50 protein-coding genes, 2 tRNA genes and 1 pseudogene are annotated in these 57,063 nt (G+C 70.0%); 30 read left to right on the top strand and 23 right to left on the bottom strand.

Annotation, left to right across the window (positions count from 1 at the left end; all coding sequences use genetic code 11):
* Nucleotides 1–297: pseudogene (locus FV229_RS00580) on the top strand (threonine-phosphate decarboxylase); the annotation flags it as partial.
* A gap of 10 nt (nt 298–307) precedes the next feature.
* On the opposite strand, the gene FV229_RS00585 reads toward FV229_RS00580, so the two are convergent.
* Nucleotides 308–1,495: an MFS transporter gene (locus tag FV229_RS00585; RefSeq protein WP_147750073.1), complete on the bottom strand. Its 1,188-nt coding sequence runs from the start codon at nt 1,493–1,495 to the stop codon at nt 308–310.
* A 331-nt stretch (nt 1,496–1,826) separates the two neighbouring features.
* Here FV229_RS00585 and FV229_RS00590 point away from each other — a divergent pair, with 331 nt between their 5' ends.
* The 3 genes from FV229_RS00590 (at nt 1,827) to FV229_RS00600 (ending at nt 5,151) form a co-directional block, all read left to right on the top strand.
* Nucleotides 1,827–2,030, top strand: a complete 204-nt coding sequence (locus FV229_RS00590; RefSeq protein ID WP_147750156.1) for a hypothetical protein — start codon at nt 1,827–1,829, stop codon at nt 2,028–2,030.
* Nucleotides 2,031–2,165: 135 nt separating this feature from the next.
* Complete coding sequence (locus tag FV229_RS00595; protein WP_147750074.1) at nt 2,166–3,569, top strand: malonyl-CoA decarboxylase; 1,404 nt, start codon at nt 2,166–2,168, stop codon at nt 3,567–3,569.
* A gap of 46 nt (nt 3,570–3,615) precedes the next feature.
* A complete protein-coding gene (locus tag FV229_RS00600) occupies nt 3,616–5,151 on the top strand; it encodes a malonyl-CoA synthase (RefSeq protein ID WP_147750075.1) in 1,536 nt (511 codons plus the stop codon).
* Between the two features lie 93 nt (nt 5,152–5,244).
* Here the strand turns inward: FV229_RS00600 and FV229_RS00605 are convergent, their stop codons facing one another.
* The gene (locus FV229_RS00605) at nt 5,245–5,652 is read right to left on the bottom strand and encodes a MucR family transcriptional regulator (RefSeq protein WP_147750076.1); all 408 of its coding nucleotides are present in this window, start codon (nt 5,650–5,652) and stop codon (nt 5,245–5,247) included.
* 424 nt (nt 5,653–6,076) lie between these two features.
* Here FV229_RS00605 and FV229_RS00610 point away from each other — a divergent pair, with 424 nt between their 5' ends.
* Entirely contained in the window at nt 6,077–7,171 is a 1,095-nt protein-coding gene (locus tag FV229_RS00610) for an NAD(P)/FAD-dependent oxidoreductase (protein ID WP_147750077.1), read from the top strand.
* Nucleotides 7,172–7,201: 30 nt separating this feature from the next.
* Here FV229_RS00610 and FV229_RS00615 read toward each other — a convergent pair whose 3' ends face one another.
* From FV229_RS00615 to FV229_RS00625, 3 genes are read right to left on the bottom strand one after another with little or no spacing between them, the layout of a single operon-like run.
* On the bottom strand, nt 7,202–7,918 hold the full coding sequence (locus FV229_RS00615; protein ID WP_147750078.1) for an LrgB family protein: 717 nt from the start codon (nt 7,916–7,918) through the stop codon (nt 7,202–7,204).
* Entirely contained in the window at nt 7,915–8,313 is a 399-nt protein-coding gene (locus FV229_RS00620) for a CidA/LrgA family protein (protein WP_147750079.1), read from the bottom strand. Before FV229_RS00620 ends, FV229_RS00615 begins: the two co-directional genes overlap by 4 nt.
* 13 nt (nt 8,314–8,326) lie before the next feature.
* On the bottom strand, nt 8,327–8,797 hold the full coding sequence (locus FV229_RS00625) for a TerB family tellurite resistance protein (RefSeq protein WP_147750080.1): 471 nt from the start codon (nt 8,795–8,797) through the stop codon (nt 8,327–8,329).
* A 219-nt stretch (nt 8,798–9,016) separates the two neighbouring features.
* Here FV229_RS00625 and FV229_RS00630 point away from each other — a divergent pair.
* The 7 genes from FV229_RS00630 (at nt 9,017) to FV229_RS00660 (ending at nt 13,984) form a co-directional block, all read left to right on the top strand.
* Nucleotides 9,017–9,092, top strand: a tRNA-Thr gene (locus FV229_RS00630).
* Between the two features lie 160 nt (nt 9,093–9,252).
* On the top strand, nt 9,253–9,549 hold the full coding sequence (locus tag FV229_RS00635; protein ID WP_147750081.1) for a hypothetical protein: 297 nt from the start codon (nt 9,253–9,255) through the stop codon (nt 9,547–9,549).
* Nucleotides 9,550–9,796: 247 nt separating this feature from the next.
* Nucleotides 9,797–9,997 carry a hypothetical protein gene (locus FV229_RS00640; protein WP_147750082.1) on the top strand — a complete coding sequence of 67 codons (201 nt, stop codon included), beginning with the start codon at nt 9,797–9,799 and terminating at the stop codon, nt 9,995–9,997.
* Between the two features lie 265 nt (nt 9,998–10,262).
* Nucleotides 10,263–10,529 carry a hypothetical protein gene (locus tag FV229_RS00645; RefSeq protein WP_147750083.1) on the top strand — a complete coding sequence of 89 codons (267 nt, stop codon included), beginning with the start codon at nt 10,263–10,265 and terminating at the stop codon, nt 10,527–10,529.
* Between the two features lie 136 nt (nt 10,530–10,665).
* On the top strand, nt 10,666–12,084 hold the full coding sequence (locus FV229_RS00650; protein ID WP_187275011.1) for an FAD-binding oxidoreductase: 1,419 nt from the start codon (nt 10,666–10,668) through the stop codon (nt 12,082–12,084).
* 117 nt (nt 12,085–12,201) lie between these two features.
* The gene (locus tag FV229_RS00655) at nt 12,202–13,515 is read left to right on the top strand and encodes an MFS transporter (protein ID WP_147750084.1); all 1,314 of its coding nucleotides are present in this window, start codon (nt 12,202–12,204) and stop codon (nt 13,513–13,515) included.
* 85 nt (nt 13,516–13,600) lie between these two features.
* Nucleotides 13,601–13,984, top strand: coding sequence for a VOC family protein (locus FV229_RS00660; RefSeq protein WP_147750085.1), 384 nt, complete (start codon nt 13,601–13,603; stop codon nt 13,982–13,984).
* Between the two features lie 12 nt (nt 13,985–13,996).
* On the opposite strand, the gene FV229_RS00665 is transcribed toward FV229_RS00660, so the two are convergent.
* The 3 genes from FV229_RS00665 to FV229_RS00675 all read right to left on the bottom strand — a co-directional run bounded on the left by FV229_RS00665 (nt 13,997) and on the right by FV229_RS00675 (nt 15,421).
* Nucleotides 13,997–14,185, bottom strand: a complete 189-nt coding sequence (locus FV229_RS00665) for a putative motility protein (RefSeq protein WP_147750086.1) — start codon at nt 14,183–14,185, stop codon at nt 13,997–13,999.
* Between the two features lie 123 nt (nt 14,186–14,308).
* A complete protein-coding gene (locus FV229_RS00670) occupies nt 14,309–14,707 on the bottom strand; it encodes a nuclear transport factor 2 family protein (RefSeq protein ID WP_246687993.1) in 399 nt (132 codons plus the stop codon).
* 138 nt (nt 14,708–14,845) lie between these two features.
* Nucleotides 14,846–15,421 carry a L,D-transpeptidase family protein gene (locus tag FV229_RS00675; RefSeq protein ID WP_147750088.1) on the bottom strand — a complete coding sequence of 192 codons (576 nt, stop codon included), beginning with the start codon at nt 15,419–15,421 and terminating at the stop codon, nt 14,846–14,848.
* Nucleotides 15,422–15,689: 268 nt separating this feature from the next.
* Here FV229_RS00675 and FV229_RS00680 point away from each other — a divergent pair, with 268 nt between their 5' ends.
* The 3 genes from FV229_RS00680 to FV229_RS00690 all read left to right on the top strand — a co-directional run bounded on the left by FV229_RS00680 (nt 15,690) and on the right by FV229_RS00690 (nt 17,568).
* Nucleotides 15,690–16,376 (top strand): response regulator transcription factor, encoded by a 687-nt coding sequence (locus FV229_RS00680; protein ID WP_147750089.1) that lies wholly within the window; start codon nt 15,690–15,692, stop codon nt 16,374–16,376.
* A 7-nt stretch (nt 16,377–16,383) separates the two neighbouring features.
* Nucleotides 16,384–16,962 (top strand): methylated-DNA--[protein]-cysteine S-methyltransferase, encoded by a 579-nt coding sequence (locus FV229_RS00685; protein WP_147750090.1) that lies wholly within the window; start codon nt 16,384–16,386, stop codon nt 16,960–16,962.
* A gap of 153 nt (nt 16,963–17,115) precedes the next feature.
* Entirely contained in the window at nt 17,116–17,568 is a 453-nt protein-coding gene (locus FV229_RS00690; RefSeq protein ID WP_147750091.1) for a Crp/Fnr family transcriptional regulator, read from the top strand.
* Nucleotides 17,569–17,585: 17 nt separating this feature from the next.
* Here the strand turns inward: FV229_RS00690 and FV229_RS00695 are convergent, their stop codons facing one another.
* Nucleotides 17,586–18,488, bottom strand: coding sequence for an alpha/beta hydrolase (locus tag FV229_RS00695; protein ID WP_147750092.1), 903 nt, complete (start codon nt 18,486–18,488; stop codon nt 17,586–17,588).
* Nucleotide 18,489: 1 nt separating this feature from the next.
* Nucleotides 18,490–19,521 carry an SDR family oxidoreductase gene (locus tag FV229_RS00700; RefSeq protein ID WP_147750093.1) on the bottom strand — a complete coding sequence of 344 codons (1,032 nt, stop codon included), beginning with the start codon at nt 19,519–19,521 and terminating at the stop codon, nt 18,490–18,492.
* A gap of 217 nt (nt 19,522–19,738) precedes the next feature.
* On the opposite strand from FV229_RS00700, the gene dapD reads away from it, so the two are divergent.
* The gene (gene dapD / locus FV229_RS00705) at nt 19,739–20,584 is read left to right on the top strand and encodes a 2,3,4,5-tetrahydropyridine-2,6-dicarboxylate N-succinyltransferase (RefSeq protein ID WP_147750094.1); all 846 of its coding nucleotides are present in this window, start codon (nt 19,739–19,741) and stop codon (nt 20,582–20,584) included.
* A gap of 20 nt (nt 20,585–20,604) precedes the next feature.
* On the top strand, nt 20,605–21,465 hold the full coding sequence (locus FV229_RS00710) for an alpha/beta fold hydrolase (protein WP_147750095.1): 861 nt from the start codon (nt 20,605–20,607) through the stop codon (nt 21,463–21,465).
* Nucleotides 21,466–21,568: 103 nt separating this feature from the next.
* On the opposite strand, the gene FV229_RS00715 is transcribed toward FV229_RS00710, so the two are convergent.
* Together FV229_RS00715 and sfnG are read right to left on the bottom strand one after the other, a co-directional pair.
* A complete protein-coding gene (locus FV229_RS00715; RefSeq protein WP_147750096.1) occupies nt 21,569–22,831 on the bottom strand; it encodes an SfnB family sulfur acquisition oxidoreductase in 1,263 nt (420 codons plus the stop codon).
* 81 nt (nt 22,832–22,912) lie between these two features.
* Nucleotides 22,913–24,016: a dimethylsulfone monooxygenase SfnG gene (gene sfnG, locus FV229_RS00720; protein WP_147750097.1), complete on the bottom strand. Its 1,104-nt coding sequence runs from the start codon at nt 24,014–24,016 to the stop codon at nt 22,913–22,915.
* 563 nt (nt 24,017–24,579) lie between these two features.
* On the opposite strand from sfnG, the gene FV229_RS00725 reads away from it, so the two are divergent.
* The 7 genes from FV229_RS00725 to FV229_RS00755 all read left to right on the top strand — a co-directional run bounded on the left by FV229_RS00725 (nt 24,580) and on the right by FV229_RS00755 (nt 30,197).
* Nucleotides 24,580–25,161: an NAD(P)H-dependent oxidoreductase gene (locus FV229_RS00725; protein WP_147750098.1), complete on the top strand. Its 582-nt coding sequence runs from the start codon at nt 24,580–24,582 to the stop codon at nt 25,159–25,161.
* Nucleotides 25,162–25,169: 8 nt separating this feature from the next.
* Nucleotides 25,170–26,123, top strand: a complete 954-nt coding sequence (locus tag FV229_RS00730) for an aliphatic sulfonate ABC transporter substrate-binding protein (protein ID WP_147750099.1) — start codon at nt 25,170–25,172, stop codon at nt 26,121–26,123.
* 6 nt (nt 26,124–26,129) lie between these two features.
* The gene (locus tag FV229_RS00735; RefSeq protein WP_147750100.1) at nt 26,130–27,155 is read left to right on the top strand and encodes a sulfonate ABC transporter substrate-binding protein; all 1,026 of its coding nucleotides are present in this window, start codon (nt 26,130–26,132) and stop codon (nt 27,153–27,155) included.
* Nucleotides 27,152–27,931: an aliphatic sulfonate ABC transporter permease SsuC gene (ssuC, locus tag FV229_RS00740; protein WP_147750101.1), complete on the top strand. Its 780-nt coding sequence runs from the start codon at nt 27,152–27,154 to the stop codon at nt 27,929–27,931. The genes FV229_RS00735 and ssuC overlap by 4 nt, the downstream gene beginning before the upstream one ends.
* Nucleotides 27,931–28,833: an ATP-binding cassette domain-containing protein gene (locus FV229_RS00745; RefSeq protein ID WP_147750102.1), complete on the top strand. Its 903-nt coding sequence runs from the start codon at nt 27,931–27,933 to the stop codon at nt 28,831–28,833. Before ssuC ends, FV229_RS00745 begins: the two co-directional genes overlap by 1 nt.
* Before the next feature lie 20 nt (nt 28,834–28,853).
* Nucleotides 28,854–30,044, top strand: coding sequence for an FMNH2-dependent alkanesulfonate monooxygenase (gene ssuD, locus FV229_RS00750; protein ID WP_147750103.1), 1,191 nt, complete (start codon nt 28,854–28,856; stop codon nt 30,042–30,044).
* A 79-nt stretch (nt 30,045–30,123) separates the two neighbouring features.
* A tRNA-Gly gene (locus tag FV229_RS00755) sits at nt 30,124–30,197 on the top strand.
* A gap of 44 nt (nt 30,198–30,241) precedes the next feature.
* Here FV229_RS00755 and FV229_RS00760 read toward each other — a convergent pair.
* The 7 genes from FV229_RS00760 to gyrA all read right to left on the bottom strand — a co-directional run bounded on the left by FV229_RS00760 (nt 30,242) and on the right by gyrA (nt 36,989).
* Complete coding sequence (locus tag FV229_RS00760; RefSeq protein ID WP_147750104.1) at nt 30,242–30,523, bottom strand: hypothetical protein; 282 nt, start codon at nt 30,521–30,523, stop codon at nt 30,242–30,244.
* 378 nt (nt 30,524–30,901) lie between these two features.
* Entirely contained in the window at nt 30,902–31,360 is a 459-nt protein-coding gene (locus FV229_RS00765; protein ID WP_147750105.1) for a peptidylprolyl isomerase, read from the bottom strand.
* Between the two features lie 70 nt (nt 31,361–31,430).
* Entirely contained in the window at nt 31,431–31,934 is a 504-nt protein-coding gene (locus tag FV229_RS00770) for a hypothetical protein (RefSeq protein ID WP_147750106.1), read from the bottom strand.
* Between the two features lie 6 nt (nt 31,935–31,940).
* Complete coding sequence (locus FV229_RS00775; protein WP_147750107.1) at nt 31,941–32,489, bottom strand: peptidylprolyl isomerase; 549 nt, start codon at nt 32,487–32,489, stop codon at nt 31,941–31,943.
* A gap of 31 nt (nt 32,490–32,520) precedes the next feature.
* Entirely contained in the window at nt 32,521–33,024 is a 504-nt protein-coding gene (coaD, locus tag FV229_RS00780) for a pantetheine-phosphate adenylyltransferase (RefSeq protein WP_147750108.1), read from the bottom strand.
* 155 nt (nt 33,025–33,179) lie between these two features.
* The gene (locus tag FV229_RS00785; RefSeq protein ID WP_147750109.1) at nt 33,180–34,013 is read right to left on the bottom strand and encodes a porin family protein; all 834 of its coding nucleotides are present in this window, start codon (nt 34,011–34,013) and stop codon (nt 33,180–33,182) included.
* 240 nt (nt 34,014–34,253) lie between these two features.
* The gene (gene gyrA / locus FV229_RS00790) at nt 34,254–36,989 is read right to left on the bottom strand and encodes a DNA gyrase subunit A (protein WP_147750110.1); all 2,736 of its coding nucleotides are present in this window, start codon (nt 36,987–36,989) and stop codon (nt 34,254–34,256) included.
* Nucleotides 36,990–37,408: 419 nt separating this feature from the next.
* On the opposite strand from gyrA, the gene treZ reads away from it, so the two are divergent.
* The 6 genes from treZ (at nt 37,409) to FV229_RS00820 (ending at nt 54,341) form a co-directional block, all read left to right on the top strand.
* Nucleotides 37,409–39,214, top strand: coding sequence for a malto-oligosyltrehalose trehalohydrolase (treZ, locus tag FV229_RS00795; protein ID WP_147750111.1), 1,806 nt, complete (start codon nt 37,409–37,411; stop codon nt 39,212–39,214).
* Nucleotides 39,211–44,097: a malto-oligosyltrehalose synthase gene (locus FV229_RS00800; protein WP_147750112.1), complete on the top strand. Its 4,887-nt coding sequence runs from the start codon at nt 39,211–39,213 to the stop codon at nt 44,095–44,097. The genes treZ and FV229_RS00800 overlap by 4 nt, the downstream gene beginning before the upstream one ends.
* Nucleotides 44,098–44,189: 92 nt before the next feature.
* Nucleotides 44,190–47,588 (top strand): maltotransferase domain-containing protein, encoded by a 3,399-nt coding sequence (locus tag FV229_RS00805; protein ID WP_147750113.1) that lies wholly within the window; start codon nt 44,190–44,192, stop codon nt 47,586–47,588.
* Between the two features lie 159 nt (nt 47,589–47,747).
* On the top strand, nt 47,748–51,011 hold the full coding sequence (gene treS, locus FV229_RS00810; RefSeq protein ID WP_147750114.1) for a maltose alpha-D-glucosyltransferase: 3,264 nt from the start codon (nt 47,748–47,750) through the stop codon (nt 51,009–51,011).
* A gap of 120 nt (nt 51,012–51,131) precedes the next feature.
* A complete protein-coding gene (glgB, locus tag FV229_RS00815; RefSeq protein ID WP_147750115.1) occupies nt 51,132–53,420 on the top strand; it encodes a 1,4-alpha-glucan branching protein GlgB in 2,289 nt (762 codons plus the stop codon).
* Between the two features lie 117 nt (nt 53,421–53,537).
* Nucleotides 53,538–54,341: an alpha/beta hydrolase gene (locus FV229_RS00820; protein ID WP_246687997.1), complete on the top strand. Its 804-nt coding sequence runs from the start codon at nt 53,538–53,540 to the stop codon at nt 54,339–54,341.
* 93 nt (nt 54,342–54,434) lie between these two features.
* Here FV229_RS00820 and FV229_RS00825 read toward each other — a convergent pair whose 3' ends face one another.
* The 4 genes from FV229_RS00825 to minC form a co-directional block, all read right to left on the bottom strand.
* The gene (locus tag FV229_RS00825; RefSeq protein WP_147750117.1) at nt 54,435–54,833 is read right to left on the bottom strand and encodes a PRC-barrel domain-containing protein; all 399 of its coding nucleotides are present in this window, start codon (nt 54,831–54,833) and stop codon (nt 54,435–54,437) included.
* Nucleotides 54,834–54,992: 159 nt separating this feature from the next.
* The gene (gene minE, locus FV229_RS00830; protein ID WP_147750118.1) at nt 54,993–55,328 is read right to left on the bottom strand and encodes a cell division topological specificity factor MinE; all 336 of its coding nucleotides are present in this window, start codon (nt 55,326–55,328) and stop codon (nt 54,993–54,995) included.
* Nucleotides 55,325–56,140: a septum site-determining protein MinD gene (minD, locus tag FV229_RS00835; protein WP_147750119.1), complete on the bottom strand. Its 816-nt coding sequence runs from the start codon at nt 56,138–56,140 to the stop codon at nt 55,325–55,327. Before minD ends, minE begins: the two co-directional genes overlap by 4 nt.
* Nucleotides 56,141–56,193: 53 nt before the next feature.
* Nucleotides 56,194–56,826 (bottom strand): septum site-determining protein MinC, encoded by a 633-nt coding sequence (minC, locus tag FV229_RS00840; RefSeq protein WP_147750158.1) that lies wholly within the window; start codon nt 56,824–56,826, stop codon nt 56,194–56,196.
* Between the last annotated feature and the right edge of the window lie 237 nt (nt 56,827–57,063).

A 57,063-nucleotide genomic window follows, 5' to 3' on the forward strand; every position in this document is an offset into this window, starting at 1 on the left:
GCGCTGGCGATCGGCCGAGCCGCCCTCGGCGACGCGACGTGGCGCAGCGAGGCCGCAGCCGCGCGCGCCGCCGACGCGGGACGGCTCGACCGCATGATCGCGCGGGCAGGCGGTACGTCGGTCGGCGGGACCGTCCTGTTCCGCACCGCCGACTTCCCCGATGCGCTGGGCCTGTTCCGACGGCTCGGCGAGGCCGGCATCCATGTCCGGCGGTTCGCCGAGGCGCCGGCGCGCCTGCGCTTCGGGCTTCCCGCGGACAAGGACGCCTGGTGCCGCCTGTGGTGGATCCTCCGGTGAGGGCGGATCCTCAGGTCAGGGTCGGGCGCCGATCGAACACGGCGACGAGGAGGGCGGCGACGGCGAAGGCGATGCCTACCCCGCAGACCCCGGCCCAGCCGGCGAGCAGGAAGGCCTGTGATCCAGCGTAGGCGCCGATCGCCCCGAACACGAACATCGCCGTGAACAGCACTGTGTTGATCCGCCCGCGGGCGCCGGGGACGAGGGCGTAGGCGCGGGTCTGGTTGGCGATCAGTGCCCCGTTCATGCCGATGTCGATCAGCAGCACGCCGACGGCCACGGCGCCGAGCGACCACGTGCCGCCGGCCCAGAGCACCGCGAAGGCCGCGACGACGAGGAGGCTGCCGCCGACCACCACGGGCCGCGCCCCGCGCAGGTCGGTGAACCGGCCCGAAACCGGTGCCACCAGCGCGCCGCAGACGCCGATCACCCCGAACAGCCCGGCGCCGGCCGCGGTCAGGTTGAACGGCTCGGCCTCCACGAGGAGCGCGAGCGTCACCCAGAACGCGTTGAAGGCGGCAAACAACAGCGCCTGCGACAGGCTGGCGTTGCGCAGCACGGGCTGCGTCTTCGCCAGGTGCAGGATCGACAGCATCAACGCGCGGTAGCGCAGACGCTTGGCCTCCGTGCGCGGCAGGGTCGCCGCCGCGATCGCCGCCATCCCGAGCGAGACCGCGGCGGCCGCGAAGAACACCGCCCGCCAGCCGAGATGCGCGCCGACGAAGCCGCTGACCGTCCGGGCGAGCAGGATGCCCGAGAGCAGCCCGGTCATCACCTGCCCGACGACGCGCCCGCGGCTGGCATCCGGCGCGAGCTCGGCCGCGAAGGGCACCGCCTGCTGCGCCGCCGACGAGAGGAAGCCGATCAGCAGGCTCGCGAGCGCCAGGACGGGTAGATTCGGGCTGAGTGCCGCGACCACCAACACCACGCTCAGCGCGAGCAACTGCGCGATGATCAGCTGGCGCCGGGGCCAGGCGTCACCGAGCGGCACGAGGCCGACGATGCCGAGCCCGTAGCCGACGAGGCACGCGGTCGGCACCCACAGGGCGGCGCGCGGCCCGAAATCGGCCACGAGCAGCCCGAGCAACGGCTGGTTGTAATAGATGTTGGCGACCGCACCGCCGGCGATCAGCGTCAGCCCGATCCGCGCGGTCGTGCTCAGCGCCGGATGCGGCGAAACCGTCGAGACGTCGCTCACGAGCGGGCTTTCGGATCGCGCGAGCGGTTCGGCGCTGTGAGCATGTCGGTCGGCTCTCGCATGGTGGGTATGGCATGTCGCCTAGGCGGGGTCCGATGCCATGGCAACGGCGGGTGGCGCAGGGCACGGCCGCGTAGGAGTGGCGCACCCGGTGTCGATTCCGGACCTGCCTCCCTATGTCCCTCTGCGGAACGTTGTTCCGCGCACGGCCCGATCGCTCGCAATCGATTTGTCGATCGAGGCATTCCGGGTTCTGATGCCGTTCATGGGACGGATGACACCGATTCGTGCCGCGGAGCGCATCCGACGCTTCGAACAGGAGAGGATTTTCATGCCGAACTACCGGGTGGATTTCGAGAAGCAGATCTTCGGGCTTCCCTTCACCATCGGATCGGTGGAGATCCATCGCGCGCGCGACCCCGACCGCGCCCGGCGGGCCGCCGAGCTGAAGTTCGCCCGCCAGTACGGCCTGGGCGACTGGCGCGAGCGCGCCGACAGCGCCGTGGTGGCGCAGGCCGGCGACGAGCGCCGATAGGGCGTCGTACCTCGCCCGGAGGGTCTGGTCCCGCGCGCCGTCACGCCGTAAACGGTGTGGCCGACGGCATCGCCGTCCGGGACGACCGGGGCCTCCGCGGCGGCCGGTTTCGAGGCGAGACGCGGAAGGCGATCCATGGCGGCGATCTCTTTCTTCGGCGACCTCCTCCAGACCATCAGCGATCGCGGTCGCGACCTCATCGGCATCGGCCGCGGCGACCTCGCCGCCCGGGCCAACGCCGCCGAACTGGTCAAACTCTGCGACGACCTGATCTCGCGGCGCGGCGAAGCCTCCGGCGTCGCCCTGGCGCGGCTGATCCTCGACCGTTACGCGACGCTGGGCACCGACGAGCGCCACGCCTTCCTGCGGCTCGTCGCCATCGAATTCGACGCGGATCACGACGCGGTGGACGCCGCGATCGAGGCCTACCGCGCCGACCCGACGCGAGCGCGCCTCGGAAGCCTGCACGAATCGGCCGAGCCGCGCTCGCAGGAGCTGATCCGCCGCCTCAATCTCGCCCGCGACGGGACGCTCAGCCTCGTGCGCATGCGCGAGGACCTGTTCGACCTGCGCCGAATCCTGCGCGACGAAGGCGAGCCGAACCTGATCGACGCCGCCGACAGCCTCGATTCGGATTTCGAGCACCTGTTTGCCTCGTGGTTCAATCGCGGCTTCCTGGTGCTGCGCCACATCGACTGGACGACGCCGGCCCACATCCTCGAAAAGATCATCCGCTACGAGGCGGTCCACGAGATCGCCGGATGGGACGACCTGCGCCGCCGCATCCAGCCGGTGGACCGGCGCTGCTTCGCCTTCTTCCACCCGGCGCTGGTCGACGAACCGCTGATCTTCGTCGAGGTCGCCCTGACGAGCGCGATCGCGCCGGCGATCGCGCCGATCCTGTCGCAGGCGCGCGACCCGCTGCCGCTGAAGTCGGCGACCACGGCGATCTTCTACTCGATCTCGAACTGCCAGAAGGGCTTGGCCGGCGTCACCTTCGGCAACTTCCTGATCAAGCAGGTGGTGGAGGACCTCGCCCGCGAGATCCCGACCCTGAAGACCTTCGTCACGCTCTCACCGGTCCCGGGCTTCGCGCGCTGGCTCGACCGCGAGCGGCGCGCGGACGCCCCGCAGGGCCTGACCCGCGACGACATCGAGGCGTTGCGCCAACTCGACGAACCGGATTGGGCGACCGATAAGGCGAAGTCCGACGCCGTGCGCAAGGCGCTGCTGCCGGCCGCCGCCGCCTACTTTCTGCGCGCCAAGAACGAACGGGGCCGACCGCTCGATCCGGTGGCCCGCTTCCACCTCGGCAACGGTGCCCGGCTCGAGCGGATCAACTTCCTCGGCGACGTCTCGGGGAAGGGGCTGAAGCAGTCCTACGGGCTGATGGTCAACTACCTCTACGACCTGTCGGCGATCGAGAAGAACCACGAGACCTATGCCAACCTCGGCACGGTGTCGGCCTCCGGCGCCGTTTCGCGCGAGTTGCGCGCCAACCTGCCGCCGCCGCGCTCCGTCGCCCTCGCCGAGGCGTGAGGCCGGTGGGCCGAAGTCGATCATCCGTTCCGCTGGGCGTTGTGTCATGACGAATCATCTCTTCGCGCTGATCTGCGAGGCCTTGCCGGCGGAGGCCGCGGCCAAGACCTTCATCGAGACTCCGGACGGGCGCCGCCACAGCTACGCCGACATGCTCGCGCGCAGCGGCGCCTACGCGAACGCCCTCGTTGCCGCCGGCGTCCGCCCTGGCGACCGGGTCGCGGTGCAGGTCGAGAAGAGCGCCGAGGTGGTGTTCCTCTATCTCGGCGCGGTCCGGGCCGGCGCAGTGTTCCTGCCGCTGAACACCGCCTACACGGCGGCCGAGGTCGCCTACTTCCTCGGCGACGCCGAGCCCGCCCTGTTCGTCTGCGACCCGGCCAAGCGCGCGGCTTTGGCGCCGGTCGCAGAGAATGCGGGCACCACCCGCGTGCTCACGCTCGACGCCTCCGGCCGAGGCACCATCGCCGAGGCGGCTGACGCGCAAGGGGCGGACTTCGCCGACGTGGCGCGGGGGCCGGAGGATTTGGCCGCGATCCTCTACACTTCCGGCACCACGGGGCGCTCGAAGGGCGCCATGCTCAGCCACGATAACCTCGCTTCGAACGCGCGCACGCTGGTCGAGGCCTGGCGCTTCACCGCCGACGACATGCTGATCCACGCGCTTCCAGTGTTCCACACCCACGGGCTGTTCGTGGCGATCAACACCGTGCTGGCCTCGGGCGGCAGCATGCTGTTCCTGCCGCGGCTCGACGCCGGCCTGATCCTCAAGCTGATGCCGCGGGCGACCAGCATGATGGGCGTGCCGACCTTCTACACCCGCCTGCTCAAGGATCCCGGCCTGACCCAGGCGGCGACCGCGCATATGCGGCTCTTCACCTCCGGCTCGGCGCCGCTGCTCGCCGAGACCCACGCCGAATGGCAGGCCCGCACCGGCCACGCCATCCTCGAGCGCTACGGCATGACCGAGACCAACATGAGCACCTCGAACCCCTATGGCGGCGAGCGCATCGCCGGCACGGTCGGGTTCCCGTTGCCGGGCGTCGAGCTACGCGTCGTGGATCCCGACACGGGGTCCGCGCTCGGTCCCGAACAGGTCGGGATGATCGAGGTGAAGGGCCCGAACGTGTTCAAGGGCTACTGGCGCATGCCCGAGAAGACCGCGGCCGAGTTCAAGTTGGACGGCTACTTCGTCACCGGCGACCTCGGCAAGGTCGACGGGCGTGGGTACGTCCACATCGTCGGCCGCGGCAAGGACCTCATCATCACCGGCGGCTTCAACGTCTACCCGAAGGAGGTCGAGACCGAGATCGACGCGATGCCGGGCGTCGTCGAATCGGCGGTGATCGGCCTGCCGCACGCCGACTTCGGCGAAGGCGTCACCGCAATCGTGGTCGGCGCCGAGGACGCCCCCGACGAGAAGGCGGTGCTTGCCCACCTCGAAGGGCGCCTCGCCCGCTTCAAGTGTCCGAAGCGGGTGCTGTTCGCCGACGACCTGCCGCGCAACGCCATGGGCAAGGTCCAGAAGAACATCCTGCGCGACCAGCACGCCGGCCTGTATCGCGACGGTGCCGGCGCAGCCTAACCGGTCAAGGATTGAGCGTTCGCCGCGTTCGCTTACCGAGGCGGGGTGCCGCCCGCGCCTCCGGCAGGCGCGTCCGAGCGAGAGCCCGCTGGATCACTCCGCCGCCTGCTGCATCCGCAGGCGCTGGTTCTGTCCGATGGTGCGGGAGATCAGCGAGCGGCGCGCGCTGTAGCTGGCCGAGACCAGGGGATAGTCCACCGGCAGGCCCCACTTGGTGCGGTAGGCCTCGGGCGACAGGCCGCGCAGCGTGAGGTGCCGGCGCAGCGCCTTGTAGGGCTTGCCGTCCTCGAAGCTGACGATCGTGTCCTGGCGGATCGAGGCGCGGATCTGCGCATCGGTCGGCTTGGCCAGCACCGGCTTCGGCGGGGTCGCCAGGCCCGTGAGCGAGCCGTGGACCGTGCGGATCAGGTCCGGCAGGCCTGTCACCGGTACGGAGTTGCGCGCGACGTAGGCGGTGAGGATCTTCGCGGCGAGGGCGATGGGGTCCGTCGTGGTCTGCACGGTTCGTCTCCTTCCGAAGGCTGTCGGGTCGGTGCGTGTCCAAACGTGCTGTCGCCGGGAACTCGATGTCGGCGTCGTCGATCACCCGGAACGGTCGCGGCAGGTCGGCCTGCCGCGGCACGATTATGCGCGCGGAAGGCCGAAACACAACTTCTGCGCGACTCAATCAGTGATTTAAATCTACTTAGAATTGATTAACAGGCTCAAGTCGGTTGTAATAAGACGCCTCTGAGGTCGTCGCCCTGCGGTTTCGCGTTTGGGAGCATGAGGTTGGCCACCACCGACGCGTCGACGCCTCGACAGTCCAAGCTATACAATTCCCGGTTGCATTTGCGGTCATCGGCCGAGTGCGGCGGTTTGGGCGCGGCTCAGGTCTTTACCGCTGGGCGATCGTCGCCGAGAACCGGATGCGGAGGAGCGCATCATGGAAGTCCTGGTCGTCGGTGCGGGCGTCGTCGGTCTCGCGGTGGCGCGTGCCCTTGCACTGCGGGGACACGAGGTGGTCGTGGCGGAAGCGGCCGAGGCGATCGGCACCGGCGTGTCCGCGCGCAACTCGGAGGTGATCCACGGCGGGATGTACTACCCGGCGGGCTCGCTCCGGGCGAAGCACTGCGTCGCCGGCGCGCGGATGCTCTACCGTCTTTGCGCGAGCCACGGCATCGGCCACCGCGCCTGCGGCAAGCTGATCGTCGCCACGACGGACGCCGATGCCGGGACGATCGCCGCGATTCGCGATCGTGGCGTCGAGAACGGCGTCGAAGGCCTGGAGCTGCTGGACGCCGCCCAGGCCCGGCGCCTCGAACCCAACATCTCCTGCACCGCTGCGCTGCTGTCGCCGCAGACCGGCATCGTCGACAGCCACGGCCTGATGCTCGCCCTGCAGGGCGAGCTCGAGGATCGCGGTGGGGCGATCGCGCTCCATACTCCCGTCACGGGTTTGGCGCGCAAGGATGGCCGCTGGGTCGCGACCTTCGGTGGCGCGACGCCGGGCGAGTACCCGTGCGATGCCGTCGTCAACGCCGCCAGCCTCGACGCGCAGATGCTCGCCGCCCACACGGACGGGTACCCGGCCGAGCGGGTGCCGCGTCGCGTCCTGGCCCGGGGCAACTATTTCGGCTTCACCGGCAAGGCGGCCTTCGGACGCCTGATCTACCCCGCGCCGGTCGAGGGCGGGCTCGGCACCCATCTCACCCTGGATCTCGCCGGCCGCATGCGCTTCGGGCCCGACGTCGAGTGGATCGATGCGATCGACTACCGGGTCGACCCGGCCCGCGGCGACGCCTTCTACGCCGCGATCCGGCGCTACTGGCCGGGCCTGCCCGACGGATCGCTGGTCGCAGATTATGCCGGCATCCGTCCGAAGCTCACCGGCCCCGGCGAGCCGGCCGCCGACTTCCGCGTGGACGGGCCGGCGGAGCACGGCCTGCCCGGCCTCGTCCACCTGTTCGGGATCGAGAGCCCAGGCCTGACCGCGAGCCTGTCGCTCGCCGAGGACGTGGCCGACCGGCTGGCGGCGTGACGCGCACAGGCTCGGAAGGCCCGCGAACCGTCAGGACAGGATGCGCAGGGCCAGCGGCACGAAGATCGCGGTGAGGAAGGCGTTCAGACCCATCGCGATGCCGGCGAAGGTGCCGGCGACCTCGCTGACCTGGAACGCCCGCGCGGTGCCGACCCCGTGGGCCGCGAGCCCCACCGCGAAGCCGCGCGCCCGCATGTCCCGGATGCCGAGGGCCTGCATCAGCGGCGTCACCAGGATCGCGCCGGTGATGCCCGTCAGCATCACCAGCACCGCGGTGAGCGTCGGGTCTCCGCCGAGCGCCTCCGAGATGCCCATGGCGACGCCGGAGGTGACGGATTTCGGGCTGAGCGAGACGATCACCGATTCCGGGATGCCGAGGGCGCGCCCGAGCAGGATCGCGCTTCCCAGGGCGACCGTGCAACCGGAGACCAGCGCCGCCAGCATCGGCAGGAGCGCGCGCATCACCGTGGCGCGGTGCTCGTAGAGCGGCATCGCCAGCACCACCGTCGCCGGCCCGAGCAGGAAGTGGACGAATTGCGCGCCGGCGAAATAGGTGGCCCAGGGGGTGCCTGTGAGCGTCAGCACCGTGCCGGTGATCGCGATGGCGATGAGCACCGGGTTTACCACCGGGTGCCGCCCGCTCGCCGCCGAGATCCGGTCGGCCACGAGGTAGGCGACGAGCGTCACCGTCAGCCAAAGCAGCGGCGTGCGCGCGAGGTAGACCCAGACCGCGAACTCGCCGCTCACCGCTCGCTCCCCGTCCGCGCCGTCAACCGCGCGACCCAGAGGAAGACCAGGACGGTGGCGACCAACGCCGCGGCGGTGGAGACTACCACCACGACGGCAAGGCGCAGGCCCTGCGCCTGGACCACGTCGAGGCGCCCGACGATCCCGGCGCCGGCCGGCACGAACATCAGCGACAGGTTGGAAAGCAGCCCGCGCGCCGTCGTCTCCAGCGTTCCGTCGGTGAGCGGCTTCGGCAGGATTCGCGCGAGGCGCAGCGAGCGCCGGTCGCGCAGCACGAGGAAGCCCAGCATCAGCGCCATGCCGAGGACCGGGCCGGGGACGGGCAGGCCGGCGCTGCGAGCGAGGCCTTCGCCCAGCAGCTGCGCCAGCAGGATCAGGGTGAGGCTCGCGATCATCGATCGCCGCCGCTCAGGCCGGATCGAGGGCGATGCCGGGAACACCCTCGCCGCGGGCCCGCGCGATCCCGGCCTCGTCGAAGCCCAGGAGCTTGCCGAGGCGCCAGACCAAGGCCTCCTCGAACTCGTCGATGTTGCCGTCGGCGGCGGCCACCGACCACGCCATCGCCAGGATGCGCCCGCGCTCGCCGGCATCGGCCTCGTGCGGCAGCATCTCGACGAGGCTCGCCACGTCGCGGGTCTCCGAATCGAAGGCGGCGGCCCGGGCGATCAGGGCGTCGGCGGCCTCGGCGCTCACGGCGTAGCGCCCGCGCACCAGCCGCGCGAGGCGCTCCGATTCCGCCGGCGCCAGGATGCCGTCGGCCCGCGCCACGTGGACGAGGAGCGCGGTGGCGGCCAGATGGGTGTCGTCGCCCGGCGCCTCGTGCGCGGCGACGCCGAGGGCCTCGGCGGCATAGGCCCGCAGGCGTGCGATCAACGACATGGCGATGTTCCGGCAACCGGCGCGCCCGGTACGACCGGACCCTTCCCGCCGCACCCGCCCCCGTCAAGGACGTGCGAGACCACGCATACGCTTCCCCGCGCCGGCGTGTCCCGCCTGCATCGCCGAGCGCGCGACGCGCGGTCTCGCCTTGCCAAGCGGGGACCGGACGGCTATGCACCGTGGCCTCGGCATCCGTCTTCGACGCGGCCGCCGACGGATGCCGCTTTAGCTCAGCTGGTAGAGCACCTCATTCGTAATGAGGGGGTCGGGGGTTCGAATCCCTCAAGCGGCACCACTACTTAGTGCTTTCCTCGTTTTCCGAAGACGATCGCCGGTCGGCGTAGGCTGAGCTGGCTCGACGGAACCGTACGTCGGATTTCGCTGGAATATTCGAGTCGATGGCGCGACGCACAAGGCGGCGCTAAGGTGCCTGCGCGGCGTACAGGACCCTCGATATGCGAAGCTTCATCCTCGCTCTGGCGATCGCGAGCGCGCCATTCCCCGCGTTCGCGATCTGCAACTGCGCGTGCGTGAATGGCAACGCCGTCGCGCGATGCTCCTCTACGGCGGACAACATCCCGATCTGCCAGGTGCTGTGCCCGCCATCCGTCGCCACGCAGTCGATCTCCGGGCCTTCGGTCGCGCCCCCCGGTGCACCGCAGCGTCGGCCCGACCCCGTGATCATCAACCAGCAGAACGACGAGCTGAGATCCCAAGGCATCACGCCAAGAGATGGGCAGCCGCTCCGCTGACCGGCGGACAGTCGGCTGAGGCCGAGCACGCGTTTCGGCGTGACGGAGCGGATGCTGGAGCGCGCGGCGACTGGTTGTTCTCAGGTCTGATCTCGAGTTTCAGAAGGCGCGGCTCCCTTCGGAAACGCACGCGGCGCGGCCGAGGGTCGCTGCGCCGACGATGTCCGGAACGGCGCCCCTGAACGCCGGGTTTGCCACCGACCGAGCGCGGCACGCAGGACGCGCCGCCCGATCGATGGGAGACACGATGTCCAACAAGCATCTCAAGACCGACGTGCCGACCGATGCCGACCTGAAGGGGAACCCGGGGATCGGGCAGTCGAAGGGCCTGACCGGCCACGACATCGCGGACATCGAGGCGGACTCGACCGTCGAGGGCGACACCGCCAACGAGACCAAGCTCGACGGTGGCATCGATCCGAACCATCGGGCCCGGACGAACAAGTGACCGTTTCGTCGATCGAAGGCTGAGGTGGCGCGCGTAAAACGGCGGCCCGCCTCAGTCCCCGGCCTTCTTCGAACGCGGGCCGAGCGTCGATGCGATGCTCGTCCATCGCCACGGCTTCTGTGCTCTATCATCGGAAAGGTTTTAATCCCGAATGCTGCGTGCGCGTCGGCACGTCGAGACGGAAAGCGGCTCCCCATCTTGGGTTCAGGCAGAGAGAAACGAACCCAAATCCGGGTTTGACCTGCACAGGAGCCACGCCGTCACCATGAAGACCCGTATCGCCGCCTTCGCCGCCGCTGCTATTCTCGGCGTTGCCTCGATCTCGTCCGCGATGGCCTACGAGACCCCTTCCCGCTACACCGGCTATTCGCCCTACGCCGTCGAGACGACGGGCTCGTTCGGCGGATACGGCCCGCGCTCCGACCGCGACCCGGCCAACTGCCGCATGAGCTCGGCGGCCGAGGGCAACGCCAACCAGCAGAACTTCCCGGTGAAGCAGTACGGCCAGACCTCCGGCGGCAACCGCTGCTGATCGGCCGCGCGACACTGGGCGTCAGGTTCGAGCGGCGGGGTGCGAGCCCCGCCGCCTTCGTTTGCGCCTCCGCGGCTTCCCATCCGGCGTCCATGGCGACATGGTCCGCGCAGGTCCGATCCCGCGCGAGCTGCCGATGACCCCGTCCGACCCCGTCGCCGCCTTCCGCACCGCCCTCGGCGAGGGCGGCGTGCTCACCGGCTCCGACACCGCACGCTACACCCGCGACCAGCGCGATTTGATGCAGGGCGAGGCGGACGCCGTCCTGCGGCCGAGATCGGTGGCGGAGGTGCAGGCGCTCGTCCGCCTGGCGAAGGCCGAGGGTTTTGGGCTGGTGCCCCAGGGCGGCAACACCGGCTACGTCGGCGGGGCGACGCCGCAGGCCGGCCGGCGGCAACTGGTGGTCAGCCTGGAGCGGATGGCGCGCATCCGCTCCGTCGACCCGCTGGATTTCACGCTAACCTGCGATGCCGGCGCGATCCTCGCCGACGCGCAGGCTGCGGCGGCCGCGCACGACCTGCTGCTGCCGCTGAGCCTCGGCGCGGAGGGAAGCTGCCGCCTCGGCGGCAACCTCGGCACCAATGCCGGCGGCCTGCAGGTTCTGCGCTACGGCATGACTCGCGACCTCGTCCTCGGCCTGGAGGCGGTGCTGCCGGACGGATCGCTGTTTTCCGACATGAAGCGTCTGCGCAAGAACAACATCGGCTACGACCTCAAGCAGCTCTTCGTCGGCGCCGAAGGCACGCTCGGCATCGTCACCGGCGTGGTGCTGAAGCTGTGGCCGGCGCAGGATCACCGCGCCACCGCATGGCTGCAGCTCGCCGCCGACGCGCCGATCCCCGAGATCGCCGCGTTCCTCCGCCGCGAGACCTCGGACCTGGTCACGACCTTCGAGCTGATCTCGGCCTCTTCGCTCGCGCTGGTCGCCGAGATGCGCGGCGCCCCGACCGGGTTCGCCACCGGGGAGGGCGGAGCGGTGCTGCTCGAGCTCTCGTCCTCGTCTCGGCACATCCCCCTCGACGACGTGCTGATGGCCGCCCTCGAATCGCTGATGGAGCGGGGGTGGATCACCGATGCGGCGTTGGCAAGCTCCGAGGCGCAGCGCGGGGCGATGTGGACCGTGCGCGAGACCATCCCCGAGGGCGAGAAGCACGCAGGCGGCTCGGTGAAGCTCGACATCGCCGTGCCGCTCTCGCAGCTCGGCGTGTTCCTGGTCCGGGCCGGCGCCGTGCTGGCGGAACGGATGCCGGGCGTGCGCCTGTCGTTCTACGGCCATGTCGGCGACGGCAACGTGCACTACAACCTGATGGTGCCGGCGGGCGAGGACCGGCTCGCCTTCACCCGCCGGGTCGAGGACGGCATCGCCCACGAGGTCTACGCGGTGGCGATTGACCTCGGCGGCAGCTTCAGCGCCGAGTACGGAATCGGCCGCTTCAAGCGCGACCTGCTCCATCGCTACGCCGACCCGACCCGGCTGACCTTGATCGAGACGATCAAGCGGGGCCTCGATCCGGACGGGCTGATGAACGCCGGGGCGATGACCGGGCGGCCGTGATGCCGGCCGCCGCCTTTCCACGACTCGCGCCTTTCATCAAGACCATGCTTGGCGCCCGAAGAAAATACATGCATATGCCTGTTTCGGGTGAGGCGCACCGATTCGCGCGAGGGTGATATGATCGTGGTCAGTGCGTCCCATGCCCTGTCGGGATCGCTCGCCCGCGTTCTGGCGCGCCGCGGGGTACATTACGGCTGGGTCTCAGCCGCGGTCACCTTCCTGACCATGCTGGTGACGGCCGGCGCGGTCGGCGCCCCCGGGGTGCTGATCCTGCCGTTGCAACGGGAGTTCGGCTGGGACACGGCCTCGATCTCGTCGGCGCTGGCGATCCGCCTCGTGCTGTTCGGCTTGATGGGCCCGTTCGCGGCCGCCCTGATGAACCGCTACGGCCCGCGTCGGATCGTGCTCTTGGCGCTGGCGCTGATCGCCTCCGGCCTGCTGGCCTCGCTTGCCATGACCCAGCTCTGGCAGCTGATCCTGCTCTGGGGCGTCGTCGTCGGCGTCGGCACCGGGCTCACCGCGCTGGTGCTCGGGGCGACGGTGGCGACGCGCTGGTTCTCGCACCGCCGCGGCCTCGTCGTCGGCCTGCTCACCGCGAGCTCGGCCACGGGACAGCTGATCGTTCTGCCGGTCCTCGCGGCGCTCACCGAGGCGATGGGCTGGCGTGCGGCCCTGCTCACGATCTGCGGCCTGCTCGGGCTGGCGGCGACCTTCGTGTTCCTGCTTCTGCGCGACCGACCGGAAGATGTCGGCCTGCTGCCCTATGGCGAGACCACCGCGAACGCCGCCCCGCCGCGTGGGCTGGCCGTGGGCGCCATCGCAGCCCTGCGCGGGGCGGCGCGGACGAAGGTGTTCTGGGTGCTGTTCTTCACCTTCTTCATCTGCGGCGCGAGCACCAACGGGCTGATCCAGACCCACTTCATCCCGCTCTGTGCCGACTATGGGCTGCGCCCGGTCCAGGCGGCGAGCGTGCTCGCCGGCATGGGCGTTTTCGATTTCGTCGGCACCGTCGCCTCGGGCTGGCTGTCGGACCGCTACGACAACCGCTGGCTGCTGTTCTGGTACTACGGCCTTCGCGGGCTCTCGCTGCTCTGCCTGCCGTTCTCGGACTTCTCGTTCACCGGGCTGTCCCTCTTCGCGGTGTTCTACGGCCTCGACTGGATCGCCACAGTGCCGCCGACCGTGAAGCTCGCCGCGCAACGCTTCGGGCGCGAGCGCGCCAACGTGGTGTTCGGCTGGGTCTTCGCCGGGCACCAGCTCGGCGCGGCCACCGCAGCCTTCGGCGCCGGCCTGTCGCGCACGGAGCTGCAGAGCTACCTCCCGGCCTTCTTCGCCGCCGGCGCGCTTTGCCTCGTCGCCTCGGCGCTGATCCTCACCCTGAGCCCGCCGCGGCGGGAGGGCGTGCCGGGCGCGTTGCCCGCCGCCGGCTGAAGCCTCATACCGGCCTCCGCGCCGCCGCGATCGGGCATCGACCCCCGTCGCCGCGGCAGCCGCCCACGACGGAGGACCAAGCACGGTGTTCAGCCACATCACGATCGGCAGCAACGACCTCGCCCGGACGAAGGCGTTCTACGACGCGCTCTTCGCCGCGACCGGCGGAGAGCCGGGTTTCGAAGATGCCAAGAGGCGGCTGATCTACGCGCACCGCGGCGGCCGATTGATCGTCACCAAGCCGGTCGACGGCAAGGCCGCGACCGGCGCCAACGGCGGCACCATCGGGTTCACGATGGAAAGCCCGGACGAGGCCAAGGCTTGGCACGACGCCGGCGTCGCGAACGGCGGCACATCGGTGGAAGACCCGCCGGGCGAGCGCACGGGGTCAGCCGGCAGGATGTACCTCGCGTACCTGCGCGATCCGGACGGCAACAAGCTCTGCGCGTTCTACCGTTTCCCGGGCTGACGCGGCCGGCGGCTACACCGTCCGGTCGACGAGCCGCCCCTGGCCGGCGGGTGCCGGCGGCGAGGCGGACGCCGCCGTCTCTGCGACCAGGGCGGCGACCGCCTTCTGCGCGTCGATCTGCTGACGCGCGACCGCGGTGCCGATCGACTGAGACAGGGCGCCGCCCTGCATCTGGACGGCTTGGGCAACGAGGCTGGTCATGCCCCATCCTTGCCCCGCGACGATGAAGGACGGGTTACGCGGGTGCTGCGAGGTTCGTCGCGGTCTTCGGCAGGGGGCCGGCTTCGGCCCAACGTCTGCTTCGCGAGCCGAAGCCGGTAACGCCTAGGTCTTCTGCGGGTCCAGCATGACCCACAGGCGCTCGATCCGGCCGTCGACGACATCCGCCACGTCCGAGCCGGTGACGACGACGGGTCCGCCGCTGGGGCCGGCACGCCAGCGCAGGACGCCGAAACCGTGATGCCCGACCGCGGCGCCGTCGGGCACGAAGCGGAAGTCCGGCCCGAACTGTTCGAGAAGCTTGCCGGCGACCTCGGAGATCGCCGCACGACCCCTGACGACGTTCGCGGGCTCGTACATGACGGGGTCGGCGCCATAGAGCTCGTCCAGAGCGCGCGCACGCATGCTGCCGTTACGTTCGTTGAACACCCGTTCCAGGTTCGCGCGGAGCAGGCGGTCGTGGTCCGGCCCATCCGTCGTCGCGGGCGTGATTGCGTCCGGCACGGTGCATCCTTTCGCGGTAGTGATGTCACACGCGAGCGTATCGGCCGGGATGGCGGGTGAGAAGGTGCGGACGGGTGGAGATCCGCCCATCGCAGACCCGACGATTCGCTGTCTCGTCTGGAACCGTCCCCCGCCAGGTCACACGATCACGATCCGCGTCCGCGGCCCCAGCCGCCGCAGCAGCCGCAACAGGTCCGCGCGCTTCAGCGCGACGCAGCCCTCCGTCGGCGTGTAGCCCGGGCGGGCGACGTGCAGGAAGATCGCGGAGCCGCGGCCGGGGCGGATCGGGCCCCGGTTGTGGTCGAGGTCGATCACCACGTCGTAGAGGCCGTCGTCGCGCCACATCCGCTCCGCGCTCACGCCGGGCGCGGGGAGGGCGATCGGGCGGTTGTAGCGCCGGTCGCGGACGTCGTCGCACCAGCCGTCGCCGGGGGCGGTCCGGCGCAAGGGTAGGGCGGTGACGGGGCGGGCGAGGTTGTCCGGCCTGTAGCTGCCGCCGCGCAGGCGAAACCGGCCGCGCGGCGAGCCGCCGTCGCCCTCGCGCTTCACCTGCACGATACCGCCGGCGCCGAGCGCGCAGGGGATGATCGCGGCGCCCGCCTGCAGCAGGCCCTTGCGCCGGTCGCCGACCCGCGGATGCACCTTGAGCGTCGCCAAGGTTCGCGCCGTGCCGGAATCGCGGTGGCGTTCATGAGGACGGGGACGCTTCGTCATGATGCTGGGTGAACCGGAGGTGCGGGCGGCCGGAGGGCGGGAACGTGGCGTCCCTGCGCAGTGAAGCGTGGCGGCGGCGGGTTGGCTGTCACGAAAAGGGTCGTATAATTGTGCACAAGCCAATTCCCCGCCGCGAAAAGCACGTTATTCTAAGGCGTCTACCCGGGTCGAAGAACCCTCGGGTCCTTTGGGAGCGAGATCGTCCGAGCACCGGAACTCCGGGGCGCGATCCGTTCCGGTCGTGCCCAGTCGAAGAGTTCCACGGACGATGTCCAACGCCTACCGCCTCCTCATCTGCGACGACGACGCGATCCTGCGCGAGACCCTGACCGAACAGCTCGACCTCTGCGAGGAGTTCACGGTGGTCGCCGAGATCGATGCGGGCCGCGCCATCGCCCGCGTCGCCTCCGACCGGATCGACCTCGCGGTGATGGATGTCGGCCTGCCCGACATGGACGGCCGCGAGGCCGTCCGCCTGATGCGCAAGAACGGCTTCAAGGGCCCGGTCATCATGCTGACCGCCCAGGATTCCGAGGCCGACACCGTCGAGGGCCTCGAGGCGGGGGCCAACGACTACGTCACCAAGCCGTTCAAGTTCGCGATCCTGCTCGCCCGCATCCGCGCGCATCTGCGCAGCCACGAGGCCTCCGAGGACGCGGTCTTCCAGATCGGTCCCTACACCTTCAAGCCGGGGGCGAAGCTCCTGGTCGGCGAGCGCGGCTCGAAGCTGAAGCTCACCGAGAAGGAGACCGCGATCCTGCGCTTCCTCTACCGCGCCGGGCGCGAGGTGGTCGGCCGCGACACGCTGCTCGCCGAGGTCTGGGGCTACAACGCCCAGGTCACGACCCACACGCTGGAAACCCACATCTACCGGCTGCGGCAGAAGATCGAGCCAAATCCCGGGCTCGCCGCGATCCTCGTCACCGAGGGCGGCGGCTACAAGCTGCTGCCGTGATCCCGGCATGAGCGCCGCCCCGGTCGCCCTGCTCCGCGAGACCCTGGCAAGCCCGATCGGGACGCTGGTGCTCCTGACCGATGCCGACGAGCGCCTGCGCGTCGCCGACTTCGACGACGACCAGGACCGGATGGAAGCGCTTCTCGACCGCGCCTACGGACGCGGCGGCTGGTCGGTCTCCGCATCCCGGCATCTCAGCCGGGCTCTCCGCGCATTGACGCGCTACTTCGACGGCGACCTCACGGCGGTCGACGAGGTCGAGACCGCAACGGGCGGCACAGTGCTTCAGCGCGCGGTCTGGGCGGCCCTGCGGACCGTGCCCGCCGGCACCACCGAGAGCTACGGCGCGCTTGCGGCGCGGATCGGCCATCCCCGCGCGGTGCGCCCTGTCGGCGCGGCCAACGGCGCGAACCCGATCTGCATCGTGGTGCCGTGCCACCGCGTCGTCGGCGCGAACGGCACGCTCACCGGCTACGGCGGCGGATTGGACCGCAAGCGCTGGCTCCTCGACCACGAGGCGCGCCATGCCGGCGTCGGCGACAGAAAACCGCCCGCCGACTTGTTCGGGGCGGCCCTGCTCCGCTGACCCGGCACCCGGCCGCATCCGCTCGCCCGTGACGACCGGATCACGGACGAATCCAACCCGCTGCGTGGTCGCATTTTCTTCATGGGCGCCGGTACCCACCCGGCTCCAAAATGCTCTAAGCATCGTCGATCGGACGCAAAGGATCTCTGCGGGTTGGGCATCGAAGACGACATCGCAATCCTCGCCGCCGCGCCGGTCTTCGAAGCGTTCGGGCGCGACGCCCTGCGCCTGCTCACCTTCGCCGCCGAGCGCCGATCGCTGGAGCCAGGCGAGACCCTTTTCGGGCGTGGCGATCCCGCCGACGGCGGCTTCGTCGTCTTGTCCGGCACGATCGCCCTCGCGCCCCGTGTCGCCGGCGGTGAGACGGTGCTGGCCGGCCGTTCGGCGCTGATCGGGCGCCTCGCGCTGTTCGTTCGCGGCGAACGCCCGGGCGACGCCGCCGCGCAAGGTGCGGCCGAGGTCATGCGCATCACCCCGACCCTGATGCGCCGCGTGCTGGAGGAGTTTCCCGATGCCGCCGCCGTGATCCACGACGCGCTGGCCGAGGACCTGTCCGCGCTGAACCAGGGTTTCGCGCGCGTGCGCGCCATGCTCGACGCGGATTGATCGGGCTCGACGCCTGGTCAGGTTTGCGGCAGCAATGCGCGGGCTGCCTCGACCACGGCGTCGCTGCGGATGTGATGAAGCATGTGGCCGATTCCTGCGAGGCGCTCGAAGCGCGCGCCCGGGATCATGCGGGCGGCCAGCGCACCGTGCATCGTTGGGTTGACCACGATGTCGGCGTCGCCCGCCAGAATCCGAACCGGCACCCGGCAGGTGGCGTAGGCCGCCGCACTCCGGCTCAGCGCCGCCCAGAGCGAGAGCGCGTCCTCGGCCTCGGCGACGATCTGGCCCGGGCGCCCGGCGAAGCCGAACGGGAACGCTTCGGCGAAGGCGCGCGGCATGGTCTGGGGCAGGAACATCGCGTTCCACAGCAACGGCAGCAGCGTCGGGTCGGCGGAGGCGCCGAGCGCGTCCGACAGCATCGGCCCCGAGACCGGCGCGGCGCGCGGGCCGAACAGCACCTGCTCGAGGCGGAGTTCCGGGAAGCAGACCGGGGCGAGCGCCACGATGCCCGAGGCGGAATCCGGGTAGAGCATCCCGTAGGTGAGGGCGACGGCGCCGCCGTAGGAATGCCCGAGGATGACCGGGCGATGCAGCCCCAACGCCTGCACGGCTGCGTGGATCAGCTCGGCCTGTCGCCAGGGCGACGCGTCGGCGCCGCGGAGGCGGGCGCTGTCGCCGTGCCCCGGCCGGTCGACGGCGACGACCCGGAAATATCGGGCCAGCGCCGGCACCGGGCCGAGCCACATGTCCTCCAGCGTCATCAGCGTGCCGTGGATTGCGACGAGGTCCGGACCGGTCCCGGTCTCGGCGTAGGCGATGGTGCGCCCGCCCGGCAGGTCGACGACCTTGCGCCGGACGATCCGCTCGGTCACCGCGGCGGGACCGGGCGGCCCGGAGGCGTCGAGCAACAAAGCCGCCATCTCAGGCCGAGCGCCCGCGTCCGCGCGAAGAGCCCGGCTTTCCGGTGCCGACGCCCGCGAGGGTCAGGGCCGCAAGGCCGAGGCCGATCAGCCCCGCCGTGGCGGCGACGGGATGCAAGGTCGCGCGGGTGTAGGCGCTGGTGCGCATCACGTAGCCCGGCTGGGTGCCCCGGACCTCGCCCGCGTCCTTCGGCGCGTGCAGCGCGCCGGCCGGGTCGCGCGGGTCCTCGCCGCGCTTCTGCATAGCGATGATGGCGGGGGCCAAGAGATCGTAGGCGCCCGGCGCGAACTCCTTGCCGGCCACCATCAGCTTGCCGCCGCCGCCGACGACGATGTCGCGCTGCGGATGCACGGCGGCATGCAGGACGGCGTTCACCACCTCCTCGGGCGGGTAGATCGGAGGCGGCAGCATCGGCTCCCGGTCCATGTAGTTACGCGCCCGCTGCGGCAGCGGCGTATCGATCGAGGTCGGCTTGACCAGCGTCACCGAGACCGGCGCATCCTCGGCCAGCAGCTCCATCCGCAGGGCGTCGGTGAAACCCTTTACCGCGTGCTTGCTCGCCACGTACATGCCCTGGAACGGGAAGGCGAGGTCGGAGGCGACGCTGCCGAGGTTGATCAGCGCGCCGCCGCGCCGACGCAGGTGCTCGACCGCGACGAGCGAGCCGAACACCGTGCCCCAGAGGTTGGTCTGGATCAGGCGCGCGTTGTCCGCGTCCGAGACCTCGCGCAGCGGACCATAGATGGTGAGGCCGGCGACGTTGACCCAGGTGTCGAAACCGCCGAACGCGGCGATCGCCCGGTCGGCCACGGCCTGGACATCGGCGCGGTCGCCGACATCGCAGGGGACGGCCAGGGCGCGGCCGCCGGCCGCCTCGATCTCCGCCTGCACCGTCGCCAGCACGTCTGCGCTGCGCGCGGCCAGCACGACGGTCGCCCCGCGCTCCGCGGCCATCCGGGCGGTCGCGAGCCCGATGCCGCTCGACGCGCCGGTGATGACGACGACCTGGTCGCGCAATGCCTTGTGTTTCATGGCCCTGTTTCCCGCCAACGCTCCGCGCACCGGTCGGCGCGGCGCAGCAATGTCCGGGACCTACCCACGAGGCGCCGAGATGTTGCCGGAGGGCGGCCCGATTCCGTCCGCGTCGGTTGCACGCAGGTGCGCGATCGCCCCGTCGGCGCCCTCAGGTGACAGAGCTGACGGCCGCTTGTAAGCACGGGCGCTCGCTGAAAACCTGCCCGGAAGCCCCATGTCGCACGCTGCCCTCGCCCAGACCATCGAAGCCGCCTGGGAGGACCGCGCCGGCGTCGACACGAACACGCGCGGCGCCGTTCGCGAAGCCGTCGAGGCGGCGCTGGCGCTGCTCGACTCCGGTGAGGCCCGGGTCGCCGAGAAGAGCGGCAACCAGGATTGGGTGGTCAACCAGTGGCTGAAGAAGGCGGTGCTGCTCTCCTTCCGCCTCAACGACATGGCGCCGATCTCCGGCGGCCCCGGCGCGGCGCCGTGGTGGGACAAGGTGCCCTCGAAGTTCGAGGGGTGGAGCGAGGCCGAGTTCCGGGCCGCCGGCTTCCGCGCCGTGCCCGGCTGCTTCGTCCGCCGCGGCTCCTACATCGCCCCCGGCGCCGTTCTGATGCCCTCGTTCATCAACCTCGGCGCGCGGGTCGGCAAGGGCACCATGGTCGACACCTGGGTGACGATCGGCTCCTGCGCTCAGGTCGGCGACAACTGCCACATCTCGGGCGGCGCCGGCATCGCCGGCGTGCTCGAGCCGCTGCAGGCCAACCCGGTGATCATCGAGGACAACTGCTTCATCGGCGCCCGCGCCGAGGTCGCCGAGGGCGTGATCGTCGGCGAGGGCAGCGTGCTCTCGATGGGCGTCTACATCGGCGCCTCGACCCGCATCGTCGATCGCACCACCGGCGAGGTCTTCTACGGTCGTGTGCCGCCCTATTCGGTGGTCGTCTCCGGGACGATGCCCGGCAAGCCGCTGCCGGACGGCTCGCCCGGCCCGGGCCTGTACTGCGCCGTCATCGTCAAGCGCGTCGACGCCGGCACCCGCTCCAAGACCGCGATCAACGAACTGCTGCGCACCTGATCCGGGCAGGGCACGACCCGATGCGCGGGACCCTGACCCTCGACCTCATGGTGGCCGGCCACGCCGTGCCGACCCCCTGCGACTGGGTCGGGTCCGGCGCCGACGTGCTGCTGCTGCCGGCGCTCTCGACGATCGCGTCGCGGGCCGAGATGGCCGGGCTCGCCGCGCGTCTCGCCGCGGACCATCGCTGCCTGATCCCGGATTGGCCCGGCTTCGGCGCGCATCCGCGGGCGCGGCTGCCCCTGAACCCGGCGACGTTCCACGCCTACCTCGACGCCCTGCTGGCAGCCGCCCCCGGCCCCTACGCGATCGGGGTCGGCGCGGGGCACGCGGCGGCCTACCTCGTCGCCGCCGCGCGACGGCATCCGAAGGCGTTCGCGCGGCTGGTGCTGGTGGCCCCGACATGGCGCGGCCCGCTTCCCACCGTGATGGGGCCGGAGCGACAGGGCCTGTTCACCGCGATCCGCCGCGCCGTCGAGGCGCCACTCCTGGGCGACGCCCTCTACGGCCTCAACATCCGCCCGAAGGTGATCGGCCGGATGATGCGCGCCCACGTCTACGGCGACGCCGCGCATGTCACCGATTCGCTGATCGCGGAGAAGACTGCGATCACCCGGCAGCGGGGCGCGCGCTTCGGCACGGCGGCCTTCGTCACCGGCGGACTCGATCCGGTGCCGACGCGCGACGCGTTCCTCGGCCTGTTCGGCGACGGCCTGCCGCCGGTCCGCGTGCTGCGCCCGAGCCGCGCCCCGCGCCGGTCCGCCGCCGAGATGGACGCGCTCGTCGCCTCCGGCCGCGTCGAGGGCCGACCGGTGCCGGGTGCCCTGAGCCCGCACGAGGAATACCCGGACGAAATCGCCGAGGCGATCCGCGCAGCCTGACCCCCTTCTCCCCGCGGGCGGGGAGAGGGGATGCGCGCTCAACAATCGTCCAGGGCGACGTGGCGATCGATCGCTCCGGCAGAGATGGCGTCGAACAGACCGCTCAGCTCCAGGCGTGTGACGGCGGCGCTACGCCGTTCAGCGCGTGGTTGCCGACGATCGCCACCTTCCAGCGGACGGGGTCGTGCAGCGTGTGCGTCCGCGCGTTGCGCCAGTGGCGGTCGAGGTTGTGCTCGGCGAGCGTCGAGCGCGTGCCGGCGAGCTCGAACAGCTTGTTGGAGGCCGCGAGCGCGATCTCGGTGGTGAGCACCTTCGATTCCGCCACCGCGATCTTGGCCGCGTCCACCAAGGCCGCGTCGTGGTCGGGGAGGGCCGCGTCGATCGCGAGGCCGGCCCGGTCGAGGATCGCCTCGGCCGCGTGCAGACGGATGGTGAGGTCGCCGACAGCCTGGATGGTATAGGGGTCGTCGGACGCCCGCTCCTGGTCGGCGTCGATCCAGGGCCGCGCCTTCTCGCGTACGAAGGCGATGGTGTCGTCGAGCGCCGCGCGGCCGATGCCGGCGTCGATCGCCGCCTGGATGATCTGGAAGATCGCCCCGTCGAGGCGCGGCAGCTCCTGGTAGGCCTTCCAGGCCGGGACGAGGTGGCTCTTCTCGACGCGCACATTCTCGATCAGCACCGTGCCGCTCGCCGTGCCGCGCTGGCCGAAGGCCGACCAGTCGTCGATCACCGTGAGCCCGGGCGCGTTGCGGTCGGCGATCGCGTACCAGGCGCGGCCGGCATCGTCGACGGCGACGATCGGCACGAGGTGGGCGAGCAGCGCGCCCGTTGCGTAGAACTTCTGGCCCTGCACGATCACGTGGTCGCCGTGATCGGTGAAGTGGGTGGCGAACTCGGCGGCACGCGGCGTGCCCTTCTCCGAGAACGCGTTGCCGAAGCGGGTGCCGAGCAGCACCTCGGCGAAGAGCAGCGCCTGCTGATCCGGGTCCGACACCGTGCGGATCGCCGCCACGATGCCGAGATGGTTCTGCGCGATCTGCGCGATGGAGGGGTCGGCCGCCGCGACGATGGCGACGACCTGTGCCAGCGTCCGGTACGAGACCTCCGGGCCGCCGTAGGCGCGGGGCACGTTGATCGACCACAACCCGCTCTGCGAGAACCGGTCGAGCTCCGCCAGCGGCCGCGTGTGTGCGAGGTCGCGCTCGGACGCGCCCTCACGGATCGAGGCGGCGAAGTCATGCGCGACCCGGATCGCCTCGGCGTCGTCGCGGATGACGTGGGCGGGCTCGGCCGGCCGGGCCGGCCCTGGGGCGCCCTGCGCGGGCAGGGTCCCGGCGAGGGCACGGGTGTCGACGGCGATGTTCATCGGTGTCTCCAGAGTGAGAGTGCTCGCTCGCGCCTTTCCCCCCCTCACTGCGAGGGGAGGGGGCAGGGACCGGCTCGGCGCCTACGCCGCCTCGGCGCGCTCGGCCCGCGCCGCCTCGAGCGCGCGCACCCGCGGGATGATGTGCTCGCCGAAATACGCGACCTCTTCCTGGAAGTGCAGGAAGGCGAGGAGCGCGAGGTCGGTGCCGGCATCCTTCAGGGCGAGGATGCGCTCGGCGATCTGGTCCGGGGTGCCGATCAGGTCGGTCTTGAAGCCGTCGTTGTACTGGACGAGGTCCTCGAAGGTGGACTTCGCCCAGTTGCCCTCGCCCTCGGGCGAGGCCTTGCCGGCATTCTTCGCCTCGTGGCCGAACGCCTTCACCGCGTCTGCGTTGGCGTGGTCGATGATCTCCTGCAGCACAGCGCGCGCCTCTTGCTCGGTGTCGCGCGCGATGACGAAGGCGTTCACGCCGACCTTCACCGTGTGGCCGTTGGCGGCGGCCTTCGCCTGAAGGTCGTCCACCTGCGCGCGGACGCCCGCCGGCGTGTTGCCGTTGGTGAAGTACCAATCGGAGACGCGGGCCGCCATGTCGCGCGCCGCCCGCGACGACCCGCCCTGGAAGATCTCCGGCGTCACCGCAGGCTTCGGCTTGAGGTTGTAGTTGGTGTAGCGATAGAAATCGCCGCGGAACGTATAGTTCTCCTGGGTCCAGATCCCGCGCAGCGCGGTGATGAACTCCTCGGAGCGGCGATAGCGCTCGTCGTGGTCGAGCCACGGCTCGCCGATGGCGCGGAACTCACCCGAGAACCAGCCGGAGACCAGGTTGATCGCGATGCGGTTCTCGGTCAGCTCGCTGATCGTGGCGATCTGCTTGGCGGCGATGGTCGGGTTCCACGGCCCGGGCAGCAGTGCGGCGATCACCTTCAACTTCGTGGTGGCGGCGAGCAGCGCGTGGCTGAACGCCACCGATTCGTGCTGGAACTCGGCGCCGTAGCCGGCGGTGAAGCGGATCTGGGTCAGCGCGTAGTCGAAGCCGGCCTCCTCGGCGATCCGCGCGAGCTTTCGGTTGTAGTCGGCATCCCAGCTCGTGCGCTGCGGGATCGTGCTGATCACGAGCCCGCCAGACACGTTCGGCACCCAATAGGCGAAGCGGATCGGCTCCTCGGTCGCGTTGCGGTTGGTCATCGGATGTCCCCCTCCTCGTCATTCGTCACTTGTCGGTGCGATACGATCGTCCAGCGCATGTCCCTGATGGGTTACGCGCCGATCGGCCGAACAGATGCGCCCTGTAGGCGTGCCTTCAAAGTATTTCCAAAGTCCTGATCCAGGTCAAAGGAAGCAAAGCGCAAATTTTTGCTGGATCAGGCAAGGACGTTCCACTGGCCGCAGGTCCGGCGGGAGAAACCTTCCATCGTGGGCATCCAGGAGGCGGGGCCGCCCGTGGAGAAACGGCATCGCACCCACTTCGTTCTTCTTAAAGAACGTTTCAGTCCGCTGATGCGCGGGATGATTGCAAATTTCGCCTCGTACTCACGTCCGAGAGAACAAAACCCCTCGATCCGATCGCTTGAGAAGACGTTCGCCTCGTTCGCCGCGTTCTTTTGCAAGAACGTTTCATTGACCGCGCAGGCCGCACGCCTCACCTTCAGGAGGACATCGCGGCAGGGTCCGGAACGATGGGGGCGGCCTTCGCCCTCCAGCCCCGTCTTTGTCCCGCGACACCCTCAATTCGAGACGAGACCTTGACGATGACGCGACCAAAACTCGTGGGCTTCAGCGCCAACCTCCAGCGCCCGTCCAAGACCCGCGCCCTGGTCGAGGCCGTGGGCGAGTCCGCCGCGGCGGATGGCGGCTTGGACCTGCGCCTGTTCGACCTCGTCGACGCCGGCACAGGCCTCGGCGCGGCCTGGTCGCGGGATGCGCTGTCGCTGCCGGCCCGCCGCGTGGTCGAGGCGATCGAGGGGGCGGATGCGCTCGTCGTCGGCTCGCCGGTCTACAAGGGCAGCTTCACCGGCTTGTTCAAGCACCTCTTCGACCTGATCGACCCGCTGGCCTTGGCCAACAAGCCGGTCGCGATCGTCGCCACAGGCGGCGGCGCCCGCCACGCGCTGGTGGTCGAGCATTCCTTCCGGCCGCTGTTCGGGTTCTTCGGCGCCCTGCAGGTGCCGACCACCGTCTACGGCTCCGACCCCGACTTCACCGACGGGCTGCCGACCGATCCCGGCGTGCGCGACCGCATCGCCCAGGCCGGCGCCCAGCTCGCCGCCCTCGTCCGCGCCGCGGGAGCAGCGGAGGCCGCCGCCCCCGCGGCCCGCGCGGTCGCACGCTGAGGCCGGCGATGCTCGACCGTCGCCGCCTGCTCGCCACGGCTTTCGCCGCGGCGCTGCCCCTGTCCCGTGCCGCGCGCGCCGCGGAGCCCGGCGTCCTGCGCATCGGCTACCAGAAGAACGGCATCCTCGTCGTCGCCAAGCAGCGCGGCGTCATCGAGGAGCGGCTGGCGCCACTCGGCCATTCGGTGCGCTGGGTCGAGTTCTCGTTCGGGCCGCCGTTGCTGGAGGCGCTCTCCCTCGACGGCATCGATTTCGGGCAGACCGGCGACGCCCCGCCGATCTTCGCGCAGGCCGCGCGATCGAGCCTCGTCTACGCTGCGGCGCAGGAGGCCGGCGGCTCCGGCTCGGGAATCCTGCTGCCGAAGGGCTCGGCGATCAAAACGCTCGCCGAGCTGAAGGGCAAGCGCGTCGCCTTCGCCAAGGCGTCGAGCGCCCACAACCTCACCGTCGCCGCCTTGGAGAAGGCCGGCCTCACCTATGCCGACATCGAGCCGGTGACGTTGGCGCCGGCCGATGCCGCGGCTGCGTTCTCGCGCGGCAGCATCGACGCCTGGACGATCTGGGACCCGTACTACGCCATCGCCGAAGGCGGAGACGGCGTCCGCGTGCTCGCGACCGCCAAGGAGATCGCCCGGCAGAACAACTTCTTCCTGGCGAGCCGCGCCTTCGCCGAGGGCCGCGGCGCGGTGCTTTCCGAGGTGATCGACGTGCTCGGGGGCGTCGCGCGCTGGTGCGGCGAGAACCGCGGCGCAGTCGCCGACCTGCTCTCGAAGGGCACCGGCGTGCCGCTCGCCGCCACGCGCCGCGCGGTAGACCGCACCGACTACCTCATCGGCCCGATGAACGACCGCGTCGCCGCCGAGCAGCAGGCGATCGCCGACCGCTTCCACGCCCTGAAGCTGATCCCGAAGCCCATCCGCGTCGCCGACGCGGTCTGGACGCCACCTGCACGCAACGGCTGATCCGCGATGACCGACGCCCCCCTTTCCCCCGCGCCGCGCGCCGCACTCGACACCCTGACGGAGGCCGGCGCGCCGATGCGCCGCCGCACCGTGCTCTCGGCCGGGCTCGGCCTCGCCGCCGCCTTCGCCCTGCGCTCGGCGCGCGCCGCCGCCACCGTGCGGATCGGCTACCAGAAGTACGGCTCGCTCGTCCTGCTGAAGGGCCGCGGCAGCCTCGCGAAGGCGTTGGCGCCGCTTGGCTACGACGTCGCATGGTCGGAGTTTCCCTCCGGTCCGCCCTTGCTGGAGGCGCTGAACGCCGGGGCGATCGACCTCGGCTCGGCCGGCGAGGCCCCGCCGATCTTCGCGCAGGCCGCGAGCGCCGACCTGCGCTACGTCGGCACCGAGCCGCCGGCCCCGCGCGGTGAGGCGATCCTCGTGCCCAAGGACAGCCCGGTCCGGTCCGTGGCGGAGCTGCGCGGCAAGACCATCGCGCTTAACAAGGGCTCCAACGTGCACTTCCTCGTGGTGCGCGCCCTGGAGAAGGCCGGCGTTCCCTACGACGCGGTGAAGCTCGTCTTCCTGTCGCCGGCGGATGCCAACGCCGCCTTCGTGCGCGGTGCCGTCGACGCCTGGGCGATCTGGGACCCGTACCTCGCGGCGGCCGAGCGCTCCACCGGCGCGCGCGTGCTGGCCGACGGCAGCGGGATCGCACCGAACCGGCAGTTCTACCTGTCGCGCCGCGGCTTCACCGAGGCGAGCCCGGAGGTCGTCGTCGCGATCCTGCGGGCGGTCGCCGAGGTCGACACCTGGGCCGCCGGCAACGGCGCCACGGTCGCGGCCGAGCTTGCGCCTTCGGTCGGCATCCCGGCGCCCGTGCTGGCGGTGGCGCTCGAGCGCCTGTCCTACGGCGTCGCCCCCCTCGACGCGCAGGCGATCGCCGACCAGCAGGCCGTGGCCGACGCCTTCCACGCCCTCGGCCTCCTGCCCAAAGGCATCCGGGTCGCCGACGCGGTCTGGACCCATCCGGAACGGAAGGCGGAGATCCGATGAGCACCACCCCCTCCCGCATCCGCGACGCCGCGCTGCCCTGGCTCTTGCCCGTCGCGATCGTGCTCGGCTGGCAGGCGGCGGTCTCGGCCGGCCTGGTCTCGAACCGCTTCATGCCGGCCCCGCTCGACGTGGTCCGGGCCGGGATCGAGGCGGGGCGCACCGGCGAACTCTGGACCAACCTCGGCGTCAGCACGCTGCGCGCGCTCGCCGGCTTCGTGGTCGGCGGCGGCATCGGCTTCGGGCTCGGCCTTGCCAACGGCCTGTCGCGCCTGTCCGAGCGGCTCACCGACACCTCGGTGCAGATGGTGCGCAACGTGCCCCACCTGTCGCTGATCCCGCTGGTGATCCTGTGGTTCGGCATCGGCGAGGAGGCCAAGCTGTTCCTGGTCGCGCTCGGGGTGTTCTTCCCGATCTACGCCAACACCCTGCACGGCATCCGCTCGGTCGACCCGGCGCTGGTCGAGATGGGCCGCGTCTACGGCATGTCGAACGCCGAGCTGTTCCGCCGCGTGGTGCTGCCGGGGGCGCTCCCGTCGATCTTCGTCGGCCTGCGCTACGCGCTGGGCATCATGTGGCTGACGCTCATCGTCGCCGAGACCATCTCGGCCTCGTCCGGTCTCGGCTACATGGCGATGCAGGCGCGCGAGTTCATGCTCGTCGATGTCGTGGTGCTGGCGATCCTGATCTACGCCGCGCTCGGCAAGCTTGCTGACGCGCTGACGCGGCAGCTGGAACGCAGCTGCCTCGCCTGGAACCCCGCCTACAGGAGCGCCTGATGCTGCGCGACGCCAACCTTCGCGACACCCCGCAGCCGCCGGACGCCGACACGAACGCGGGTGCCTTCGCCCTTGGCAACAGGGAGAGGGGCGTGACCTCTTCGGAAACGGTTGATCCCTCCCCCCATTCCTCGCCCGACCGGGAGAGGGGAGCTCGCGGCATCGCCGTCACCGTTCGCGACCTGCACAAGAGCTTCGACGGCAACGCCGTCATCTCCGGGCTCGACCTGTTCCTGCCCGCGGGCGGCTTCACCGCGGTCGTCGGCCGGTCCGGTTGCGGCAAGAGCACCCTGCTGCGCCTGATCCTCGGGCTCGAGGCGCCGACCGCCGGCCGCGTCGCGCTCGACGCCGGCGAACCCGGCCTGCGGCGGAGCGAGCGGCCGCGGCGCATCATGTTCCAGGAGCCGCGGCTGCTGCCTTGGGCGCGGGTGGTCGACAACGTCGCCGTCGGCCTGTCGGGCATCGGCACGAAGCCGGAACGGCGCGAACGCGCGCTCGTGGCCCTCGACCAAGTCGGGCTCGCGGACAAGGCCGGCGCTTGGCCCGCGACCCTGTCGGGCGGCCAGCGTCAGCGCGTGGCGTTGGCGCGCGCGCTCGTCAGCGGCCCCGGCCTGCTGGCCCTCGACGAGCCGCTGGGCGCCCTCGATGCGCTCACCCGCATCGGCATGCAGGATCTGATCGAGCGGATCTGGCGTGCGGACGGGTTCACCGCGCTCCTCGTCACCCACGACGTCGGCGAGGCGGTGGCGATGGCCGACCGCATCCTCGTGGTAGATTTCGGCCGCATCGCCCTCGACCTGCGGGTCGATGTGCCCCGGCCGCGCCGCCGCGGCGACCCCGACCTCGCGCGCCTCGAAGGCCGCATCCTCGAACACCTGCTCGGCGCGCCCCAGGCCGCCTGAGCCGACACGGAGATCTTTCGATGACCGCCTCGACCGACAGCACGATTCAGGACGGGAAGACGGACGTCCTCTGGTTCCTGCCGACGCATGGCGACGGCCGCTACCTCGGCGCGTCCGAGGGCGCCCGCGACGTGTCGCTCTCCTACCTTCGCCAGATCGCGCAGGGCGCAGACGCGCTCGGCTATTACGGCGTGCTGCTGCCGACCGGCCGCTCATGCGAGGACAGCTGGGTCGTCGCCTCCGCGCTCGCCCCGCTGACGCAGCGCCTGCGCTTCCTCGTCGCCGTGCGCCCGGGCCTGATGGAGCCCTCGGCCGCCGCCCGCATGGCCTCGACCCTGGACCGGATCTCCGGCGGGCGCCTGCTGATCAACGTCGTCACCGGCGGCGACCCGGTGGAGCTGCGCGGCGACGGCGTGTTCCTCGATCACGATGCGCGCTACGCGGTGACCGACGAGTTCCTGCACATCTGGCGCGGGCTGATGGCCGGCGAGACGGTGACGTTCGAAGGCAAGCACCTGTCGGCCGAGAACGGACGGCTGATCTTCCCGCCGGTGCAGAAACCCTACCCGCCGCTCTACTTCGGCGGCTCGTCGCCGGCCGGCATCGGCGTCGCGGCCGAGCATTGCGACGTGTACCTGACCTGGGGCGAGCCCCCGGCGGGCGTGGCCGAGAAGATCGCCACCGCACGCGCCGCCGCCGAAAAGCGCGGCAAGACCTTCTCCTACGGCATCCGCCTGCACGTGATCGTGCGGGAGACCGAGGGCGCCGCCTGGGAGGCGGCCGACAGCCTGATCTCGAAGCTCGACGACGCCACCATCGCCAAGGCGCAGGCGACGCTGAAGCGCCAGGATTCCATCGGGCAGAGCCGGATGATGGCGCTGCACGGCGGCAGCCGCGACAAGCTGCAGGTCTCGCCGAACCTCTGGGCCGGCGTCGGCTTGGTGCGCGGCGGCGCCGGCACGGCGCTCGTCGGTTCCGCCGACCAAGTCGCCGACCGGATGAAGGAGTACATCGACCTCGGGATCGACCGCTTCATCCTATCGGGCTACCCGCATCTTGAGGAGGCCTACCGCTTCGCCGAGCTGGTCTTCCCGAAGCTGCCGCTCCGCGCCACCACCGGCATCGGACCGACCAACGCCCGCAACGACGGCCCGTTCGGCGAGGTGATGGCCAACGACATCGTGCCGACGCGCCAAGTCTCTGCGCACTGAAAGCCAGCCTCGGACGTGCCACCCGCGCGGCGCATCCGGTCTTCTCAAGCCTCCCGCGCCATGCTATCCGGCGCGGATCGCGGGTGTAGCTCAATGGTAGAGCAGCAGCCTTCCAAGCTGAATACCCGGGTTCGATTCCCGGTACCCGCTCCATACCTCCCAAATCCCATGAATCGGTCGCAGTCGCGGCGTCGCCTCTATCGTGCGACCGCCGCGAAGTGCTCGATCAATCGCGGGCCGTCCCAGATCTCGATCGCGCGACCTTCGGCCAGGGCGAGGGCATGCGCGATGGCCTCGTCGTCGCCGTAGGCCGGGAGTGCGTGCAGGCTCTTCGCGCCGTCGGCGCCGGTGACGACGGCATGGTAGCGCGGCCCTTGCGCCGGCACCTTTCGGGCGCGGGCGGTGTCGGCGCCCGGCGGCAAAACTTCGTCGCGGATGGGCTCGGCGTCGTTCGCGACCGCATCCCGCTTCTCGGCCATCCGGTGAGGTCTCATCCAGGCGGGGTGGAGGAGACGTCCTGGCCATCCGCGCATCGCCCAGCGATCCAGGGCGTCGACTCGAAGAGACTTCGGCGAAGAGGCAGGACGCGCCGGACCGTCACGTGCCCGATGGATGATCCGCACAAGTTGTAGGTTAGGTGCGCGGTCGCAGCACAGCACCAACATATGTTAGGTGAGCGGTACCGGGCGTGTGGCGTCACCCTGCGACCGAAACGCCGCCTTCGGCTCGATCAACGTCCGCTGAGAGCCGTCACCCGCATCGTCGCCTGCGGGGATACGCCCAATGCTCGATGACCCATTCAGGGGGCCGGGATCGCCCGTCGCCTCACGCTTGGAGGCGACGGGCGTTCGTTGAGGTCAGGCGGCGGCGATGGTCGCCTTGACGATCTTGTCGGGGGAGCGCGGCGGCTCGCCCTTGTTGATCGTGTCGACCACGTCCATGCCTTCGGTCACCTTGCCCCAGACGGTGTACTGCTTGTCCAGGAAGCGCGCGTCGTCGAAGCAGATGAAGAACTGCGAGTTCGCCGAGTGCGGGAAGTTGGTGCGGGCCATCGAGCAGGTGCCGCGGGTGTGCGGCTCGGCGTTGAACTCGGCGTTCAGGTCGGGCAGGTCGGAGCCGCCCGAGCCGGTGCCGGTCGGGTCGCCGGTCTGGGCCATGAAGCCGTCGATCACGCGGTGGAACGGCACGCCGTCATAGAAGCCCTGGCCGGCCAGCGTCTTGATGCGCTCGACGTGGTTCGGTGCGAGGTCGGAGCGCAGCGCGACGACGACGCGGCCCTTGGTGGTCTCGAGGACGAGGTTTTCGGTGTCGGCCATGTCGGTCTCCGGGTTGGTCGGGGAAGGGGCGCTGCGCCGGTCGGCGGCGCGGCGGGGTGTTCGGGTGCCGTCATCCGGGTCGGTTCGCGTCGATCTTCCGGTAGACGAAACGTAGGGCGACGGGTCGCCCGGCGATCGCTCGGCCGAGGCCGGGCGTGATGCGCGCCGGCAGGCAACGGCTCAGGCCGTCGAGGGTCGCATGCACCAGGGTCGGGCGCGTCTTGGGCCCGACGCCCCTCGCATACGTGATCCGCGGCGGCCCGATCAAGCTCCCGTCCCGCCGGAGCGACAGGCGGGCGGTGATCTCGATGTCGGGCGCGTCCTCGAGCGAGGCCGGAGGGCGCCAGCACGCCGCGAGCGCCGGATAGAACTCGGCCAGCGTGTTCGCGCGGGGGACGGGGCGTGCCGCCAGCGGCACCACGATCGTCGCCCGCAGGGTCTGCGGGAGGCTCAGCGGGTAGCCGGGCCCCTCGCCGTCGAGGGCGTAGCCGGAGAACGGCTGGCCGTCCCACGCACCCGCCGAAGCGGGCGCGAGGGCGGCCAGCAGCGCCGCCGCCGCACGCCGCCCTCGCATCGCGGCTTACTTCGCTTTCTCGGCCAGCTGCATCTTGACGATCTTGTCCGGGTTCTGGACCGCGCCGCCGGCCGCGCCGGGGGCGGCCCTCTTGATCTTGTCGACGACGTCCATGCCGTCGGAGACGAGGCCGACCACGGTGTACTGCCCGTTCAGGAACGACGCATCGCCGAGGCAGATGAAGAACTGCGAGTTGGCCGAGTTCGGGTCCGACGAGCGGGCCATGCCGACGGTGCCGCGGCGGAACTGCGCCGAGGAGAACTCGGCCGGGATGTCGGGCAGGCTCGATCCGCCGGTGCCGTTGCCCTTCGGGTCGCCGGTCTGCGCCATGAAGCCGTCCATGACCCGGTGGAACTTAAGGCCGTTGTAGAAGCCCTGAGCGATCAGCGTCTTGAGCTGCTTGACGTGCTTGGGCGCGATGTCGGGGCGCAGCTCGATGGTGACGCGGCCGTCCTTCGTGTCGAGGAAGACGGTGTTGGCATCCGCCGCGCGGGCGGCGGAGGTGCCCATCGCGAGGGAAAGCGCGAGCGCGAAAAATGCGGTGCGGCGGTTCATGGGGAATCGTCTCCTTGGAAGGGGTTTTGGCCTAGCCTCGGCTTGCGAAGCGGGCCGCGAGGCGTTCGGCCACCTGGTGCGGCACGAAGGGCGACACGTCGCCGCCCATGGCCGCGATCTGGCGGACGAGCGTCGCGGTGATCGGGCGGACCTGGATCGAGGCCGGCAGGAACACGGTCTGGATTTCGGGGGCCATCGCGCCGTTCATGCCGGCGAGCTGCATCTCGTAGTCGAGGTCGGTGCCGTCGCGCAGCCCGCGGATGAACAGGCTAGCCTTGCAGCGGCGGGCCGCGCTCACCGCGAGGTCGTCGAAGGTGGCGATCTCAAGCTCCGTCCCCTCGGCCTCGGCCAGGGGCCGGCAGGTCTCGCTCAGCAGCTCGGCTCGTTCTTCGGCGGTGAAGAGCGGCGCCTTGCCGGGGTGGACGCCGATCGCGATGACGAGGCGCGGCACAAGCCGGCAGGCCTGGCGGACGACGTCGAGATGGCCGTTTGTGACCGGATCGAAGGAGCCGGCATAGAGCGCGATGCGGTTCATGCCCGCAACGCCCTAGAGGATTTTCATGACGAACGGAACCGCCGCTCCGGCCGAATGGGCCGGGAGCCCGAAACGCGAGAAGGGCGGAAGCTTCCGCCTCCGCCCTCCTCGCGTGTTCCGATCGATGCAGGCGCCTGGGCGCTTGGCGGTAGATCCTAGTAGGTGCCGAACTTGTAGTTGATGCCGGCGCGAGCGAGGCTGCCCTCAGTCGAGACGCGCGAGATGTAGCCGATCCCCGGGGTGCCGGCCGGGCCGACGTTGGCGACGACGAGGTTGCGGCTTCCGAGGTCGTAGCGGATGTACTCGCCCTTGATCGTCACGGCGCTGGCACGGAAGACGTTCAGGAAGGACTCCGTCGGCAGCGCGTACTCGATGCCGCCGCCGTAGGCGTAGCCGGTTTCCATGTTGGAGCGGCGGGCGGCATAGGTCACCGGCGCGCCGGTCTGGAAGGTGACGGACTGTGTCACGTCTCCGTAGGCGAAGCCACCGGTGCCGTACACGAACACCCGGTCGAAGGCGTAGCCGACGCGGCCGCGCACCGTGCCGAGGTAGTTGAGCTCTGTGCGGTAGCTGTTGGTCAGGACGTTGGCGTTGAAGACGGGGTTGAAGATCGTCTCGGTGCGGCGGCGCTGCAGATCGGTGTACTGCGCGTCGGCCTCGACGCCGACGACGATGCCGGAGCCCGGCGTGAACTGGAAATTGTAGCCGATCTGACCGCCGCCGGTGAAACCGTCCTGCGGCAGCGGCACGCTCGGGCGGCGCAGGTTGCGGTCGACGTTGAGCTGCAGAGCGCCGATGCCGGCGGTGCGGACGTTGTCACGCTCCGAGAAGGCGTAGCCGGCGTTCGCGCCGAGGTAGAAGCCGGTCCAGGTGAAGACCGGGACGGGCGTGAACACCGGCGGCGGCGCGCGGCGCGGAAGGTCGGCGGCGCCGGCGGCGGCTGCGAGGGCCGTCGATGCGACGGCGGCGAGGGCGATGGACTTCAGCACGGGCGGCATCCGGGGTTGGTGTCTGGTGTTGCCGACCAGTAACCCCAACGGCCTCCTCTATGATATGACTTAACGGCAACACTCGGAAACAAGCGTTTTCTGAATTTCCGTGACATGCCGCAGATCTATACGCTACGTTTCTTACAGAAAATTCATCCGTCGAATCTGAACTTTTTGCGACCGCATCGCGCGGCGGCGCGGCCCTGCAGGACGACCGAGCCGTCCTGCAGGGCGCCTCGCTCACACCGCCTCGTCGGCGATCTCGCCGCCCTCGTCCTCGCCGGCGATGTGCTCGACCGAGACGACGCGCTCGTCCTTGGCGGTGTCGAACACCGTAACGCCCTGCGAGGCGCGGCCGACGACGCGGATGTCGTCCACCGGCACGCGGATCAGTTGCCCGGCATTGGTCACGAGCATGATCTGGTCGCTCGGCTCGACCGGGAAGGAGGCGACGAGGTTGCCGTTGCGGGCGTTGACTTCCATCGCCTTGATGCCCTTTCCGCCGCGGCCCGAGGTCCGGTACTCGAACGACGAGGTCCGCTTGCCGTAGCCGCGCTCGGCGAGCGTCAGCACGAACTGCTGGTTGGCGCCCATCTCGGCGTAGCGCTCCTGCGACAGCAGCGGCGCGTCGGTGGCGGCCTCCTCGGCGTCGGCGTCGTTCGCTTCGGGCGCGGTGTCGCCGATGACGGCGCGCTGCATCTTGAGGAAGCCGACCCGCTCCTCGGGCGTCGCCTCGAAGCTGTTCAGGATCGTCATCGAGATGACGCGGTCGCCCTTGCCGAGGCTGATGCCGCGAACGCCGGTGGAATCGCGGCCCTTGAACACGCGGACATCCTCGACCGGGAAGCGGATGCACTGGCCGAGCGCGGTGGTCAGCAGCACGTTCTGTTCGGGTCGGCAGATCTCGACGTGGACGATGTGGTCGCCCGGATCGAGCTTCATCGCGATCTTGCCGTTGCGATTCACCTGCACGAAGTCGGACAGCTTGTTGCGTCGAACGCCGCCCGAGGCGGTCGCGAACATCACGTCCAGCGTCTCCCAGGAGGTCTCGTCCTCGGGTAGCGGCATGATCGTGGTGATACGCTCGGCCTGGTCCTGCAACTGCAGGATGTTGACCAGCGCCTTGCCGCGGGCGTTCGGCGCCGCCATCGGCAGGCGCCAGACCTTCTCCTTGTAGGCTTGGCCCTGGCTGGAGAAGAACAGCACCGGCGTGTGCGTGCTCGCCACGAAAAGGCGGGTGACGAAATCCTCCTCGCGGGTGGACATGCCGGAGCGGCCCTTGCCGCCGCGGCGCTGGGCCCGATAGGTCGAGAGCGGCACGCGCTTGACGTAGCCGGCGTGGCTCACGGTGACGACCATGTCCTCGCGCTGGATCAGGTCCTCGTCGTCGACGCTGGAATCGTAGTCGAGGATCACCGTCCGCCGGGGGGTGGCGAACTGCGTGCGCACCTCGGCGAACTCGTCCTTGACGATGGTCTGGATGCGTGACCGCGAGCGCAGGATGTCGAGGTAGTCGGCGATCTCGTCGGCGAGCGACTTCAGCTCGTCGCCGACCTCGTCGCGGCCCAGAGCCGTCAGGCGCTGCAGGCGCAGGTCGAGGATCGCGCGGGCCTGCACCTCCGAGAGCCGGTAGGTGCCGTCGTCCTTCACGCGGTGGCGCGGATCGTCCACCAGCGCGATGAGGGGTGCGATGTCGTGGGCCGGCCAGTCGCGCGCCATCAGCGCCTCGCGCGCCGAGTTCGGATCGGGCGAGGTGCGGATCAGGCGGATCACCTCGTCGATGTTGGCCACCGCGATGGCGAGGCCGCACAGGACGTGGGCGCGCTCTCGGGCCTTGTTCAGCAGGAACTTGGTGCGGCGGGAGACGACCTCTTCGCGGAAGTCAATGAAGGCTTGGAGCAGGTCTTTCAGGTTCATCAGCTCGGGGCGTCCGCCGTTCAGCGCCACCATGTTGCAGCCGAAGGAGGATTGCAGCGGCGTGAAGCGGTAGAGCTGGTTCAGCACCACCTCCGCCATCGCGTCGCGCTTGATCTCGACGACGATGCGCATGCCGTCGCGGTCGGATTCGTCGCGCAGGTCCGAGATGCCCTCGACGCGCTTCTCCTTGACCAGCTCGGCGATCTTCTCGACCAGCGTGGCCTTGTTCACCTGGTACGGAATCTCGGTGAAGATCAGCGCCTCGCGCTCCTTGCGCAACTCCTCCACGTGGGACTTGGCCCGCATGATGATCGAGCCGCGGCCGGTGGCGTAGGCCAACCGCGTGCCGGCCCGCCCGAGGATAGAGCCTCCGGTCGGGAAGTCCGGCCCGGGCACGATCTCGGTCAGCTGCTCGATGGTCAGGCTGGGATCGTCGATCAGCGCGATGCAGGCGTCGATGAGTTCGCCGAGGTTGTGCGGCGGGATGTTGGTCGCCATGCCGACGGCGATGCCGCCGGCGCCGTTGACGAGAAGGTTCGGGAAGCGCGCCGGCAGCACCGAGGGCTCCTCGCGCGACTCGTCGTAGTTCGGCTGGAAATCGACGGTGTTCTTGTCGATGTCGGCGAGCAGCGCGGTCGCGGGCTTGGCCAGGCGCGATTCCGTGTAGCGCATGGCGGCGGCCGGATCGCCGTCGACGGAGCCGAAGTTGCCCTGCCCGTCGATGAGCATCAGGCGCATCGAGAAGTCCTGCGCCATGCGGACCAAGGCGTCGTAGATCGATTGGTCGCCGTGCGGGTGGTAGAGGCCGATCACGTCGCCGACGATGCGGGCCGACTTGACGTACTTGCGCTCGGGCAGGTGCCCGCTTTCGTAGGCCGCGAACAGGATGCGCCGGTGCACCGGCTTGAGGCCGTCGCGCGCATCCGGCAGCGCCCGGCTCACGATCACGCTCATCGCGTAGTCGAGGTAGGACCGGCGCATCTCGTCGGTGATGGAAACGGGCTTGATGTCGCTGGCGGGCGGCGGCGTGCCGGCCCCTGTCTCGTCGTTGTCGGCCAAGGGCTTTATCCGTGTGGCGAAGGCCCCGCGTCCGGAGCCGGTGTCTGGTGCGGCGCACGCCGAAAGGCCGCGGGCGGCACGACGTGGGGGAAGACGAATGATATCAGACGGTTAATTATTCCTCCCGCGGCACCGGCGCAAGCACCTGATCCACCCCTGTCCGGCGCTCTTTTCGAGAGCGTCAACGACGCTCGCAACCGTAGGATCGCGTGCCGGAGCGTGCATCCGCACAGACCGGCCAAGCTCGCCCCGGAACGCTGCCGAACGATCCGCAAGGTTTGGGTGCGGTGCGGGGAACAACAGCTGGGCCGGCAGCTTCTGTGACAGATGTGGCTGTTCACACCCGGCTCCGCGTCGGGGATCGCCTCTGCGCGATTCGAACCGGCCACGAGCCCTGAAACGATGAGGATGCTGGCCTGATGCGGCGCTCGCACAACATGTCCTTCGGCGCCGAGATCGCCGGCGACGGCGTCCGCTTCGCGCTCTGGGCGCCGACTGCCGAGGACGTCACACTGGTGGTCGACGGAGCCGACCACGCGATCCCCGACGCCGGCGAGGGCTGGCGCCGGACGACCGTGCCGGGGGTGGCGGCCGGCGCGCGCTACGGCTTCCGCATCGACGGCGACCTCGTGGTGCCCGATCCCGCCTCGCGCTTCCAACCGGACGACGTCTCGGGGCTGTCCGAGGTGGTCGATCCGTCGGCATTCGCCTGGACCGACACCGCCTGGACCGGCCGTCCGTTCGAGGAGGCGGTGATCTACGAGACGCATGTCGGCACGGCGACGCCCGAGGGCACCTATGCCGGCCTTCAGGCGCGCCTTCCCGACCTCAAGGCGCTCGGCGTCACAGCGATCGAGCTGCTGCCGCTCGCCGACTTCAAGGGGACCCGCAACTGGGGCTACGACGGTGTGCTGCCCTACGCGCCGGACGCCGCCTACGGTCGCCCCGACGACCTCAAGCGCCTGATCGACGCGGCCCACGGCCTCGGGCTGATGGTCTACCTCGACGCGGTCTACAACCACTTCGGGCCGGCCGGGAACTACCTCCACGCCTACGCCAAGAGCTTCTTCACCGAACGTCACCAGACCCCGTGGGGCGCCGGCATCAACTTCGACGGCAAGGAGAGCGGCCACATCGTGCGCCAGTTCTTCATCCAGAACACGCTGTACTGGCTCGGCGAGTACCATTTCGACGGCATCCGCTTCGACGCGGTGCACGCGATCCTCGACGATTCGCCCAAGCACTTCCTGGCCGAGCTCGGCGAGACGGTGCGGACGACCTTCCCGGTTCGACAGATCCACTTGATGCTGGAGAACGAGGCCAACCAAGCGCGCTGGCTCGAGCGCGATGCGGCCGGCAAGCCCGTCCAGCACGACGCGCAGTGGGCGGACGACCTGCACCATTGCTGGCATGTTCTGCTGACGGGTGAGGATTCCGGCTACTACGAGAGCTTCAGCGACAAGCCGGTCGAGCGCCTGGCCCGCTGCCTGTCGGAGGGCTTCGCCTACCAGGGCGAGCCCTTCAAGACGTTGGGCGACCATCCCCGCGGCGAGCCCTCGGCGCACCTGCCGCCGACCGCGTTCGTCACCTTCCTGCAGAACCACGATCAAGTCGGCAACCGGGCGCTCGGCGAGCGCCTGAGCCACCTCGCCGACCCGGCGAAGCTCGACCTCGCCCGCGCCGGCTTGCTGCTCGCGCCTCAGATCCCGATGCTGTGGATGGGCGAGGAGTGGTCGGCCTCGACGCCGTTCCTGTTCTTCGTCGACTTCGCGCCGGACGAGGACCTGAACAAGGCCGTGCGCGAGGGACGCCGCAAGGAGTTCAAGAGTTTCGCGGCCTTCGCCGACGACACCTCGGTGATCCCCGACCCGACAGAGGCCGAGACCTTCGAAGCTTCGAAGCTCGATTGGGCGGAGCGCGAGCGATCCCCCCATCGCGAGGTCCTGGCCGAGACGACGCGCCTGCTGGCCCTGCGTCGGGACGTGGTGGTGCCGCTTGCCAAGTCCGGCTATCGCGGGGCCAAGGCGAACCTGCCCCGTGCGGACGTCGTCGATTGCACCTGGTCCTACGACGGCGGGACGCTGCGCTTCGTCGCCAACGTCGGCAACGCGCCGTATTCCGTCGAGGCCGGCGACGACACGCTGGTCTGGACCAATGCGCCGGACGGCACCGGTGCAATTCTGCCCGCTTGGACGGGCGTATTCCTGACGAAAGCGGCCCGATGAGCAGCGCACTGCAACGCCTGGCCGACCTGGCCGGCATCGCCGACGGCTACGTCGACGCCTTCGGCAAGCCGGTCGAGACCCCGCTCGAGGTTCGCCGCGGCATGCTCGCCGCGCTGGGCTTCGCGGTCGAGAGCGACGAGGCCGTCGTCCGTAGCCTCGCCGAGGCCGAGGCATTGCGAAACGGCCTGATTCCGCCGTTGCTCCCGGTCGAGGCGCGCCGCGCCGCCCGCGTGCCGGTCCGCGGCGAGGGGACTGTCAACTGGCGCCTCGTCGACGAGCGCGGCAGCGCCCGCGAGGGCCGGGCCGCCCTGTCGGGCGACGCCGCCGGCTTCGAGCTTCCGCCGCTGACGCCGGGCTACCACCACCTCACTGTGACGCTCGGCGACCGCACGGCGCAGGCCTGGATCATCTCCGCTCCGCAGCGCTGCTGGCGACCGCGCGCCTACGCCGACGAGGGTGCGAGCGATTGGGGTCTCGCCGCCCAGCTCTACGGGCTGCGCTCGGACGACAACCTCGGCATCGGCACCTATGCCGACGCCGGCCACGCGGCGCACGATGCGGGCCTGCGCGGTGCCTCGTTCCTCGGCCTCAGCCCGGTCCACGCGCTGTTCTCCGCCGACCGCACGAAGATTTCGCCTTATTCGCCGTCCTCGCGCCTGTTTCTCGACACGCTGTTCATCGCGCCGCGAAGCCTTCCGGGCTTCGCCGGCTCGCGGGCGGAGGCGTTGCTCCTCGAGATGGCGCCCCGTGTGGAAGCCATTCGCGACGCGGCGCTCGTCGATCACCAGGGCGTATGGGACGTGCTCTCGCCGGTGCTTCGGGCGCTGTGGGACGAGTCCGACGCCAAGCGCGGCGCGGATGCCGGCTTCACGGCGTTTCGCGCGGAGGATGGCGAGGACCTGCAATCTCACGCCACGTTCGAGGCCTTGTCCGAGCACTTCAAGGGGCAGGGCGCTCAATGGCTCGGCGACTGGCCCGAGGCCTACCGGCGCGCCGGGACCGAGGCCGTCGTCGCCTTCGCCGAGGAGCACCGGGACGCGGTCTCTTATCACGCGTGGTTGCAGTACCTCGCCGACCGGCAACTCGCCGACGCGTCGGCGCGGGCGCTCGCCACCGGCATGCGGATCGGCCTCTATCGCGACCTCGCGGTCGGCGCCGACCGCGGCGGCTCCGAGATCTGGTCGCATCCCGAGCGTTTCGCCGACCGCGTCTCGATCGGCGCGCCGCCCGACCTGCTGGCGCCCAAGGGCCAGGATTGGGGCCTGCCGGCGTTCGACCCGCTCGAGATGGAGCGCGACGGGCTCGCTGCCTTCCGGGCGCTGGTACGCGCCAACATGCGCCATGCCGGCGCGATCCGCATCGACCACGCCTTCCAGCTCGCCCGCCTGTTCCTGATCCCGCTGGGCGGCGGCGCCAAGGACGGCGCCTACATGGCGATGCCGTTCGAGCCGATGATCGCGGTGCTGCGGCTGGAGAGCCATCGCAACAAGTGCCTCGTCATTGCCGAGGATCTCGGCACCGCGCCGGAGGGCTTCTCCGACGCGCTGATGCAGGCCGGCATCCTGAGCTACCGCATCCTCGCCTTCGAACGCGAGCAGGACGGGCGGTTCAAGGCCCCCGACGCCTACCCGCGTGACGCGCTCACAGCGATCACCACCCACGACCTGCCGACCTTCGTCGGCTGGTGGCGCGGGGTCGACACCGACACGCGCCAGTCGCTCGGCCTCTACGACGCCGAGCGGGCCGAGGCCGAGCGGACCGAGCGGGTCACCGAGCGCCGCCGCCTGTCGGAGGCGCTGGCCGGCCAGCAGCTCATCGTCGGTGCCGAGCCGCCTGACGTCGCGCCGTTCGAGGCCGCGGCGCGCTACCTCGCCCGCGCCCCGTCGATGTTGACGGCGGTGCAGTACGAGGACGTGGTGTCCGAGCTGAGCCAGGCCAACGTTCCGGGCTCGACCGAGGGCTATCCGAATTGGCGGCGCAAGCTCGACCGCGACCTGAACGCCATCGCCGCCCCCGGCGGCCCGCTGGCGAAGCTCGCCGCCTCGTTGTCTGCCGAGAATCGTGGCCCGCGCTCGGGCGCTGCGCGTCTCGCGACGGCGCCGCCGCGGGCGACCTATCGGCTCCAATTCCACAAGGACTTCACCTTCGCCGACGCGGAGAGGATCGTCCCGTATCTCGCCAAGCTCGGCATCAGCCACGTCTACGCCTCGCCGCTGCAGAAGGCGCGGCCCGGCTCGACTCACGGCTACGACATCGTCGACCACGGGGCGATCAACCCGGAACTCGGCGGCGAGGCCGGCTTCGTCCGCCTGTCGGACGCCCTGCGGGCGCACGGGCTGAAGCTCCTCCTCGACATCGTCCCGAACCACATGGGCGTCGGCGGCGCCGACAATCCGTGGTGGCTGTCGGTGCTCGAATGGGGCGCGCTATCGCCCTTCGGCCACGCCTTCGACATCGACTGGGAGCGCCTGGGTGCCAACCGCAACCTCGTCATCCCCTTCCTCGGCGAGCGCTACGGCGAGGCGCTGGAGAACGGTAATCTCGAACTCAAGTTCGATGCGGAGGCCGGCGCCTTCAGCGTCTGGCACTACGAGCATCAGTTCCCCATCCGCCCGCTGAACTACCCGACGATCCTCAACCGGGTGCTCGCGGCGCTCGGCGACGTGGACGAGGAGGCGCAGGGCGAGCTGCTGGCCATCTCCGAGCGCCTGCGCGCCATGGGTGCCGAGACCGACCCGAAACGGCGTCACGCCTTCCCCGAGGAGGCCGAGGGGCTGAAGCGGCGTCTCGCCGCCGTCTGTGCGGTGTCGCCTGAAATCCGCGCCGCCATCGACCGCAGCTTGAAGCTGCTCAACGGCTTCAAGGGCCGCCCCGACAGCTTCGGCCCGCTCCACCGGCTGCTCGAAAGTCAAGCCTACCGCTTGGCGCATTGGCGCGTCGCGTCGAGCGACATCAACTATCGGCGCTTTTTCGACGTGAACTCGCTTGCGGGCCTTCGCGTCGAGCTGAACGACATCTTCCACCGCTCGCACGAGACCGTGTTCCGGCACGTCCGCGAGGAGCGGATCGACGGCCTGCGCATCGACCACATCGACGGTTTGGCGGATCCGCAGGGCTACGCGCGGGCGCTGCAGGCGGCGGTCGGGCCGGGCTTCTACGTCGTCGTGGAGAAGATTTTGGAGCCGGGCGAGAAGCTTCGGCCCTGGCCGGTGGCCGGCACCACCGGCTACGACGTGCTCAACCACCTCGACGGAATCCTCGTCGACCAGGGCAAGCGCGGTAAGATCAAGCGGCTCTACGAGTGGGCCACCGGCTACGACGAGCCCTACGGCTTCCAGCTCCGCGCCGCGAAGGCCGAGATCCTTGAGATCAGCTTCGCGAGCGAGCTCGAGGTGCTGACCAGCGACCTCAAGGAGATCGCCGACGCCGACCGGCGCACGCGCGACTTCTCGGTCAACGCGATCCGCCGGGCGCTGATCGAGGTCATCGCGCGCTTCCCGACCTATCGCAGCTACTTGCCGTCGGACCTCGACGAGAGCGACGTCGAGGCCGAGGACATCCGATTGATCGAGGGCGCGGTCGCCAAGGCCAAGCGCTGGTCTGCGTTGCCGGACCGCTCGGTGCACGACTTCGCCGCCGCCGCCCTGATCGGACGGATCGAGACCGCCGGTCCCGGCAGGCCCGATCCGAGTGTGATCCTGCGCTTCCGCCGCCGCTTCCAGCAGCTCACCGGCCCGGTGATGGCCAAGAGCCTGGAGGACACGCTGTTCTACCGCTACGCGATGCTGCTCGGCCTCAACGAGGTCGGCGGCGACCCGGGCGAGTACGGGCTGGACGCCGAGCAATTCCACGGCCTGCAGGCGGCGCGCGCCCGCGACTGGCCGAACGCCATGATCACCACGGCGACGCACGACACCAAGCGCGGCGAGGATGCACGCACGCGCCTGCTCGCCCTGTCCGAGCTGCCGGAGGAGTGGGCCCGCGCCTGGGACCTCTGGCGCACGGTCGCCGGCCCGCATCTCGCGAGCATCGACGACGAGCCAGCGCCGGACGCCAATGACCAGTGGATGTTCTTCCAGGCTATCCTAGGGGCGTGGCCGCTCGAGTTGCTCGACGCCGACGCGCCCGACGCGATCGAGGACTTCCGCAAGCGCCTGACCGCCTACAGCGAGAAGGCGATGCGCGAGGGCAAGCGCCGGTCGAGCTGGGTCAACGTCGACGAGGCCTACGAGGGCGCGGTCGCCAAGCTGTTCGAGGCGCTGATCGCACCGGGCTCCGCGTTCCTGGCCCAGCTCCGGCCGTTCGCCCGCCGCCTCGCCCATCTCGGCATGATCGCCGGCCTCGGCCGCACGGTCCTCAAATGCACGCTGCCGGGTCTTCCCGACGTGTACCAGGGCACCGAGTTCTGGGACTTCTCGTTCGTCGACCCCGACAACCGCCGGCCGGTGGACTACCCGGCCCTCGAACGCGCCCTCTCCGATGAGGGGGCCGTGTCCGGGCTGCTTTCGCGTTGGCCGGACGGGCGTGTGAAGCAGGCCACCCTGGCGCGATTGCTCGCCGACCGCGCCGCGCGACCGGCCTTCTACGCCGAGGCCGACTATCGCGCGATCGAGGCCGCCGGCCCGCGGGCCGAGAACGTGATCGCCTACCTGCGGTCCGACGCGAGCACGGAGGGCGACCTGTTCGTCGCCGTCCCGCGCCTCGTCGCAGGATTGGTGACGGACGAAACGTGGTCCGGCGCAGGCTTTGCCGGCACGACCGTCGACCTCGGCGCCGGCACCCGCTGGCACGACATCGTCACGGGGGCCGACTACGAGGGGTCCGCGGATTTCGGGGCGCTGTTTTCCGCGCTTCCCTACGCCGTGCTCCGGCGCCGGCCCTGAGACCCCGCGTGCCGTGCCGGATCATCGGGCACGGCACGCACCCGGCATTCGGGCGTTAGCCGATGACGCCATCTCATATTTTCGAGGCCAGCATGAACGCACCGACAACCGCATCGAGGAAAGCCGCAGCGGACGGGGCGGCCCCCGTCTCGCCGCCGGCCGGCCTCGCGACGGGGGGCTCGGCAGCGCGCGTCCTGGGGCCGCGGATCTACAACCTGTTCCCGCTCCTCGTCGGGCGGGTGTCGGATTGGACGGCGGAGCTGCCGCGGATCGCGGAGCTCGGCTTCGATTGGGTCTACCTCAACCCGTTCCACGCCACCGGCGGGTCGGGCAGCCTCTACGCGGTCGCCGACCCGGAGCGCCTCGACGACCGCTTCCGCGACGACGACGGCACCGACGACGACGCGCAGATCTGGCGCTTCTGCGCCGCGGCCGAGGCGGCCGGCCTGTCGGTGATGACCGATCTCGTCATCAACCACACCGCCAACGACGGACGCCTCGCCCGCGAGCGGCCGGACCTGTTCGTCAAGGAGGCCGACGGCTCGATCGCGAGCCCGGCGGCGGTCGATCCCGACGACCCGACGATCCGCACCGTTTGGGGCGACTTGGCCGAGCTCGACTACCATTCCGAAGGTCCGCGCAATGAGCTGACCCGGATCTGGGACGCCTACATCGCCCACCTCCAGGGCCTCGGCGTCGCCGGCTTCCGCTGCGACGCCGCCTACAAGGTCCCGCCGGAGACCTGGCGCGCCCTGATCGGCCAGGCCAAGGCGCGCGAGGCCGGCTGCCTCTTTGCCGCCGAGACTCTGGGCTGCACCTTCGAGGAGGCGAGGGCCACGGCCGGAGCGGGCTTCGACTACCTGTTCAACTCGTTCGCGTGGTGGGACCTGAAGAAGCCCTGGGCGCTGGAGCAGTACGAGCGCCTGCGCGTCATCGCCCCCTCGATCGCGTTCCCCGAGAACCACGACATGCCGCGTATGGCGGCCAAGGTGACGGGCGCGGCAGACGCCGTCGCCGCGCAGCTGCGCAGCCGCTACGCGCTGGCCGCGTTCTACTCGGCCGGCGTGCTGATGCCGATCGGCTACGAGTGGGGCTACACCCGCTCCGTCCACGTCGTCGACACCACACCGGCCGACCGCGAGTCGGACACCGGAATCGACATCTCGGCCTACGTCACCGCGATCAACGCGCTCCGCGCCGAGCTTCCCGCCGCCAACGTCGAGGGCGCGCAGGCGCGCATCTCGTCGCCGGATGCGGACTTCGTCGCGCTCGCCCGCTACGACACCGGGCACCCGGCCTCCGCGCGGCACGCCGTGATCCTGATCTTCAACCCGACCGACAAGCCCGTGCCGGTCGATGCCGGCGCGCTGATCACCCGCACCGGCGGTGTGCTCGGGCCGTTTGTCGACCGCACCCCCGAGGCCGAGCCGATCGCCTTCCATCCCGGCAGCGCCATCGACCTGGCGCCCGGCGAGCTGCGGATCATCAGCGCCGAGGCCGCTGTGGTGACGAAGCTGCCGAGCCGCGGCACGCCGGACGGCACGGGCCGCGTCGTGATCGAGGCGGTGGCGCCGGAACTCGACGGCGGCCGGTCCCCGGTCAAGCGCGTCGTCGGCGAGAGCTTTGCGGTCGAGGCCGACATCTTCTCTGACGGGCACGAGATCCTGAACGCCGCGATCCTCTCCCGCGTCGTCGGCGCGACCGAGTGGCGGCGCGACCCGATGGTGTTCGTCGACAACGACCGCTGGGCCGGGCATTTCCCGCTGGAGAAGAACGCCCGCTACGAGTTCACCATCGAGGGCTGGCGCGACGGCTTCTCCTCGTGGATGCGCGACACCCTGAAGAAGCGTGACGCCGGAGTGGACGTGCGCCTCGAGACCATCGAGGGCGTTACCCTGGTCCAGACTGCCGCCGACCTCGCCGAGGGACGCGACAAGGAGCGGCTGCACGCGCTCGTCGCGGCGCTCGGCGCCGAGGAGACCGGCTCCGCCGCCCAGCTCGACCGCATCCTCGTCCCCGATTCTGCCAGCCTCGTGCGCCGCAACGCCGAGCGGGTGAACGCCTCGCGCTATCCCGTCGTTGCGCAGGTGATCGCCGACCGTCTCGCGGCCCGGTTCTCGGCCTGGTACGAGATCTTTCCGCGCTCGCAATCGATGGACGTGAACCGCCACGGCACCTTCGACGACGTGATCGGCCGCCTGCCGGAGATCCGCGAGCTCGGCTTCGACGTGCTGTACTTCACCCCGATCCATCCGGTCGGGCGCACCAACCGCAAGGGCAAGAACAACACCCTGAAGGCGCTGCCGGGGGACGTCGGCTCGGTCTACGCGGTCGGCACCGAGGAGGGCGGCCACGAAGCGGTCCACCCCGATCTCGGCACGCTCGCCGACTTCGAACGCCTCGTCGCGGCGAGTCACGCCCACGGCATGGAGGTCGCCCTCGACTTCGCGATCCAGTGCTCGCCCGACCACCCCTGGATCAAGAACCATCCCGAATGGTTCGAGTGGCGCCCGGACGGGACGCTGAAGTTCGCCGAGAACCCGCCGAAAAAGTACGAGGACATCTCGAACGTCCACTTCTACGGCGGCGCGCTGCCGTCGCTGTGGATCGAGTTGCGCGACATCCTGCTCGGCTGGTGCTCGCGCGGCGTGCGCATCTTCCGCGTCGACAACCCGCACACCAAGCCGATCCCATTCTGGGAATGGGTGATCGCCGAGGTGAACGGCCGCTACCCCGACGCGCTCTTCCTCGCGGAGGCCTTCACCCGGCCGAAGATGATGAAGAAGCTCGCCAAGGCCGGCTACCAGCAGAGCTACACCTACTTCACTTGGCGCAACACCAAGGCCGAGCTGACGTCCTACGCGATGGAGCTCGCCGGCGAGATGGGCGAGTACTACCGCCCGAACTTCTTCGCCAACACGCCGGACATCAACCCGCACTACCTCCAGACCAGCGGGCGGGCGGGCTTCGTCGTGCGCGCGACGCTGGCTGCGACGCTGTCGTCGGTCTACGGCATCTACAACGGCTTCGAGCTGTGCGAGGCCGCGCCGTATCCCGGCAAGGAGGAATACCTCAACTCCGAGAAGTACGAGCTGAAGGCCTGGGACTACGACCGCCCCGGCAACATCCGCGAGCACATCGTCAAGCTCAACCAGATCCGTCGCGAGAACCCCGCGCTCTGGGACTTCCGTAACGTCGTCTTCACCGGCGCCTACAACGACGAGATCATCGCCTACGCCAAGACCACGCCCAATCGCGACAACTGCGTGTTCGTGATGGTCAACCTCGACCCGAAGAACCGCCAGGAATGCACCTACGAGGTGCCGCTCTGGCTGCTCGGCGAGGATGACGGCGGGGCGGTGGCGGTCGAGGACCTGCTTGACGGGTACACGTTCGAGTTGCGCGGCAAGTCCCACCGCATCGCCCTCGATCCGGTCGAGCGGTCCTGCGTGATCTGGCGCCTCAGCCGTCCGAAGCGGGTTGCGGGCTGAAGCCGCCCGTGTAACCAGAAACGGCGCGCGATCGGCCCGGTCGGTCGTGCTGTCGCCACCATCCTGCGGTTAGACAGCCGCACACCGATCACGTGACGACCTCGTCGTGCGGGACCGGCCCGACAAGCCCCTGAATCCGACGTGCGAGGCAACGACGCGATGATCGATCGCAGCGATCCGCAATGGTACCGTGACGCCATCATCTACCAGATCCACGTCAAGTCGTTCTTCGACTCGAACAATGACGGGATCGGTGATTTCGAGGGCCTCACCCAGCGGCTGGACTATGTCCGAGACCTCGGCGTCACCGCCATCTGGCTGATGCCGTTCTATCCGTCCCCGTTGCGGGACGACGGCTACGACATCGCCGACTACGAGGAGGTCAACCCGTCCTACGGGACGATGGCGGACTTCCGCCGCTTCGTGGAAGCCGCGCACGAGCGCGGCCTGCGGGTGATCACCGAGCTCGTCATCAACCACACCTCGGACCAGCACCCGTGGTTCCAGCGCGCCCGCGAGGCGCCGGCCGGGTCGCCGGAGCGCGACTTCTACGTCTGGTCGGACACCGACACGCCGTATTCCGACACGCGGATCATCTTCCTCGACACCGAGACCTCGAACTGGACCTGGGACCCGGTCGCCAAGCAGTACTTCTGGCACCGGTTCTACAGTCACCAGCCGGACCTGAACTTCGACAACCCGAAGGTGCTGGAAGCCGTCATCGAGACGATGCGCTACTGGCTCGACATGGGCGTCGACGGCCTGCGCCTGGACGCGATCCCCTACCTGATCGAGCGCGACGGCACGAACTGCGAGAACCTTCCCGAGACCCACACGGTCATCAAGGCGATCCGCGCGGCGCTCGACGCGAGCTATCCCGACCGGATGCTGCTGGCCGAGGCTAACCAGTGGCCGGAGGAGACCGCGCAGTATTTCGGCGACGGCGACGAATGCCACATGGCGTTCCACTTCCCGCTGATGCCGCGGATGTACATGGCGATCGCCCGGGAGGACCGGCACCCGATCACCGACATCATGCGCCAGACGCCCGAGATCCCGGAAGGGTGCCAGTGGGCGATCTTCCTGCGCAACCACGACGAGCTGACGCTCGAGATGGTGACCGCGGAGGAGCGTGACTACCTCTGGTCGTTCTACGCCGCCGAGCGCCGCGCCCGCATCAACCTCGGCATCCGCCGCCGCCTCGCGCCGCTGCTCGAGAACGACCGGCGCAAGATCGAGCTGATGAAGTCCCTCGTCCTGTCCATGCCCGGAACGCCGGTGCTGTACTACGGCGACGAGATCGGAATGGGCGACAACATCTATCTCGGCGACCGCGACGGCGTGCGCACGCCGATGCAATGGTCGCCCGACCGCAACGGCGGCTTCTCGCGGGCCAACCCGCAGCGCCTGTTCCTGCCGGCGATCCAGGACCCGATCTACGGCTTCGACGCCCTGAACGTCGAGGCGCAGACGCAGTCGCAGACCAGCTTGCTGAACTGGACGCGGCGGATGATCGCCATCCGCAACAACAGCACGGCGTTGGGCCGCGGCTCGATGCAGTTCCTGTATCCCAGCAACCGCAAGGTGCTGGCCTGGATCCGCGAGTTCGAGGGCGAGCGCGTGCTCTGCGTCGCCAACTTGTCGCGGGCGCCGCAGGCGGTGCAGCTCGACCTGTCGGAGCTGCGCAGCGCGGTGCCGATCGAGCTCACCGGCGGCAGCGAATTCCCGCCGATCGGCGAGCTGCCCTACCTGCTGACCCTGCCGTCCTACGGCTTCTACTGGTTCTCGCTGTCGTCTGCGAACACCGGCACGGTTGGGCCGATGAAGGAGGCGCCCGAGCTGTTCACGCTCGTGCTCACCGGCGGCATCGAGAGCCTGATGGCCGGCCGCGAGCGCGTCGCCTTCGAGCGCACCGTGATCCCGCCCTTCATCGCCAGCCGTCGCTGGTTCGGCGCCAAGGGCTCGCGGATCAAGAGCGTGAAGGTCGTGGACTGCGCCACCGTGAAGGAGGCCGGCGGCGAAGCCCGCTTCCTGCTGCCGCGCATCGACGTGCAGCTCTCCAACGGCGAGCGGCAGCAATACTTCGTGCCCGTCGGCGTCGATGAGGGCCGCGAGGACGAGACGCTGCTCGAATTCGCCGTGGCGCGCGTGCGCCGCGGTCCACGCACCGGCTTGCTTTACGGGGCTGCGGCCTCGCCCGACTTCGCGATCTGCCTCGCCGAAGGCATGCGCGACGGCCGCGAGATCCCGACCGAAGGCGGCAAGCTCGTCTTCTCCTCGACTTCGGCGTTCGACCACAGCGTGCCGTTCGAGGCTGCCGACGTGCGCCGGCTGTCGGCCGAGCAAAGCAACACCTCGATCGCCATCGGCGCGAAGATGATGCTCAAGCTGCTGCGCCGCCTGCAGCCGGGCACCCATCCCGAGGTCGAGGTCGGGCGCTTCCTCACCGAGGAGGCGAAGTTTCCGAACACGCCGGCGCTGCTCGGCACCCTGGAGCACGTCGCCGAGGACGGCACCCGCACGGCGCTCGCCGTACTGCAGAGCTTCGTCCTGAACCAGGGCGACGCCTGGACGGTGATGCTCGAGGGCCTGCGCCGCGACTTCGAGACCGTGGTGCTGGCTCCCGAGAGCGAGGCGCCGACGCCGGAGGACGCGTTCCACGACCACCTGCGCTGGGCCGAACTCCTCGGGCGCCGCACCGCCGAGATGCACAACGCCTTCGCGATCGAGACGGCGCACGCGGCCTTCGCCGCCGAGCCGTTCACGGCCGACGACCTGGCGGTGCTCGGCGCCGACGCGAAGCATCAGGCCGACCGCGCCTTCCGCGGGCTCAAGGGCATCGCCGAGCGCGGGCTCGACGCCGGACGCCCGGCGAGCGCGGCCCTGGCCGAGCGCCGGGCCGAGGTCGACGCGCTGATCGCGTCGCTGACGCGCGATCCGCCGAAGGGTGCGTTCAAGACCCGCATCCACGGCGACTACCACCTCGGACAGGTTCTGGTGTCGAGCGGCGACCTCGTGCTGGTCGACTTCGAGGGCGAGCCCTCGCGACCGGCCGACGAGCGCCGGGCGAAGTCGACGCCGCTGCGGGACGTCGCCGGGATGCTGCGCTCGTTCGCCTACGGCGCCGAGACGGTGACCCGCGAGATCGCCGGCCGCTTCGCCGATTCCGAGGACCGCGCGCGCAACGCGGCCCTCGCCTGGCGTGGCATGATCGATGCGGCGTTCCTCGAAGGCTACGGAAGCGCCGTCTCCGAGAGCCGCGCCGCCGTGACCGACCCGGCGACGCAGGACCGTCTGTTGCGCCTCTGCCTCCTGACGAAGGCGCTCTACGAGGTCGATTACGAGGCGAACAACCGCCCGGACTGGATCGAAATCCCCGCCCGTGGGGTTCTGACCATTCTGGAGGACGCCAAGGCGTCCTGATCCAAGGCGCGGGCCGACGGGGCGAAAACGGCCTCCCCGGCCCGCGCGGAGACTGACGGACTTGAGGCCCTCGCCCGACCCATTCGGGCGCGGCCCCGGTCACCCGAGAGAGGCACCTGAATGACGGCCATCGACCAGACCTTCGCGACCCGCTCCGACCCGTCGGACACGAACCAGGTCTCGAATGTCCCCTCGTCCGGCTCCGCGCCGGCGGGGGCGGCGCACGGCGTCCATCCCGATGCGATCGCGGCGGTGATGGCCGCCAACCATGGCGACGCCTTCAGCGTGCTCGGTCCGCACCAGGTCGGACCCGGCACCTGGGAGGTTCGTGCCGTCCTGCCGGAGGCCAAGTCCGCTGCGTTGATCGTCGGCGGCGACGCGGTGCCGTTCGAGCGGCGCCACCCGGAAGGGTTCTGGGTCGCGAAGGTCGAGAGCCAGGGCCGGCCGCTCTACGAGATCGAGGTCGAGACCTGGGATGGGGCCAAGCGCCGCCGGCACGACCCCTACGGCTTCGGTTCGTCGCTGGAGCAGCACGACGTCGACACCCTGCGCGACGTCGGCACCAACCTCGTCTACAAGATCCTCGGCGCACAGCTCGGCTGCCTCGACGGCATCGACGGCTTCCGCTTCGCGGTCTGGGCCCCGAACGCCAAGCGCGTGAGCGTCGTCGGCGATTTCAACGAGTGGGACGGGCGCCGCCATCCGATGCGTCTCTGGCAGAACGGCGGCCTCTGGGAGCTGTTCGTACCAGGGCTCAAGGCCGGCCAGAACTACAAGTTCGAGATCCGCGGCCCCGACGGGTCGCTGCTGCCGCTGAAGGCCGACCCGGTCGCCTTCGCCGCCCAGCACCCGCCGCAGACCGCCTCCGTGCTGCAGGGCACGAGCGAGCCCGCCTGGCACGACAAGGCCTGGATGGAGACGCGCGGCGAGAAGGACCCGCGGCATGCGCCGATCTCGATCTACGAGGTCCACCTCGGCTCGTGGGCGCGGGTGCCCGGCGAGGGCAACCGCTACCTCACCTACAAGGAGTTGGGCGAGCGGCTGATCCCCTACGTCAAGGAGATGGGCTTCACCCATATCGAGATGCTGCCGATCACGGAGTTCCCGTTCGACGGGTCGTGGGGCTACCAACCGGTGTCGCTGTTCGCGCCGACGAGCCGCCACGGCACCCCGGACGACTTCGCGGCGTTCGTGAACGCGGCACACGCGGCCGGCATCGGCGTGATGCTCGACTGGGTGCCCGGCCACTTCCCGCTCGACGCGCATGGGCTCGGCCAGTTCGACGGCACGCACCTCTACGAGCACGCCGACCCGCGCCAGGGCTTCCACCAGGATTGGGGCACCTACATCTACAATTTCGGCCGCGCCGAGGTGGCGACGTTCCTCGCCGCCAACGCCCGGTTCTGGCTCGAACACTACCACCTCGACGGCCTGCGCGTGGATGCCGTCGCCTCGATGCTCTACCTCGACTACTCGCGCCGCCAGGGCGAGTGGATTCCGAACCAGTACGGCGGCAACGAGAACCTCGATGCGATCGAGTTCCTGCGCAAGACCAACGAGGCGACCTACAGCCACGCCCCCGGCACCATCACGGTCGCCGAGGAATCCACCTCCTGGCCCGGCGTCTCGCACCCGACCTATACCGGGGGGCTCGGCTTCGGCTTCAAGTGGAACATGGGGTGGATGCACGACACCCTGAACTTCGTCTCGACCGATCCGATCCACCGGCGCTACCACCACCACGACTTGACCTTCGGGCTGCTCTACGCCTTCTCCGAGAACTTCATCCTGCCGCTGTCCCACGATGAGGTCGTGCACGGGAAGGGCTCGCTGCTCGGTAAGATGCCCGGCGACCGTTGGCAGAAGTTCGCGAACCTGCGCGCGTATTTCGGCTTCATGTGGGGACACCCGGGCAAGAAGCTGCTCTTCATGGGCGGCGAGTTCGGCCAGGAGCGTGAGTGGAACCACAACCAGTCGCTCGACTGGCACCTGCTCGACGACCCGGCCCACGCCGGCGTGAAGGACGTGATCCGCGACCTCAACCACCTCTACGTCTCGACGCCGGCGCTCCACAGCCGCGACACCGAGGCCGCGGGCTTCCAATGGCTGGTAGCGGACGACCAGGACAACAGCGTCATCGCCTGGGCGCGCAAGGGCCGCGAGGCCGGCCAGATCGCTCTCGTCGTCTCGAACTTCACCCCGGTGCCGCGCGAGAACTACCGCGTCGGCGTGCCGGCGGCGGGTTACTACCGCGAGGCGTTCAACTCGGATGCCGGCATCTACGGCGGTTCGAACGTGGGCAACATGGGCGGCCGTGAGGCCGACGCGACGCAGAGCCATGGCCAGGCGCATTCCCTGAGCCTGACCCTGCCGCCGCTCTCGACCATGATCTTCGTTCGCCAGGGCTGACGACAAGGGCGGCCGCGCCGCAAGCTGCGGCCGCCCATGCTGTTTGATGCGGAGGAGGTCGCGTTGCTCGATTCGGTTTGGACTTCGTCGGTCTCCCTCCCGAGCATCCGCCTGCACATGGCGGAGGCCGGACCGGCCGACGGCCTCCCCACCATCGTGCTGCACGGCTTCCCGGAGTTCTGGTACGGCTGGCGCCGCCAGATCGGCCCCCTCTCGGAGGCGGGCCTGCGCCTCGTCCTACCGGACCAGCGCGGTTACAATCTCAGCGACAAGCCCGGGGGCATCGCCGCCTACCACCTCGACCGGCTCGCCGCCGACGTGATCGAGCTCGCCGACCATTACCGTTTCGCGAAATTCCGCCTCGTCGCGCACGATTGGGGTGGGCTGGTCGCGTGGTGGACTGCCTCGTTCTACCCCGAGCGGATCGAGCGTCTGGCGATCCTCAACGCGCCGCACCCCGCGATCTTCGGCCCCTACATCCGGCGGCATCCGACGCAGCTGCTGCGCAGCGCCTATGTCGCATTCTTCCAGATCCCGCACCTGCCCGAGAAGCGTCTGACCGCGAACGACTGCGCCGTGCTGCGGCAGGCGCTGGCGACGACCAGCCGAAAGGGCAGCTTCACCGACGCCGACCTCGATCTTTACGCCGCTGCCTGGGCGAAGCCCGGTGCGATGACCGGCATGCTGAACTGGTACCGCGCGCTGCGCCTGCCGCGGGCGAGCACCGCGCCGCGGGTGACGGCGCCGACGCTGATCCTGTGGGGCCGCCGCGACCACGCTTTGGGGAGCGGCCTCGCCGAGGCGAGCCTCGAGCTTTGCGACGACGGACGTATCGAATGGTACCCGGAGGCGACGCACTGGGTGCAGCACGATGCGGCCGACGCGGTGAACGCTTCCCTCGTCGCGTTCCTGCGCGCCTGAGAAGACGCCGTTCCGAGACCTGAAAAGACGAAGCCCGCGGATCCTACGATCCGCGGGCTTCCTCACAAGATATCCAGTTAAGAGGTGCGAGCCTCAGCGCTTGAACTTGCCGTCGTACTTGAACTCGGGCGCAGCCTTGAGCTGATCCTTGGTGGCGCCGATGATCGCCTTCCACTTCTTCGCGCCCTCGTCGTAGCCGAGCGCAACGGAGGCCGGCTCGACCGAGACGTAGCGCTCGCCCATGCCGAGGAAGCCGCCGACGGAGATGATGTAGCTGGTGAGCTTGCCATGCTCCATCGCGAGATCCTTGATCTCGCCGACGTTGTTGTTCGAGCCGTCCATCACGTTGAGACCGATGAGGTTGTAGCTCAGCACCGCGTCCTGCGGCACCGGCACGAACTTCGCGGCCGTGGTCGGGGTGGTCTGCTCGGCGGCGAACGCTGCGCCGGAGACGGTGAGGGCGACCATGGATGCCAGGATCAGACGACGCATTGCAATCTCCAAGACCCGAAAGGGGTGCCTAGGAATGCCCTGCGACCTCGATCGTTCCGTCACCGATTCGCGACGCATCGCGAGCGTCGCCCATGGTCTTGCACGCACGAAAAAGCCCGCGAACCCTTCGATCCGCGGGCTTTGTGTCGGGGTTCGGCGTCAGGCAGCCTGCTTGCGCTTCTCCGGCATCGCCTTCTCGGACGTCGCGTCGGCGCGCGTTTCGGTGCGCACCTCGTTGCGTCCTTTGGCGGCCGTGAGCGGCAGCTCGATGTCGAGGCCCAGCGTCGAGACGCCCTCGCCGCGCTCCAGCGTGATCTTCACCTTGTCGCGCTCGACCGAGACGTGCTTGGCGATGACGGCCAGGATCTCCTCGCGGAGCGTGATCACGAGGTCGGGCTGGCCGGTCTCGGAGCGCTCATGGGCGAGGATCAGTTGGAGGCGCTCGCGGGCGACGGAGCCGGAGGCGCGCTTGTTGAAGAGGCCGAGGAGGGTCATGCCGCCCTCCGCAGGAAAAGCTTGTCGAGGAAGGACTTGCGGTCCGTCGGCATCGTCATCGGCAGCGTCTCGCCCTTGAGCCGGCGCACGGCGTCGGTGTAGGCGCGGGCGGGCGCGCAGAGCGGGTTGTTCAGCGTGACCGGGCAGCCGACGTTCGAGGCGCGAAGCACCTCCTGGCTCTCGGGGATGATCGCCAGCAGCGGGATCGACAGGATTTCGAGGACGTCTTCGACCTTGAGCATGTCGCCGCGGTCGGCCCGGCTGGGGTCGTAGCGGGTGAGGATCAGGTGCTTGTCCATGTTCTCGCCGCGCTCGGCCTTGACCGTCTTCGAGTCGAGCAGGCCGATGATCCGGTCGGAATCGCGCACCGACGAGACCTCCGGGTTGGTCACCACCACCGCGACGTCGGCGTGGCGCATGGCGAGCTGGGCGCCACGCTCGATGCCGGCGGGCGAATCGCAGATCACCCAGTCGAACTTTTCGCGAAGCTCTTCCATGACGCGGGCGACGCCCTCGTCGGTCAGCGCGTCCTTGTCGCGGGTCTGCGAGGCCGGCAGCAGGTGCAGGGTCTCGAGCCGCTTGTCGCGGATCACCGCCTGGTTGAGCTTGGCGTCGCCGTTGACGACGTTGATCAGGTCGTAGACGACCCGGCGCTCGGCCCCCATGACGAGGTCGAGGTTGCGCAGGCCGACGTCGAAGTCGACGACGCAGACGCTCTGTCCTCCCTGCGCGATCGCGGCACCAAGTGCCGCCGTGGTCGTCGTCTTGCCGACGCCGCCCTTGCCCGATGTGACGACCAAAACCTTTGCCACGCGTGTCGCTCCTTGATCTGCGGTGATCGGATCGAGTTCTGAGATTTTGTAGGTCAGTCCAAACCCGCCATGCGGATCGCGCCGCCGTCGAGCCAGATCTGTGCGGGTTTGCCCTGGAGCTGCGTTCCGATGTCCTCGGCCGTGCGGACGAGGCGATCGATCCCGAGCAGCTCGGGCTGGAACTTGCGGCAGTAGATGCGCGCGCGCGGGTTGCGGGCGGCGCCCGCGATCGCCCGGCCGCGGAGCGCGCCGTAGATGTGGATCGAGCCGCCGGCCAGGATCTCGGCGCCGGAAGAGACCGAGCCCATCACCGTGACGTCCCCGGTGGGATGAACCACCGTCTGCCCGGAGCGGACCGAGCCCTCGATCGTGATCGAGGTCGAGACCGGCTCCTCCGGGACCTTCGGCAACGCGAGGTCGGGCAGGTCCAGGTTGCTGGCCGGGCGTCCGCCGATCAGCAGCGGCGGCAGGCCGGCCGCGATGCTCTCCACGCCCTCGAAGCCGAGGATGCGGACGCGGCGGCCGATGAGGTCGGCGACGAGCGCCTGAAGCGCTTCGTGGTCCGGGCGAAGGGCGCCGAGATCGAGGATGATCGCGCGTCCGTCGAACAGGGTCGGCGAGCGCTTCAGCGCCGCGTCGAGGTCTGCCAGCCAGTCGGCGAGCGGCGCTTCGGGCTTCAGCGCCATCGCCTTGAACGCACGGCCACGGAAGGCGAGGGCGCGCGGGGCGGAAGGCTTGGCGGCGGGCTTTGCCGGCTCGGCAGGCTCGGTCGCCGGGGCGGGGTCGGCAGGCTTTGCCGGGTCCGAGGCCGCCGCAGCGGTCTCGGGCGCGGGCGATTCGGTGCCGGCCGGCAGGCCAACCGCTTCCGGGGAAACGGCTTTCTCGGGCTGTGCCGAAACGGGACGGTCGGGGTCCGGAAAGAT

This window comes from Methylobacterium sp. WL120, from assembly GCF_008039465.1.
GTDB lineage: Bacteria > Pseudomonadota > Alphaproteobacteria > Rhizobiales > Beijerinckiaceae > Methylobacterium > Methylobacterium cerastii.

Coding starts and splice junctions, on each gene's coding strand:
- FV229_RS00590 (WP_147750156.1), top strand. CDS start 1,827: ATGCCGAACTACCGGGTGGATTTCGAGAAGCAGATCTTCGGGCTTCCC.
- FV229_RS00595 (WP_147750074.1), top strand. CDS start 2,166: ATGGCGGCGATCTCTTTCTTCGGCGACCTCCTCCAGACCATCAGCGAT.
- FV229_RS00600 (WP_147750075.1), top strand. CDS start 3,616: ATGACGAATCATCTCTTCGCGCTGATCTGCGAGGCCTTGCCGGCGGAG.
- FV229_RS00610 (WP_147750077.1), top strand. CDS start 6,077: ATGGAAGTCCTGGTCGTCGGTGCGGGCGTCGTCGGTCTCGCGGTGGCG.
- FV229_RS00620 (WP_147750079.1), bottom strand. CDS start 8,313: ATGATCGCGAGCCTCACCCTGATCCTGCTGGCGCAGCTGCTGGGCGAA.
- FV229_RS00625 (WP_147750080.1), bottom strand. CDS start 8,797: ATGTCGTTGATCGCACGCCTGCGGGCCTATGCCGCCGAGGCCCTCGGC.
- FV229_RS00635 (WP_147750081.1), top strand. CDS start 9,253: ATGCGAAGCTTCATCCTCGCTCTGGCGATCGCGAGCGCGCCATTCCCC.
- FV229_RS00640 (WP_147750082.1), top strand. CDS start 9,797: ATGTCCAACAAGCATCTCAAGACCGACGTGCCGACCGATGCCGACCTG.
- FV229_RS00645 (WP_147750083.1), top strand. CDS start 10,263: ATGAAGACCCGTATCGCCGCCTTCGCCGCCGCTGCTATTCTCGGCGTT.
- FV229_RS00650 (WP_187275011.1), top strand. CDS start 10,666: ATGACCCCGTCCGACCCCGTCGCCGCCTTCCGCACCGCCCTCGGCGAG.
- FV229_RS00655 (WP_147750084.1), top strand. CDS start 12,202: ATGATCGTGGTCAGTGCGTCCCATGCCCTGTCGGGATCGCTCGCCCGC.
- FV229_RS00665 (WP_147750086.1), bottom strand. CDS start 14,185: ATGACCAGCCTCGTTGCCCAAGCCGTCCAGATGCAGGGCGGCGCCCTG.
- FV229_RS00675 (WP_147750088.1), bottom strand. CDS start 15,421: ATGACGAAGCGTCCCCGTCCTCATGAACGCCACCGCGATTCCGGCACG.
- FV229_RS00680 (WP_147750089.1), top strand. CDS start 15,690: ATGTCCAACGCCTACCGCCTCCTCATCTGCGACGACGACGCGATCCTG.
- FV229_RS00685 (WP_147750090.1), top strand. CDS start 16,384: ATGAGCGCCGCCCCGGTCGCCCTGCTCCGCGAGACCCTGGCAAGCCCG.
- FV229_RS00695 (WP_147750092.1), bottom strand. CDS start 18,488: ATGGCGGCTTTGTTGCTCGACGCCTCCGGGCCGCCCGGTCCCGCCGCG.
- FV229_RS00700 (WP_147750093.1), bottom strand. CDS start 19,521: ATGAAACACAAGGCATTGCGCGACCAGGTCGTCGTCATCACCGGCGCG.
- dapD (WP_147750094.1), top strand. CDS start 19,739: ATGTCGCACGCTGCCCTCGCCCAGACCATCGAAGCCGCCTGGGAGGAC.
- FV229_RS00710 (WP_147750095.1), top strand. CDS start 20,605: ATGCGCGGGACCCTGACCCTCGACCTCATGGTGGCCGGCCACGCCGTG.
- FV229_RS00715 (WP_147750096.1), bottom strand. CDS start 22,831: ATGAACATCGCCGTCGACACCCGTGCCCTCGCCGGGACCCTGCCCGCG.
- sfnG (WP_147750097.1), bottom strand. CDS start 24,016: ATGACCAACCGCAACGCGACCGAGGAGCCGATCCGCTTCGCCTATTGG.
- FV229_RS00725 (WP_147750098.1), top strand. CDS start 24,580: ATGACGCGACCAAAACTCGTGGGCTTCAGCGCCAACCTCCAGCGCCCG.
- FV229_RS00730 (WP_147750099.1), top strand. CDS start 25,170: ATGCTCGACCGTCGCCGCCTGCTCGCCACGGCTTTCGCCGCGGCGCTG.
- FV229_RS00735 (WP_147750100.1), top strand. CDS start 26,130: ATGACCGACGCCCCCCTTTCCCCCGCGCCGCGCGCCGCACTCGACACC.
- ssuC (WP_147750101.1), top strand. CDS start 27,152: ATGAGCACCACCCCCTCCCGCATCCGCGACGCCGCGCTGCCCTGGCTC.
- FV229_RS00745 (WP_147750102.1), top strand. CDS start 27,931: ATGCTGCGCGACGCCAACCTTCGCGACACCCCGCAGCCGCCGGACGCC.
- ssuD (WP_147750103.1), top strand. CDS start 28,854: ATGACCGCCTCGACCGACAGCACGATTCAGGACGGGAAGACGGACGTC.
- FV229_RS00760 (WP_147750104.1), bottom strand. CDS start 30,523: ATGGCCGAGAAGCGGGATGCGGTCGCGAACGACGCCGAGCCCATCCGC.
- FV229_RS00765 (WP_147750105.1), bottom strand. CDS start 31,360: ATGGCCGACACCGAAAACCTCGTCCTCGAGACCACCAAGGGCCGCGTC.
- FV229_RS00770 (WP_147750106.1), bottom strand. CDS start 31,934: ATGCGAGGGCGGCGTGCGGCGGCGGCGCTGCTGGCCGCCCTCGCGCCC.
- FV229_RS00775 (WP_147750107.1), bottom strand. CDS start 32,489: ATGAACCGCCGCACCGCATTTTTCGCGCTCGCGCTTTCCCTCGCGATG.
- coaD (WP_147750108.1), bottom strand. CDS start 33,024: ATGAACCGCATCGCGCTCTATGCCGGCTCCTTCGATCCGGTCACAAAC.
- treZ (WP_147750111.1), top strand. CDS start 37,409: ATGCGGCGCTCGCACAACATGTCCTTCGGCGCCGAGATCGCCGGCGAC.
- FV229_RS00800 (WP_147750112.1), top strand. CDS start 39,211: ATGAGCAGCGCACTGCAACGCCTGGCCGACCTGGCCGGCATCGCCGAC.
- FV229_RS00805 (WP_147750113.1), top strand. CDS start 44,190: ATGAACGCACCGACAACCGCATCGAGGAAAGCCGCAGCGGACGGGGCG.
- treS (WP_147750114.1), top strand. CDS start 47,748: ATGATCGATCGCAGCGATCCGCAATGGTACCGTGACGCCATCATCTAC.
- glgB (WP_147750115.1), top strand. CDS start 51,132: ATGACGGCCATCGACCAGACCTTCGCGACCCGCTCCGACCCGTCGGAC.
- FV229_RS00820 (WP_246687997.1), top strand. CDS start 53,538: ATGGCGGAGGCCGGACCGGCCGACGGCCTCCCCACCATCGTGCTGCAC.
- FV229_RS00825 (WP_147750117.1), bottom strand. CDS start 54,833: ATGCGTCGTCTGATCCTGGCATCCATGGTCGCCCTCACCGTCTCCGGC.
- minE (WP_147750118.1), bottom strand. CDS start 55,328: ATGACCCTCCTCGGCCTCTTCAACAAGCGCGCCTCCGGCTCCGTCGCC.
- minC (WP_147750158.1), bottom strand. CDS start 56,826: ATGGCGCTGAAGCCCGAAGCGCCGCTCGCCGACTGGCTGGCAGACCTC.